The organism is Actinosynnema sp. NPDC049800, from assembly GCF_040656635.1.
Classification (GTDB): Bacteria; Actinomycetota; Actinomycetes; order Mycobacteriales; family Pseudonocardiaceae; genus Actinosynnema.
Map to the genome: position 1 here is coordinate 1 of NZ_JBFAMT010000012.1, position 55,162 is coordinate 55,162.

63 protein-coding genes and 2 tRNA genes (1 of these 65 cut by a window edge) are annotated in these 55,162 nt (G+C 71.5%); 19 read left to right on the forward strand and 46 right to left on the reverse strand.

Annotated elements, in window-relative coordinates; all coding sequences use genetic code 11:
• Positions 1-91 precede the first annotated feature (91 nt).
• The 5 genes from AB0I91_RS16625 to AB0I91_RS16645 form a co-directional block, all read right to left on the reverse strand.
• The gene (locus AB0I91_RS16625) at positions 92-1,459 is read right to left on the reverse strand and encodes an NAD(P)(+) transhydrogenase (Re/Si-specific) subunit beta (RefSeq protein ID WP_498783930.1); all 1,368 of its coding nucleotides are present in this window, start codon (positions 1,457-1,459) and stop codon (positions 92-94) included.
• Complete coding sequence (locus AB0I91_RS16630; protein WP_498783932.1) at positions 1,456-1,779, reverse strand: NAD(P) transhydrogenase subunit alpha part 2; 324 nt, start codon at positions 1,777-1,779, stop codon at positions 1,456-1,458. The genes AB0I91_RS16625 and AB0I91_RS16630 overlap by 4 nt, the downstream gene beginning before the upstream one ends.
• Positions 1,776-2,873 carry a Re/Si-specific NAD(P)(+) transhydrogenase subunit alpha gene (locus AB0I91_RS16635; RefSeq protein WP_498783934.1) on the reverse strand — a complete coding sequence of 366 codons (1,098 nt, stop codon included), beginning with the start codon at positions 2,871-2,873 and terminating at the stop codon, positions 1,776-1,778. Before AB0I91_RS16635 ends, AB0I91_RS16630 begins: the two co-directional genes overlap by 4 nt.
• A gap of 93 nt (positions 2,874-2,966) precedes the next feature.
• On the reverse strand, positions 2,967-4,127 hold the full coding sequence (locus tag AB0I91_RS16640; RefSeq protein WP_498783936.1) for a nitric oxide synthase oxygenase: 1,161 nt from the start codon (positions 4,125-4,127) through the stop codon (positions 2,967-2,969).
• A 171-nt stretch (positions 4,128-4,298) separates the two neighbouring features.
• Entirely contained in the window at positions 4,299-5,432 is a 1,134-nt protein-coding gene (locus tag AB0I91_RS16645) for an FAD-dependent monooxygenase (RefSeq protein WP_499637377.1), read from the reverse strand.
• 60 nt (positions 5,433-5,492) lie between these two features.
• Between AB0I91_RS16645 and AB0I91_RS16650 the strand changes: the two genes are divergently transcribed.
• Positions 5,493-6,077: a TetR/AcrR family transcriptional regulator gene (locus AB0I91_RS16650; protein ID WP_499637379.1), complete on the forward strand. Its 585-nt coding sequence runs from the start codon at positions 5,493-5,495 to the stop codon at positions 6,075-6,077.
• A gap of 138 nt (positions 6,078-6,215) precedes the next feature.
• Positions 6,216-7,370, forward strand: coding sequence for a macrolide family glycosyltransferase (locus tag AB0I91_RS16655; protein WP_499637381.1), 1,155 nt, complete (start codon positions 6,216-6,218; stop codon positions 7,368-7,370).
• Positions 7,371-7,410: 40 nt separating this feature from the next.
• Here the strand turns inward: AB0I91_RS16655 and AB0I91_RS16660 are convergent, their stop codons facing one another.
• The 3 genes from AB0I91_RS16660 to AB0I91_RS16670 are packed head-to-tail and all read right to left on the reverse strand — an operon-like array spanning position 7,411 to position 9,367.
• On the reverse strand, positions 7,411-7,650 hold the full coding sequence (locus tag AB0I91_RS16660; RefSeq protein WP_033437276.1) for a helix-turn-helix transcriptional regulator: 240 nt from the start codon (positions 7,648-7,650) through the stop codon (positions 7,411-7,413).
• Positions 7,647-8,498, reverse strand: a complete 852-nt coding sequence (locus AB0I91_RS16665) for an ABC transporter permease (protein WP_498783944.1) — start codon at positions 8,496-8,498, stop codon at positions 7,647-7,649. Before AB0I91_RS16665 ends, AB0I91_RS16660 begins: the two co-directional genes overlap by 4 nt.
• Positions 8,495-9,367: an ABC transporter ATP-binding protein gene (locus AB0I91_RS16670; protein WP_499618066.1), complete on the reverse strand. Its 873-nt coding sequence runs from the start codon at positions 9,365-9,367 to the stop codon at positions 8,495-8,497. Before AB0I91_RS16670 ends, AB0I91_RS16665 begins: the two co-directional genes overlap by 4 nt.
• Before the next feature lie 188 nt (positions 9,368-9,555).
• Between AB0I91_RS16670 and AB0I91_RS16675 the strand changes: the two genes are divergently transcribed.
• Positions 9,556-10,755 carry a cytochrome P450 gene (locus AB0I91_RS16675; protein WP_498783946.1) on the forward strand — a complete coding sequence of 400 codons (1,200 nt, stop codon included), beginning with the start codon at positions 9,556-9,558 and terminating at the stop codon, positions 10,753-10,755.
• Complete coding sequence (locus AB0I91_RS16680) at positions 10,752-10,946, forward strand: ferredoxin (protein ID WP_230566834.1); 195 nt, start codon at positions 10,752-10,754, stop codon at positions 10,944-10,946. Before AB0I91_RS16675 ends, AB0I91_RS16680 begins: the two co-directional genes overlap by 4 nt.
• 49 nt (positions 10,947-10,995) lie before the next feature.
• Here the strand turns inward: AB0I91_RS16680 and AB0I91_RS16685 are convergent, their stop codons facing one another.
• The 8 genes from AB0I91_RS16685 to AB0I91_RS16720 all read right to left on the reverse strand — a co-directional run bounded on the left by AB0I91_RS16685 (position 10,996) and on the right by AB0I91_RS16720 (position 16,657).
• Positions 10,996-11,343 carry a type II toxin-antitoxin system PemK/MazF family toxin gene (locus AB0I91_RS16685; protein ID WP_498783948.1) on the reverse strand — a complete coding sequence of 116 codons (348 nt, stop codon included), beginning with the start codon at positions 11,341-11,343 and terminating at the stop codon, positions 10,996-10,998.
• A complete protein-coding gene (locus AB0I91_RS16690; protein WP_498783950.1) occupies positions 11,330-11,560 on the reverse strand; it encodes a ribbon-helix-helix domain-containing protein in 231 nt (76 codons plus the stop codon). Before AB0I91_RS16690 ends, AB0I91_RS16685 begins: the two co-directional genes overlap by 14 nt.
• A complete protein-coding gene (locus AB0I91_RS16695) occupies positions 11,557-12,966 on the reverse strand; it encodes an MFS transporter (RefSeq protein ID WP_498783952.1) in 1,410 nt (469 codons plus the stop codon). The genes AB0I91_RS16690 and AB0I91_RS16695 overlap by 4 nt, the downstream gene beginning before the upstream one ends.
• Before the next feature lie 37 nt (positions 12,967-13,003).
• Positions 13,004-14,044 (reverse strand): sigma-70 family RNA polymerase sigma factor, encoded by a 1,041-nt coding sequence (locus tag AB0I91_RS16700; protein WP_499637383.1) that lies wholly within the window; start codon positions 14,042-14,044, stop codon positions 13,004-13,006.
• A gap of 169 nt (positions 14,045-14,213) precedes the next feature.
• Positions 14,214-15,110 carry a glycosyltransferase gene (locus AB0I91_RS16705; protein WP_499637385.1) on the reverse strand — a complete coding sequence of 299 codons (897 nt, stop codon included), beginning with the start codon at positions 15,108-15,110 and terminating at the stop codon, positions 14,214-14,216.
• A 349-nt stretch (positions 15,111-15,459) separates the two neighbouring features.
• A tRNA-Ile gene (locus AB0I91_RS16710) sits at positions 15,460-15,534 on the reverse strand.
• Positions 15,535-15,621: 87 nt separating this feature from the next.
• Complete coding sequence (locus AB0I91_RS16715; protein ID WP_499637387.1) at positions 15,622-16,467, reverse strand: oxygenase MpaB family protein; 846 nt, start codon at positions 16,465-16,467, stop codon at positions 15,622-15,624.
• Positions 16,468-16,585: 118 nt separating this feature from the next.
• Positions 16,586-16,657, reverse strand: a tRNA-Asn gene (locus AB0I91_RS16720).
• A 136-nt stretch (positions 16,658-16,793) separates the two neighbouring features.
• Here AB0I91_RS16720 and AB0I91_RS16725 point away from each other — a divergent pair.
• Positions 16,794-17,024, forward strand: coding sequence for a hypothetical protein (locus AB0I91_RS16725; protein WP_073889848.1), 231 nt, complete (start codon positions 16,794-16,796; stop codon positions 17,022-17,024).
• Between the two features lie 44 nt (positions 17,025-17,068).
• On the opposite strand, the gene AB0I91_RS16730 is transcribed toward AB0I91_RS16725, so the two are convergent.
• From AB0I91_RS16730 to dnaG, 3 genes are read right to left on the reverse strand one after another with little or no spacing between them, the layout of a single operon-like run.
• Positions 17,069-17,815 carry a trans-aconitate 2-methyltransferase gene (locus AB0I91_RS16730; RefSeq protein WP_499637389.1) on the reverse strand — a complete coding sequence of 249 codons (747 nt, stop codon included), beginning with the start codon at positions 17,813-17,815 and terminating at the stop codon, positions 17,069-17,071.
• A gap of 53 nt (positions 17,816-17,868) precedes the next feature.
• The gene (locus AB0I91_RS16735) at positions 17,869-18,372 is read right to left on the reverse strand and encodes a hypothetical protein (RefSeq protein WP_499618058.1); all 504 of its coding nucleotides are present in this window, start codon (positions 18,370-18,372) and stop codon (positions 17,869-17,871) included.
• A complete protein-coding gene (dnaG, locus tag AB0I91_RS16740; RefSeq protein WP_499637391.1) occupies positions 18,372-20,270 on the reverse strand; it encodes a DNA primase in 1,899 nt (632 codons plus the stop codon). Before dnaG ends, AB0I91_RS16735 begins: the two co-directional genes overlap by 1 nt.
• Before the next feature lie 25 nt (positions 20,271-20,295).
• Between dnaG and AB0I91_RS16745 the strand changes: the two genes are divergently transcribed.
• Entirely contained in the window at positions 20,296-21,222 is a 927-nt protein-coding gene (locus tag AB0I91_RS16745; protein WP_499637530.1) for a sigma-70 family RNA polymerase sigma factor, read from the forward strand.
• 6 nt (positions 21,223-21,228) lie between these two features.
• Here the strand turns inward: AB0I91_RS16745 and AB0I91_RS16750 are convergent, their stop codons facing one another.
• From AB0I91_RS16750 to AB0I91_RS16770, 5 genes are all read right to left on the reverse strand, one after another.
• Entirely contained in the window at positions 21,229-21,798 is a 570-nt protein-coding gene (locus tag AB0I91_RS16750; RefSeq protein ID WP_498784002.1) for a carboxymuconolactone decarboxylase family protein, read from the reverse strand.
• 61 nt (positions 21,799-21,859) lie between these two features.
• On the reverse strand, positions 21,860-22,906 hold the full coding sequence (locus tag AB0I91_RS16755) for a serpin family protein (protein WP_499637393.1): 1,047 nt from the start codon (positions 22,904-22,906) through the stop codon (positions 21,860-21,862).
• A complete protein-coding gene (locus tag AB0I91_RS16760; protein WP_498784006.1) occupies positions 22,885-23,136 on the reverse strand; it encodes a hypothetical protein in 252 nt (83 codons plus the stop codon). Before AB0I91_RS16760 ends, AB0I91_RS16755 begins: the two co-directional genes overlap by 22 nt.
• 20 nt (positions 23,137-23,156) lie before the next feature.
• Positions 23,157-24,419, reverse strand: a complete 1,263-nt coding sequence (locus tag AB0I91_RS16765; RefSeq protein ID WP_498784008.1) for a deoxyguanosinetriphosphate triphosphohydrolase — start codon at positions 24,417-24,419, stop codon at positions 23,157-23,159.
• Between the two features lie 21 nt (positions 24,420-24,440).
• Entirely contained in the window at positions 24,441-25,079 is a 639-nt protein-coding gene (locus AB0I91_RS16770) for a YdcF family protein (protein WP_498784010.1), read from the reverse strand.
• Positions 25,080-25,132: 53 nt separating this feature from the next.
• On the opposite strand from AB0I91_RS16770, the gene AB0I91_RS16775 reads away from it, so the two are divergent.
• Positions 25,133-25,864 carry a Type 1 glutamine amidotransferase-like domain-containing protein gene (locus tag AB0I91_RS16775; RefSeq protein ID WP_499637395.1) on the forward strand — a complete coding sequence of 244 codons (732 nt, stop codon included), beginning with the start codon at positions 25,133-25,135 and terminating at the stop codon, positions 25,862-25,864.
• An 88-nt stretch (positions 25,865-25,952) separates the two neighbouring features.
• On the forward strand, positions 25,953-26,144 hold the full coding sequence (locus AB0I91_RS16780) for a hypothetical protein (RefSeq protein WP_499637397.1): 192 nt from the start codon (positions 25,953-25,955) through the stop codon (positions 26,142-26,144).
• On the opposite strand, the gene AB0I91_RS16785 is transcribed toward AB0I91_RS16780, so the two are convergent.
• Positions 26,132-26,962 (reverse strand): hypothetical protein, encoded by an 831-nt coding sequence (locus AB0I91_RS16785; RefSeq protein ID WP_499637399.1) that lies wholly within the window; start codon positions 26,960-26,962, stop codon positions 26,132-26,134. The two genes, AB0I91_RS16780 and AB0I91_RS16785, sit on opposite strands and share 13 nt — an antisense overlap.
• A gap of 126 nt (positions 26,963-27,088) precedes the next feature.
• Between AB0I91_RS16785 and AB0I91_RS16790 the strand changes: the two genes are divergently transcribed.
• Positions 27,089-27,544, forward strand: a complete 456-nt coding sequence (locus tag AB0I91_RS16790; RefSeq protein WP_498784018.1) for a hypothetical protein — start codon at positions 27,089-27,091, stop codon at positions 27,542-27,544.
• Positions 27,545-27,584: 40 nt separating this feature from the next.
• On the opposite strand, the gene AB0I91_RS16795 is transcribed toward AB0I91_RS16790, so the two are convergent.
• Positions 27,585-28,808, reverse strand: a complete 1,224-nt coding sequence (locus AB0I91_RS16795; RefSeq protein ID WP_498784020.1) for a NucA/NucB deoxyribonuclease domain-containing protein — start codon at positions 28,806-28,808, stop codon at positions 27,585-27,587.
• A gap of 789 nt (positions 28,809-29,597) precedes the next feature.
• Between AB0I91_RS16795 and AB0I91_RS16800 the strand changes: the two genes are divergently transcribed.
• Positions 29,598-30,059, forward strand: coding sequence for a DUF6194 family protein (locus AB0I91_RS16800; protein ID WP_499618053.1), 462 nt, complete (start codon positions 29,598-29,600; stop codon positions 30,057-30,059).
• A gap of 37 nt (positions 30,060-30,096) precedes the next feature.
• On the opposite strand, the gene AB0I91_RS16805 is transcribed toward AB0I91_RS16800, so the two are convergent.
• Entirely contained in the window at positions 30,097-31,539 is a 1,443-nt protein-coding gene (locus AB0I91_RS16805; RefSeq protein ID WP_499611061.1) for a SulP family inorganic anion transporter, read from the reverse strand.
• A 707-nt stretch (positions 31,540-32,246) separates the two neighbouring features.
• Here AB0I91_RS16805 and AB0I91_RS16810 point away from each other — a divergent pair.
• Positions 32,247-33,167 carry an SEC-C metal-binding domain-containing protein gene (locus AB0I91_RS16810; protein WP_499637400.1) on the forward strand — a complete coding sequence of 307 codons (921 nt, stop codon included), beginning with the start codon at positions 32,247-32,249 and terminating at the stop codon, positions 33,165-33,167.
• A 7-nt stretch (positions 33,168-33,174) separates the two neighbouring features.
• On the opposite strand, the gene AB0I91_RS16815 is transcribed toward AB0I91_RS16810, so the two are convergent.
• A complete protein-coding gene (locus tag AB0I91_RS16815) occupies positions 33,175-33,606 on the reverse strand; it encodes an anthrone oxygenase family protein (protein ID WP_498784031.1) in 432 nt (143 codons plus the stop codon).
• A gap of 82 nt (positions 33,607-33,688) precedes the next feature.
• Here AB0I91_RS16815 and AB0I91_RS16820 point away from each other — a divergent pair, with 82 nt between their 5' ends.
• On the forward strand, positions 33,689-34,615 hold the full coding sequence (locus AB0I91_RS16820; RefSeq protein WP_499611054.1) for an AraC family transcriptional regulator: 927 nt from the start codon (positions 33,689-33,691) through the stop codon (positions 34,613-34,615).
• Between the two features lie 9 nt (positions 34,616-34,624).
• Here the strand turns inward: AB0I91_RS16820 and AB0I91_RS16825 are convergent, their stop codons facing one another.
• Together AB0I91_RS16825 and AB0I91_RS16830 are read right to left on the reverse strand one after the other, a co-directional pair.
• The gene (locus tag AB0I91_RS16825; protein WP_498784035.1) at positions 34,625-36,010 is read right to left on the reverse strand and encodes a glycine--tRNA ligase; all 1,386 of its coding nucleotides are present in this window, start codon (positions 36,008-36,010) and stop codon (positions 34,625-34,627) included.
• A gap of 152 nt (positions 36,011-36,162) precedes the next feature.
• Complete coding sequence (locus AB0I91_RS16830; protein ID WP_498720217.1) at positions 36,163-36,543, reverse strand: antibiotic biosynthesis monooxygenase family protein; 381 nt, start codon at positions 36,541-36,543, stop codon at positions 36,163-36,165.
• A gap of 17 nt (positions 36,544-36,560) precedes the next feature.
• Between AB0I91_RS16830 and AB0I91_RS16835 the strand changes: the two genes are divergently transcribed.
• From AB0I91_RS16835 to AB0I91_RS16845, 3 genes are read left to right on the forward strand one after another with little or no spacing between them, the layout of a single operon-like run.
• Positions 36,561-36,827 (forward strand): DUF6703 family protein, encoded by a 267-nt coding sequence (locus AB0I91_RS16835; RefSeq protein ID WP_498784037.1) that lies wholly within the window; start codon positions 36,561-36,563, stop codon positions 36,825-36,827.
• 45 nt (positions 36,828-36,872) lie between these two features.
• Positions 36,873-37,277: an ArsR/SmtB family transcription factor gene (locus AB0I91_RS16840; protein ID WP_372470458.1), complete on the forward strand. Its 405-nt coding sequence runs from the start codon at positions 36,873-36,875 to the stop codon at positions 37,275-37,277.
• On the forward strand, positions 37,274-37,717 hold the full coding sequence (locus tag AB0I91_RS16845; RefSeq protein WP_498786892.1) for a Fur family transcriptional regulator: 444 nt from the start codon (positions 37,274-37,276) through the stop codon (positions 37,715-37,717). Before AB0I91_RS16840 ends, AB0I91_RS16845 begins: the two co-directional genes overlap by 4 nt.
• A gap of 15 nt (positions 37,718-37,732) precedes the next feature.
• Here AB0I91_RS16845 and AB0I91_RS16850 read toward each other — a convergent pair whose 3' ends face one another.
• Positions 37,733-38,467: a TIGR03943 family putative permease subunit gene (locus AB0I91_RS16850; protein ID WP_499611048.1), complete on the reverse strand. Its 735-nt coding sequence runs from the start codon at positions 38,465-38,467 to the stop codon at positions 37,733-37,735.
• A gap of 30 nt (positions 38,468-38,497) precedes the next feature.
• Positions 38,498-39,508 (reverse strand): permease, encoded by a 1,011-nt coding sequence (locus AB0I91_RS16855; protein ID WP_499611045.1) that lies wholly within the window; start codon positions 39,506-39,508, stop codon positions 38,498-38,500.
• A gap of 98 nt (positions 39,509-39,606) precedes the next feature.
• On the opposite strand from AB0I91_RS16855, the gene AB0I91_RS16860 reads away from it, so the two are divergent.
• A complete protein-coding gene (locus tag AB0I91_RS16860; protein ID WP_499637402.1) occupies positions 39,607-40,269 on the forward strand; it encodes a class I SAM-dependent methyltransferase in 663 nt (220 codons plus the stop codon).
• Here the strand turns inward: AB0I91_RS16860 and AB0I91_RS16865 are convergent.
• The 7 genes from AB0I91_RS16865 to AB0I91_RS16895 form a co-directional block, all read right to left on the reverse strand.
• Entirely contained in the window at positions 40,259-42,931 is a 2,673-nt protein-coding gene (locus AB0I91_RS16865) for a P-loop NTPase fold protein (protein ID WP_499637404.1), read from the reverse strand. The two genes, AB0I91_RS16860 and AB0I91_RS16865, sit on opposite strands and share 11 nt — an antisense overlap.
• A gap of 96 nt (positions 42,932-43,027) precedes the next feature.
• Entirely contained in the window at positions 43,028-43,300 is a 273-nt protein-coding gene (locus AB0I91_RS16870; RefSeq protein ID WP_499637406.1) for a hypothetical protein, read from the reverse strand.
• Positions 43,300-43,728, reverse strand: coding sequence for a YbjN domain-containing protein (locus AB0I91_RS16875; protein ID WP_230566865.1), 429 nt, complete (start codon positions 43,726-43,728; stop codon positions 43,300-43,302). The genes AB0I91_RS16870 and AB0I91_RS16875 overlap by 1 nt, the downstream gene beginning before the upstream one ends.
• Positions 43,729-44,547: an isoprenyl transferase gene (locus AB0I91_RS16880; RefSeq protein ID WP_498786897.1), complete on the reverse strand. Its 819-nt coding sequence runs from the start codon at positions 44,545-44,547 to the stop codon at positions 43,729-43,731.
• A gap of 54 nt (positions 44,548-44,601) precedes the next feature.
• Positions 44,602-45,354, reverse strand: coding sequence for a DNA repair protein RecO (recO, locus tag AB0I91_RS16885; protein ID WP_498786898.1), 753 nt, complete (start codon positions 45,352-45,354; stop codon positions 44,602-44,604).
• 12 nt (positions 45,355-45,366) lie between these two features.
• A complete protein-coding gene (era, locus tag AB0I91_RS16890; protein WP_499611035.1) occupies positions 45,367-46,263 on the reverse strand; it encodes a GTPase Era in 897 nt (298 codons plus the stop codon).
• 46 nt (positions 46,264-46,309) lie between these two features.
• A complete protein-coding gene (locus AB0I91_RS16895) occupies positions 46,310-47,425 on the reverse strand; it encodes a hypothetical protein (RefSeq protein ID WP_499637408.1) in 1,116 nt (371 codons plus the stop codon).
• Between the two features lie 148 nt (positions 47,426-47,573).
• Between AB0I91_RS16895 and AB0I91_RS16900 the strand changes: the two genes are divergently transcribed.
• Positions 47,574-48,425, forward strand: coding sequence for a C39 family peptidase (locus AB0I91_RS16900; RefSeq protein WP_499637410.1), 852 nt, complete (start codon positions 47,574-47,576; stop codon positions 48,423-48,425).
• 68 nt (positions 48,426-48,493) lie between these two features.
• Here the strand turns inward: AB0I91_RS16900 and AB0I91_RS16905 are convergent, their stop codons facing one another.
• Positions 48,494-49,408, reverse strand: a complete 915-nt coding sequence (locus AB0I91_RS16905) for a GIY-YIG nuclease family protein (protein ID WP_499637412.1) — start codon at positions 49,406-49,408, stop codon at positions 48,494-48,496.
• Between the two features lie 469 nt (positions 49,409-49,877).
• On the opposite strand from AB0I91_RS16905, the gene AB0I91_RS16910 reads away from it, so the two are divergent.
• Complete coding sequence (locus AB0I91_RS16910; RefSeq protein ID WP_498778427.1) at positions 49,878-50,030, forward strand: hypothetical protein; 153 nt, start codon at positions 49,878-49,880, stop codon at positions 50,028-50,030.
• 68 nt (positions 50,031-50,098) lie between these two features.
• Here AB0I91_RS16910 and AB0I91_RS16915 read toward each other — a convergent pair whose 3' ends face one another.
• Genes AB0I91_RS16915 through AB0I91_RS16930 form a run of 4 tightly spaced genes read right to left on the reverse strand, consistent with a single transcriptional unit; the run spans position 50,099 to position 53,372 of the window.
• Positions 50,099-50,431 (reverse strand): cytidine deaminase-like protein, encoded by a 333-nt coding sequence (locus AB0I91_RS16915; protein WP_498778426.1) that lies wholly within the window; start codon positions 50,429-50,431, stop codon positions 50,099-50,101.
• Entirely contained in the window at positions 50,424-51,722 is a 1,299-nt protein-coding gene (locus AB0I91_RS16920) for a hemolysin family protein (RefSeq protein WP_498778434.1), read from the reverse strand. Before AB0I91_RS16920 ends, AB0I91_RS16915 begins: the two co-directional genes overlap by 8 nt.
• A 13-nt stretch (positions 51,723-51,735) precedes the next feature.
• The gene (gene ybeY / locus AB0I91_RS16925; RefSeq protein WP_498778425.1) at positions 51,736-52,290 is read right to left on the reverse strand and encodes an rRNA maturation RNase YbeY; all 555 of its coding nucleotides are present in this window, start codon (positions 52,288-52,290) and stop codon (positions 51,736-51,738) included.
• Positions 52,291-52,295: 5 nt separating this feature from the next.
• Entirely contained in the window at positions 52,296-53,372 is a 1,077-nt protein-coding gene (locus tag AB0I91_RS16930) for a PhoH family protein (RefSeq protein WP_498778424.1), read from the reverse strand.
• Between the two features lie 138 nt (positions 53,373-53,510).
• Between AB0I91_RS16930 and AB0I91_RS16935 the strand changes: the two genes are divergently transcribed.
• Positions 53,511-54,299, forward strand: a complete 789-nt coding sequence (locus AB0I91_RS16935) for a GNAT family N-acetyltransferase (RefSeq protein WP_499637415.1) — start codon at positions 53,511-53,513, stop codon at positions 54,297-54,299.
• Between the two features lie 11 nt (positions 54,300-54,310).
• On the opposite strand, the gene AB0I91_RS16940 is transcribed toward AB0I91_RS16935, so the two are convergent.
• Positions 54,311-54,652, reverse strand: coding sequence for a histidine triad nucleotide-binding protein (locus tag AB0I91_RS16940; RefSeq protein ID WP_498778422.1), 342 nt, complete (start codon positions 54,650-54,652; stop codon positions 54,311-54,313).
• Positions 54,653-54,733: 81 nt separating this feature from the next.
• Positions 54,734-55,162, reverse strand: the 3' portion of a protein-coding gene (locus AB0I91_RS16945) for an alpha/beta hydrolase family protein (protein WP_498778421.1). Its footprint extends 132 nt past the window's final position; the window shows 429 of its 561 coding nt (coding positions 133-561); its start codon lies off the right edge, out of view — the gene reads right to left on this strand; it ends in the stop codon at positions 54,734-54,736.

Here is a 55,162-nt window from a genome sequence, read left to right on the forward strand (position 1 = left end):
GCATACCGCTGTTGTATGTGGCCCATTCGGCCGTGCCCCCGGGAGCCGCCTCAGGCCCGACTATCGCGAACACGGACTTGTGAAACAGGCGCTAGACGTGCTTCACCGCGGCCAGCAGCTTGGTCAGCGACTCCTTGGCGTCGCCGAACAGCATGGTGGTCTTCGGGTTGTACAGCAGGCTGTTGTCCACGCCCGCGAAGCCGGGCCGCATCGAGCGCTTCATGAACACCACGGCCTTCGCCCGGTCCACGTCGAAGATCGGCATGCCGTAGATCGGGCTGCTCGGCTCGTCCCGCGCGCCGGGGTTGACCACGTCGTTCGCGCCGACCACCAGCACCACGTCGACGCTGCCGATGCCGGGGTTGACGTCGTCGAGCTCCTTGAGGTGCTCGTACGGCACGTCCGCCTCGGCGAGCAGCACGTTCATGTGGCCCGGCATCCGGCCCGCGACCGGGTGGATGCCGTAGTGCACGGTGACGCCGCGCTGCTCCAGCACCTGCGCCAGCTCCCGCGCCGCGTGCTGGCCCTGCGCCACGGCCAGGCCGTAACCGGGGACCACCAGCACCGAGTGCGCGTAGCCGAGCATGATGGCCACGTCGTCCACCGTGCCGGAGCGCACGGTGCGCTGCTCGTCCGTCGCCGCCGCCGTCGAGGTCGGCTTGAAGGCGCCGAACAGGATGTTGGTCAGCGGCCTGCCCATGGCCTGGGCCATCAGCCGGGTCAGGATCGTGCCGGACGCGCCGACGAGGGTGCCCGCGACGATCAGCAGGGTGTTGGCGAGCACGTAGCCGGACGCGGCGACGGCCAGGCCGGTGAACGCGTTGAGCAGCGAGATCGCGATCGGCACGTCCGCGCCGCCCACCGGCAGCACGAACAGCACGCCGAGCGCGAGACCCGCCAGCGCCAGCAGCACCAGCAGCAGGCCGTTCCCGGTCAGCACGACCGACAGCGCGAGCAGCGCGCTCACCGCCGCCGCGCCGATGCCGAGCAGCTGACCCGCGGGCAGCAGCACGGGCCGGGTGGTCATGATCTCCTGGAGCTTGAGGAACGTGACCACGCTGCCGGAGAAGCTGACCGAGCCGATCAGCACGGTGAGCACGGTGAAGACCTGGAACAGCACCGAGCCGTGCGGCACGGCCAGGAACTCCGTCAGCGCCACCAGTGCCGCCGCCGCGCCGCCTACGCCGTTGAACAGCGCCACCATCTGCGGGATGGCGGTCATCTTCACCGACCGCGCCGCCGGGATGCCCACCACGACGCCCGCGACCACGGCGATCACGATCAGCAGCCCGTTGTGCACCGCGCCGTGCGCGTACGCCGTGACCACGGCCAGCGCCATGCCCGCCGCGCCGACGAGGTTGCCCGCGCGGGCGTACTTCGGCGTGCTCAGGCCCTTGAGCGCCAGCACGAAGCACAGCGCGGCGACCAGGTACGCGAGCTGGACCCAGGTGGGGCTCACCCGCCCACCTCCTTGTGGCCGTTGGCCGCGCTCTTGACCGGCCTGTCCGCCTTGTGGCCCTTGAACATCTCCAGCATCCGGTCGGTCACCACGAAGCCGCCGACCACGTTGACCGTGGCCAGGAACACCGCGGCCAGGCCGAGCGTGATCTCCAGCGCGTGCTCGGCGCGGCCGGTGATCAGGATCGCGCCGACGAGGATCACGCCGTGGATCGCGTTCGCGCCCGACATCAGCGGCGTGTGCAGGATCGTGGACACCTTCGACACGACCTCGAAGCCGACGAACACGGCCAGCACGAAGATCGTCAACAGGTCGATCACGGCAGCTCCCTCCTCAGCTCGCCCGCGTGCGTGAGGCAGCAGCCGGCCAGCACCTCGTCGGTGAGGTCCGGCACGACCTGGCCGTCCTTGGTCATCATCAGCAGCAGGTTGGCCACGTTGCGCGCGTAGAGCCTGCTGGCGTGCACGGGCATGCCGCTGGGCATGTTCCTCGCGCCGTAGACCAGCACCTCGCCGACCCAGGTCTCCTCACCCGGGCTGCTGGCGGTGACGTTGCCGCCGGACTCGGCGGCCAGGTCGACCACCACCGAGCCGGGCGCCATCGCCTTGAGCATGTCGTTGGTGACCAGCACGGGCGCCTTGCGGCCGGGGATGGCGGCGGTGGAGATCACCACGTCGGAGGCGGCGACCCGTTCCGCGATCAGCTCGCGCTGGCGTTCCAGGAACGTCTCCGACTGCGCCTCGGCGTAGACGCCCTGCTGCGTTTCGAGGTCCAGTTCGAGGAACCGCGCGCCGAGGCTCTTGACCTCGTCCTTGGCCGCCGCGCGCACGTCGTAGGCCTCGACCACGGCGCCGAGGCGCCGTGCGGTGGCGATGGCCTGCAACCCGGCCACGCCCGCGCCCAGGACGAGCACCTTGGCGGGCGGGATGGTGCCCGCCGCCGTGGTGAACATGGGCAGGAACCTGGGCAGCCGGTTGGCGGCCTCCATCACCGCGCGGTAGCCCGCGACCAGGGCCTGCGACGACAGGGCGTCGGCGGACTGCGCCCTGGTCACGCGGGGTAGCAGGTCGAGGCTGAACGCGGTGACCTTGTTGGCCTTGAGCACCTCGATCAGCTCTGGCTCGCTGTTGGGCTGCAGGAAGCTGATCGTGATGTCGCCCTCGCGGAGGGCGGCGGCCTGCTCTGGTGTCGGCGGTTGGACGGAGACGATCACGTCTGACTGCCCGGCCGGGTGGTCGGCGATGACGTTCGCACCGGCTGCGCGGTAGGCGGCGTCCGAGGCGTGGGCGTGTCTGCCCGCTCCGGCTTGCACGTCCACCGTGAGTCCGGCACCGATCAGCGTGGTCACCGTTTCCGGTAGACCGGCTACGCGGCGCTCGGCGGGCCGCGCCTCGACGGGTATGCCCACTCTCACGGAGAGTCACCCTAGACCGGTGTTGGTGATCTACGCCACAGGTGAACTTCAACGTTAACCGTACATACGTCTTGCTGAGACTTCCGGCCGCTCTCAGTGGATCACCGGGCAGACGCCCTTGGTGTCGCCGGGGAAGAAGTTCGGCACCAGCTCGCGCTTGTCGTAGTACCGGTGGAAGACACTGGTGATCCCGCTCGACATCGGCGGCACGATCCACGTCCAGTCCGCCGGGCACGAGCGGCCCGCCTCTTCCTCCTTCTTGATGTGCGTGAGGAACCGGTCCGACTCGGTGTGGTGGTCGGTGATGGTCACCCCCGCCGCCGCGAACGAGTGCAGCACCGCGCGGTTCAGCTCGACCAGCACCCGGTCCTGCCACAGCGTCCGCACCGACGAGGTGTCCAGGCCCATCCGCTTGCCCAGGTACGGCAGCAGGTCGTACCGGTCGGCGTCGGCGAAGTTGCGCGCGCCGATCTCGGTGCCCATGTACCAGCCGTTGAACGGCGCGGCCGGGTAGTCGATCCCGCCGATGCGCAACCGCATGTTGCTGATCGCGGGCACGGCGTGCCAGCGCAGCCCCAGGTCGGCCAGCCACGGCAGCTCGGGGTGCCCGATAGGCACCTCCAGCACCGCGTCGGGCGGCAGTTCGACCAAGGCCGGCTCGGCGTCCTCCCGTTCCACGATCAGCGGCAGCACGTCGAACGGCCCCCGCCGGGTGGGCGGGCGCCAGCCCATGCCGATCGCCTGCTCGGTCAGCTCGGCGTTGCGCCGGTCACCCAGGACGCCGCCGTCCGAGCCGACGTAGCCCGCGTAGCGGACCAGCTGCTCGTTGCGGATCCTCGGCGCGGGCTGGCCGGGGTCGTCCGGCGCGAACACGGTGATCACCGGGCGGACCTTGCCGCCGTTGGCGGCGAGCTTGAGGTGCTCGACGCACTCGTCCGCGATCTCCTTGGGGTCGCGCAGCTCCCGCAGGTCGCGGACCTTGAGGCTGCGCCAGTACAGGCGGCCGATGCAGCGCGCGCTGTTGCGCCACGCCACCCGTGCGCCGAACGTCAGCTCGTCGGGGGTGTGGCGGTACGTGCCGGTGGCGGCGACCTCGGCGTGCACCTCGGCGAGGCGGTGCTCGACCGGGCCGAGCTCGGGGTGCTCCGCGTGGTGCAGTCGGATGAACTCGTCGGCCTCGGCGAGGTCGACGGTGAAGGCGGTGGCGTCGTGCAGGGGAATGGCTTCAGCCGGACACGAGGGGACGGGGGCCATGGCGGGACACCGTAGTTGCCCTTTCGTGGTTGTCGCACCGCCGTGCCGGGCACCGAGGGGGTGCGACAACGGACCGTTGATGCCACAGAGTGAGTGCTTGATCGCGCAGAAGTGTGACACATCCTGGGAAAACGAGTGATATTCGATCGTTATCCGCTCGAATCACGGCGGTTACCTGTGATTTACATCACAGCCTCGTTGTCCCCTATCGGGTGACAACGACGGCGGTGTCCACGCCAGGAACTTCGTCGCCCTCGCCGAACCCACCGACGCCGGGACCGCGCGCATCGCGGCGTCGCGCATCGTCACGGCCACCGGGTTGCGCACCTTGTGCCCCACCCGCCCGAGCACCCGCGACGCCTTCGCCATCCGCTGCGTGCGCGGCCGGCGTTGGCGGTCGTAGTCGGCGAGCGCGGTCGGCACGTCGTCGGCGCGGGCACACGCGGCGGCCAGCACCACCGCGTCCTCGATCGCCATGCACGCGCCTTGCCCCAGGTAGGGCGTCATCGCGTGGGCGGCGTCGCCGAGCAGCGCCACCCGGCCGCGCACGAAGGTCGGCAGCGGCGTGGCGAGTTCGTGGATGTCGTGCCGCAGCACGGTGTCGGGCGGCGTGGCGTCCAGCAGGTCCGGGATGGGGTCGTGCCAGCCGGCGACGAGGCGGCGCACCTCGCCCAGCTCGTCGGCCGAGCGGCCACCGGCGGGCGCGACGGTGGCCGCGTACCAGCAGACCCGGCCGTCACCCAGTGGGAGGACGCCGAACTCGGTGCCGGGACCGAGGGTCTGGCTGACACCGAGGTCGCGCGGGAACCGAGCGGTCGTCACGCTGCGCCACGCCGTGGTGCCCGCGTACACCGGCTGGGGCAATGTGGGGAACAGCGCCTGCCGGGCGCGGCTGCGGATGCCGTCCGCCGCGACCACCAGGTCCGCGTCCAGGTCGTCCAGGTCGTGCACCTCGGTGTCCGTGACCAGGCACTCCGGCGGCAACGCCGACCGCAGCACCCGGTGCAGGTCCGCCCGGTGCACGGCGACCACGTGGTCCTGGTGCGGCGTCTCGACGTGCGCCAGCGTCCGCCCCTTCCGGTCGCGGATGCCGCCCGGCACGCGGGGCGTGCCGATCCGCCGCACGTCGTCGGCCAGCCCCAGCGCCGCCAGCGCCCGCATGGCGTTCGGCATCACGCCGACGCCCGCGCCGACCTCGCCGAACTCCGCCGCGCGCTCCAGCACCGCGACCTCCCACCCGACCCGCCGCAACGCCACCGCCGCCGTGACACCGCCGAGGCCACCGCCCACCACGACCGCTCTCATGCCCGCTCCTTCTACAGCTGTAGATGCCCGTACTCTACAGCTGTAGAAGGAGGATGCAACGTGACCGAGCGCATGGCCGCCCTCGCCGACGCGGCGATCCACGTGGTGGCCACGAAAGGCATGCGGGGGCTGACCCACCGCGCGGTGGACAGGCAGGCGGGTGTGCCCACCGGCTCGACCTCGGCCTACTTCCGCACCCGGAAAGCGCTCGTCGAAGGCGTCGTGCAGCGGCTCGCCGAACTGGACAACGCCGAGGTGGTCGACGTGAGCACGGACGTCACCCGGGACCTCGACCTGCTGGCCGAGGGCGTCGCGCACGTGTTCGACCAGTGGATGACCACGGCCCGCGAACGCACGCTGGCCCGGTACGCGTGCCTGCTGGAGGCCACCCACCACCCCGAGCTGCGCGGCATCCTGGCCCACGGCGAACGGCCGCGCGCACGGATGCGGCAGCTGCTGGCGGCGTTGGGCGCGGAGGACCCGGAGCGCCAGGGCCGGGACCTGGTGGCGTTCCTCGACGGCCTCGTGTTCGACCGGCTGGCCGGCCCGGGCACGCTCGGGGCGCCTCCACCCGGGACCCCGGAGAGCCGCGCCGAACTGGCCGCGGCGATCCGCACGGCGCTGCGCGGCGTGCTCGGGAAATGAGTGGCGCCCGGCGCTATCGTCAATCGCATGTGGGCCTTCGGGATCTTCTACCTCTGAGTTCGGGGCTGCCGTCCACCCCCACGCGCCACGCGTGACGGGGTCTTCGAGCCAACCCCCATCCCAGGCGGAGAGTCCCTCATGTCGCACATCGCTTTTCTCAACATCCCCGGCCACGGCCACGTCAACCCGACGCTGCCCGTCGTCACCGAGCTGGTGAACCGGGGCCACCGGGTCAGCTACGCGGTCGACCCCGGATTCGCGGACGTCGTCGAGCGGGCCGGCGCGACGCCGGTCGTGCACCCCACGACCCTGCCCACCGAAGACCAGGAGTGGCCGACCGAAGCGGCGCCGGCCATGCGCCTGTTCCTGGCCGAGGCCAAGTCGGTGCTGCCGGTGCTGGAGGCGGCCTTCGGGGCCGACCGGCCGGACGTCGTCGTGTACGACATCGGCGCGTGGACGGCGCGCCTGCTGGCGGGGCGCTGGGGCGTGCCCGCCGTCCAGTTCTCCCCCACCTTCGTCACGTACGAGGGCTGGGAGGAGGAGCTGGGCGACATGGTCGACCAGCCCGAGGTGACCGAGTTCTACGCCGAGCTGGAGCAGTGGCTGGTCGCCGAGGGCGTGGCGCTGCCCGGCCCGGCGTACGTCGGCGACCCGGACCGCGCGGTGGTGAGCATCGCGCGGTCGTTCCAGCCGAACCACGAGTCGGTGCACCCGAAGTACACGTTCGTGGGACCGTGCCTGAGCGACCGGTCGGCGTTCCAGGGCACGTGGGAACGGCCCGCGGACGACCGCCCGGTGCTGCTGATCTCGCTCGGGTCGGCCTACACCAACGAGCCGGGGATCTACCGGCGGTGCTTCGAGGCGTTCGGCGACCTCGACTGGCACGTGGTGATGGCCGTCGGCAAGCACGTCGACCCGGCCTCGCTCGGCGAGCCGCCGTCGAACGTGGAGCTGCACCGGTGGGTGCCGCAGCTGGAGATCCTCTCGCACGCCAAGGTGTTCATCACGCACTGCGGCATGGGCGGCACGATGGAAGGGCTCTACCACGGCGTGCCGATGGTGGGCCTGCCCATGCTCGGCGAGCAGGCCATGAACGCGATGCGCCTGGTCGACCTGGGCGTCGGCAGGCACATCCCGCGCGAGGAGGTCACCGCCGAAGGGCTGCGGTCCGCCGTGCTGGAGCTGGCGGACGACCCGGAGGTGGCCCGGCGGCTGGCCGTGCTCAAGGCCGAGACCCGGGCGGCGGGCGGCACGGCCGCGGCGGCCGACGTGATCGAGGCGGAGTCGGAGTAGCTCAGAGGGGGCGGCGCCTTCTACGCCGCCCCCTCCCCGTCTACGCGGATCGCTCCGAGCTGCCCAACCTGGGGAACGGGTCGGTCGAGAACACGACCTCCACCGGCACCTCGAAGTACTGCGCGATGCGCAGCGCCAGGTACAGGCTGGGGCTGTACTCGCCCCGCTCCAGGTAGCCCACGGTCTGGTAGTGGATGCCCAACGCCTCGGAGAGCTGCCGGCGTGACACTCCCCGTTCCGCGCGCAGCATCGCGATCCGGTTGTAGACGCTTTCGCTCATCGCACCCTCTGCAACGCCGCCTGTCGGCGTTGCTCCATCTCCGCTCCGGACTCACGGCGAGCCATCCGACGCAGGATCGTAGGCGCAAGCAGGAAGCCGACCACCGCCCACACGCCGAGCACGCCCGTCATCTCCAGGATCCGCCAGGTGCCGCCGATCTCCGCGACCGCGGCCGCGTCCGGCAGCAGCGCCGCCCTGGCGCCGTGCCCCGCCCAGTACACCGGGAACACCTGGGCCACGCCCTGCAGCCAGCCGGGCATCGCGGTGATCGGGTAGAAGATGCCCGAGATGGCGATCAGGCCCATCATCGGCAGCATGGTGATGCCCATCGCGCCGCCGGGGCTCTTGGTGACCGACCCGGCGACCGCGCCCCAGGGCAGCATCGACACCATGCCGAGCGCCAGCACGGCGAGCAGGCCGAGCACGCCGCCCACACCCGCGTCCGCCAGCACGTTCACCAGGAACAGGCCCGGCACCAGCACGATCAGCAGACCGGTCAGGGAGTCCAGCGACGTCTGCACGGTCCGGCCGACCAGGTAGCCGACCATCCCGTGCGGCACCGCCTTGGCGCGCAGCAGCGTGCCGTCCTCCCGGTTCATCGAGAGCTGGCCCGCGGGCCCGACCAGGGAGCCGAACACCATCCCCATGCCGAGCAGGCCGGGCAGGGTGAGCGCGGCGAGCGAGAGGCCGGAGCCCTCGACGGACGAGTCGCGCTGGAACCACAGCACGGTCAGCGCGGCGAGCCCGGTGAAGACGTTGTAGGCCTGGTCGGAGCTGCCCATGGAGTGGCGGAACTCGCGCACCCCGCGGTCCACGCCGAGCCGGATGGCCTGTGCCTTGGTGTTCACCGGATCGCCACCTCCTCGTCCGTCGCCTGGCCGCTCTCGTGCCGCTGCACGAGTGCCATGTAGGTGTCCTCCAACGTGCTGCGGCGCACCTCCAGCTCGGAGATGCCCGTCGCGTGCTGGCGGAACAGGTCGCGCACGAACGCCGTCGCGTCCTCCGCGGTGTGCACGTGCCGCAGGCCGTCGTGCGTCCAGCGGACCTCGGACTTGCCCGCCACCTCGCGGCTGAGCTGGTCCGGGCTGCCGTCGGCGATGATCCGCCCGCCCGCGAGCACCAGGATCCGGTCGGCCAGCTTCTCCGCCTCGGCCAGGTCGTGCGTGGTCAGCAGGATCGTCATGCCCTCCAGGTCGGACAGCCGGTGCACCAGGTCGTGGAAGTCCCGGCGCGCGTGCGGGTCGAACCCGGCCGTCGGCTCGTCCAGGAACAGCAGGTCCGGCTTGCCGACGATGCCGATCGCCACGTCCAGCCGCCGCCGCTGGCCACCGGAGAGGCTGCTGATCTTCTTGTGCGCGTGCTCGGCCAGGCCGACGGTCTCGATCAGCTCGTCGGTGTCGAACGGCCGCGGCTGGTGCGGCGTGGCGTAGGGCGCGTAGTAGCGGCCCAGGTGGTGCAGCAGTTCGCGCACCCTCCAGCGGCCGTGGTCGCGCCACGACTGGAGCACCACGCCGAGCCGGGCGCGCCAGGCCTCGTCGCCGACGGCCGGGTCGACGCCCAGCACGCGGACGTGGCCGTCGGAGGGCAGCCGGAAGCCCTCCAGGATCTCGATCGTCGTGGTCTTGCCCGCGCCGTTCGGCCCGAGCAGGGCCAGCACCTCACCCGGGCCCGCGGTGAAGTCGACCCCGTGCAGCACGTCCGTCGTGCCGTAGCGCATCCGCAGATCGCGCACCTCGATGACCAAGGACCCCTCACCTCCCCCTTGTCGGAGTTCTCGAGCATTTTGTAGCACACCTGCTATCACCCGTACTACTGCCGTTCCCTTACGGCTTATTTACTTCACGGCTTCGTGAAACTTCTGTACGTTGCGAAGTAGGTCCCTTTACGCACTGGGAGGTGTGCGAGATGACCGAAACGCTGTACTCAGAGCTGCCGAGCCGACGCACGACGGCGTTCGACCCGCCCGCGGAGTTGGGGTTGCTCCGCGAACGGGCCCCGATCACCCGGATGAAGTTCCCCGACGGGCACCTGGGGTGGCTCGTGACCAGCTACGAGCTGGCTCGCGAGGTGCACGCGGACCGCCGGTTCAGCAGCCGGGCCGAGCTCCAGCACTCACCGCGCACGGTGGCCGGCAAGCCGGTGCCGAAGCGGCCGGCGGCCAAGCCGGGCATGTTCATCGGGATGGACGCGCCCGACCACACCCGCTACCGCAAGCTGCTGACCGGGCAGTTCACCGTGCGGCGGATGAACCAGCTGATGCCGCGCATCGAGCAGATCGTGGCCGACCACCTGGCCGCGATGCGCGCGTCCGGCACGTCGGCGGACCTGGTGGCGGAGTTCGCGCTGCCGGTGCCGTCGATGGTGATCTGCGAGCTGCTCGGCGTGCCCTACGAGGACCGGGCGAAGTTCCAGGAGGACACCGCCAAGGCGCTGCGGCTCGACTCCTCGTTCGAGGAGATCATGGAGGCGTTCGAGCGGCTGGAGGACTTCGTGCTCCAGCTGGCCAAGCGCAAGCACGTCGAGCCGGGCGACGACATGCTGACCGGGTTGATCGCCACCGGCGAGCTGACCGACGAAGAAGTGGCCAACATGGGGCTGCTGCTGCTCGTCGCCGGTCACGAGACCACGGCGAACATGCTGGGCCTCGGCACGTTGTTGCTGTTGCAGCACCCCGAGCAGCTGGCGGCGCTGCAAGCCGACCCGTCGTTGGTGGACAACGCGGTCGAGGAGCTGATGCGGTACCTGACGATCATCCAGTTCGGCACGCTGCGCACGGCGTTGGAGGACGTGGAGATCGGCGGCGTGGTGGTCCGGGCCGGCGAGTCGGTCTCGATCTCGGTGGCCGCCGCCAACCGGGACCCGGCTCGGTTCGAGCGGCCGGACGAGTTCGACGTCCGCCGGTCCGCGGCCGGGCACCTCGCGTTCGGCCACGGCGTGCACCAGTGCCTCGGGCAGCAGCTGGCCCGCATCGAGATGAGGGTCGGCTTCGCCGCGCTGTTCCGGGAGTTCCCGGACCTGCGGCTCGGGGTGCCCGCCGAGGATGTCAGGATGCGCACCGACATGGCGATCTACGGTGTGCACGAGCTGCCAGTGGAGTTCTCGTGAAGGTGGAAGTCGATCCGGACGTGTGCGCGGGGGCCGGGATGTGCGCGTTGACCGACTCCGCGGTGTTCGACCAGGACGAGGTGGACGGGACGGTCGTGCTGCTCCAGCCGTCCCCGACGGGCGAGCACGAGAAGGCGGCGCGGGAAGCGGCGCACCTCTGCCCGGCCGGCGCCATCCGCATCGTGGAGTGACGTGGGCTGCCGGGGCCGCCTCCGGGCGGTCCCGGCGGTGCGCGGCGGCTCAGAGCGACAGGTGCACGCGCAGGGCGTCGTCGAGCTGCTTGAGCACCGCGGGCGGCAGGCCGCCGATCCTGGCGCGGAGCCGGGCCGCGGCGACCGTGCGCACCTGCTCGGCCTGGGCCTTCGAGTCCGCGCCGAGCCCGCAGTCCTTGGCGGGCAGCAGCACCTGGAACGGGTACACCTTGGCGGTGTTCGAGGTGATCGGGACCACGGTCACCACACCCCGGCCGCCCCGTCCGGCGGCCCGGTTCGCCGCGTCGTTGCTGACGACCACGGCCGGGCGGATCTTGTTGGCCTCGGCGCCCTGCGCCGGCTCCAGGTCCACCCAGTAGATGTCACCTCGCCGCATCGTGGACACCGTCTGGCGCGGTCACGTCCCACATGTCGGCGTCCCCTCCGGCTTCCCACTCTTCCCACGCGCTCGCGTAGGCGTTCTCCAGACCCGCCTCGCGCAGGAGCGTGATCGCCTGGTGGATCACCGACGATCGAGAAGCGCTCCGGTGTTGCCGCAGGTAGTGATCAACGAACTCTACGTCCTCCTCGGGGAGGCTCACACTGATTTTCATACCTTCGATGCTACCTCCGGTGCTACCCGGTAGGAACTCGGCATGGCGAGCCCCACCAGCACGCCGAGGGAGGCCAGCACGGCGACCGCGACCATCGAGGCCGAGAAGCCGTCGCTGAACTCCGCGGCCGTCGCGTAGCCGCCGACGGCGCCGAAGACGGCGACCGCCACCGTGGTGCCGAACACGCCGCCGAACATGCGCAGCATCATGAAGACGCCGGACGCCTGGCCGATCCGCTGCGGCTCCACCGCGCCCACTACCGCCTTCTGCGCGGCGGGCATCGCCGCCGTGATGCCGGCCGAACCGAGGACCAGCGCGGGCAGGACCTCCAGGTAGGACGTGTCGGTGTCGACCGCGAAGGCGATCCACCCCATGCCGACCGCCTGCAGGAACAGGCCGCCGACGACGAACCTCCGCTCGCCGACCTTGTCGACCAGGCGACCGGCGATCGGCGCGCACACCATGAGCGTGCCGGTCCACGGCATCAGCATGAGGCCGGTGACGAGCGGACCGTGGCCCTTGACGACCTGGAAGTACTGCGCGAGGAAGAACATCGTGCCGTACAGCGAGGCGAACACCAGGAAGTTCGCCGGGTTGGCGGTGGCGAACGCCCGCAGCTTGAAGAAGGTCATCGGGACCATCGGTCGCGGCGTGCGCTTCTCGTAGAGCACGAACGCGACCACCAGCGCCACGCCGACCGCGAACGAGGCGACGACCTCCGCGCTGCCCCAGCCCGCCGCGTTGCCGCGCACCAACGCCCAGATGACGCCGAACGCGCCCAGCGTCACCAGGCCCAGACCGCCGAGGTCGAGCTTGTCGTTCGGGCCGGTGCTCTCGTCCACCTGCCGCGTGGTGAGCAGGATCGCGACGACGCCGATCGGCAGGTTCAGCCAGAAGATCCACTGCCAGGCCAGGCCCTGGGCGATCGCGCCGCCGATGAACGGGCCGCTCAACGTGGCCAGCCCGGTGAGGCCCAGGTAGAGGCCCATCGCCTTGCCGCGCGTCCGCGGCGGGAAGACCGCGGTGATCAGCGTGAGCGACAGCGGCAGCACCATCGCGGCGCCCGCGCCCTGCAACGCCCGGGAGACGATCAGGAAGACGACGTCCGGCGCCAGCGCGCACGCCACCGACGCGACGGTGAACAACGCCAGGCCCGCGTTGAACACCTTGCGCCGGCCGATCCGGTCGCCGAGCGCCGCGCCGGTGAGCAGCAGGACCGCGAACGTCAGGTTGTAGGCGTTGACGACCCATTCCAGTTGTTCGACCGACGCCGTGAGATCCGCGCGGATCGTGCTCAGCGCGGTGGTCACGACCATGCTGTCCAGGGCCATCATGAACGAGGCCAGCGAGGCGAGACCCAAGGTCCACGCCTGCTTGGACGTCATCCGCTCCACTGCGGTGCTCACCGTTCTCCTCCGGTTCGTTCGCGACTCGGGCTCGTGGTCAGGCGCTGCCGATGGAGGCGCGCAGCGATCGCGGTAGTCCGAAGCGGGGCAGGAAGCAGTTGTCGTGGAACCGGGTGAGGGCGGTGATCCGGTCGCCGGTCAGCGACAGCACCAGCACGCCGTGCGCGTGCAGGATCGGCGTGCGGGGGTCGCGCACGTAGCAGCCGAAGGCCGGTTGGCCGTTCGCGCGGGTCGGGATCAACGCGTACCGCAACCCGTCGCGCAGCGCCACCGTCGTCAGGAAGTGCCCGATGTCGGCCGGGCCCTGGTACTCCAGCGGCATCGGCGGCATGGAGAGCCGCGCGTCGTTGGTCAGCAGGGCCACGACCGCGTCCACGTCACCGTCCTGGAACGCGCGGGCGAAGTCGTCCACGATCCGGCGCTCCAGCGGCGAGTTCGGCAGCGGTGCGCTCTCCCGGTCGAGGTCCAGCGCGCCGCGGGCCCGCTTCAACGCGCTGGTGACCGCATTCTCGGAGGTGTCGAGGATGGTCGCGGCCTCGGCCGCGCGGAAGCCGAGCACGTCCCGCAGGACCAGCACGGCCCGCTGCTTCGGCGGCAGTTGTTGCAGGGCGGTCAGGAACGCCAGCGACACCGATTCCCTGATCTCGTAGCGCGCCTCCGGCCCCGGCGCGTGGTCGGCGATCCCGTCCAGCAGCGAGTCGGGGTAGGGCTCCAGCCAGCTGGGCTCCGCAGGGCGGTGGGACGGCTCGGGCAACCCGGCCTCCGATCGGTAGGCCGCCTGGTCGTTCGGACGACGGGCGCCGGCCCGCAGCGCGTTGAGGCAGCGGTTGGTGGCGATCCGGTAGAGCCAGGTCCGCACCGAAGCCCGCTCCTCGTACCCGCCGATGCCGCGCCACGCCGCCAGCAGCGTCTCCTGCACGAGGTCCTCCGCGTCCTGCACCGAGCCGAGGATGCGGTAGCAGTGGACCTGGAGCTCCCGTCGGTACGGCTCCACGAGCCCGCGGAACGCCTCACCGTCACCGCCGCGCGCCAACGCGAGCAGTTCCGCGGCGCCGCTTGCCTTGGCCGTCCCTCGCATGCGTGACTCCTCCTCTGCCGTGACCACCGCCCACCCGCGTTCGGTGCGGCAGGTCTGCCGTGCGCCGGTGGCCGGAACGCGCTCTCGGATGGGTGGACACCGCCGGAGCCGGGAACTGGTCGGTCCTCGCGCCTCCGGTTTCCCCTTTCGAAGCCGAACCGGCCGGCAGCTAGGCCGCGTGGAGCCGGGCGCGGAGTTCCGCGAGGGACCGGTCGAGGATCCGAGCCTCGAACTGCTGGGGATCGTGCCGTTCCGGGTCGTACTCGGCCATGAGGGCGTAGGTCTGCTCGAACCACCCGCGCAGCCGGGCAACCGTTTGCCGTTCGATCCGGCCACGGGCGACCGCGCTCTCGACGAGGAGTCCGAACTCCTCTTCCATCAACTCCGGCTTCGGCCGCTGCGGGTTCGTCCAGTCGTCCGCGAGCACGGGCCGCATGCGCACCGCGTTGGCGTTCCAGTGGAGCAGCAGCGCGAGGTCCGCCGTGAACCCGCCGGGCAGCGACTCGGGCCAGAGTTCGCGCACGGCGGCGCGTTGGCCGGACCACGGCGTCGAACCGACCTTCGGCAGCAGCTCGGGGAACAAGGTGCCCGCGAGGGGCGCGAAGAACCCGTGCAGCCAGAGCTGCGGGTAGAGCGGACGCCAGTAGAGATCCGACACCGTGGCGTCCGCGGTGCCGTTCAGGATCGGCTCGACGAGCAGCGCCACCAAGGGAGGGTCGCCGAAGTAGCGCAGGTCGCCGTCCACGAGGCAGACGATGTCCCCCTTGCTCGCCGACACACCTCGTGCGATCGCCGCCCCTTTGCCGAGTTCCGCGTCGACCACCGTCGCACCGGCCTCCCGCGCCACGTCGGCCGTCCGATCCGTGCAGCCGCTGGCGCTGACGATCACTTCGCCACTCGTGCCGAGCAGGGAAAGCCCACGTGACGACTCGGACACGACCTCGTCGATCGTGGCTTCCTCGTTGTGCGCCGGGATCACCACGCTGATCGACGCGACCCGACGTTCAAGTGTTCTCCGCGTGACCAGGTCCATGCCCAGTGCCGGGTTGATGGAGGGCAGGGTCATCCATTCGTCCTTCGGTGTCGTCCGCGCCGGGCCGGGCCGGACTCTCGGAGGCAGGCCAAGGACCTCCGCGTGGCAGGCGGGTCGACCACCTCAAGCCCGCCCGCACGCGGCGCGCGCTCAGCCGGGCAAGGGGCAACGTTGACCGTGCCCAGTCAACCGCACCACCTGACCAGCATCAACAGCGCCGACTTCGAACCCACGAGGACGTCTACATGGCGCGCAAGGTCACCAGCCGAAAAGCCGCCGACGCGCTGGAGGCGGTTAAGGGGTTCCGCTCATAAGGTGGGGGTTTAGTGTGGTGACGATCACGAGAGACATCATCGTCACCACACTTCACCGGGCGAAACGGTGGGGCGGGTGGGGTTCGAACCCACGACCTGACGGATTATGAGTCCGCTGCTCTGACCGGCTGAGCTACCGCCCCGCTGACGTGCGGTTCCGGAGGGTACAGAGGGAGGTTCCCCCGCGTCTCGACAACCCGGGCGGCGTGACCAAGCTGTGCACTGGCGGACTACGGGGCTCCGAGGTCGGTCGGCCGGTAGCCCGTCGGGTAGCCCGGGTAGGTCCGGTTCTTCGGGTTGTTGGTCAGGCGTGGCGTCCTCCGTTGCGGGAGGAGGAGGACGGTGGTCGCGCGCACCCGCAGGGCCGTCTTGGCGGCTTTGACGAGCCAGCCCGGCTGCGCGGGGAAGCCGAAGGCGGTCAGCATCGGCTCGTCGAGCATCGCCAGCACCGCGCGGGACGTCAGCGCAGGTGGCACCGGGTACCAGGAGCAGAACAGGTCCAGCGTGTACTGGCCGATCACGCGGTTCGTGTCGCTGTAGGTGAAGTGCTCCTCCTCGTACGCGCGCTTGAACGCCGCGTAGGCGGAGTAGGTCGGCGGCACGTCCTTGACGCCCATCCGGGCGCCCACGGCGCGGTAGAAGTGGAACGCGGCCAGCCGCTCGTGGTCGGTCAGGGGCCGCCAGCCGTACCGGGTGATCCACTCGATCGGGTCGTAGACGAACGTCGACAGCACGTACAGCATGTCGTCGTTCGAGATGTCGTACCGCCCGTGCAGCCGGTTCACCACCCGCAACGCCTCACGCCCGCGCGGCGAGTCGTACCCGTGCTCCACCAACTCGGCCATCAGCAGCGCCGTGTCGTCGTACCGCTGCTGCGGTCGGCGCTCGAACTCGCCGGTCTTGGCCAGCAGCGCCGAGATCGACGGCACGCAGTAGGTCCGGAACAGGGCGAACTCCAGCGACCGCACGTAGTCCCACGGGAACTCGTACCCGGACGAGATGCGCATGATCTCGACGTGGTCCCGCTCCGGGTCCAGCGAGGTGATCCGGCGACGGTTGGCGAAGCGGTCGGCCATGCGGATCAGCCTGCCTCAAGAAACCACCCGAGCGGGGTGACAATCGGGTGACTCGGGGGTACCCGGACCCCATGACACGACAAAACCCCAGGCCGGTGGACCTGGGGCTGCCATCGCGCTCCCCCTACTGGATTCGAACCAGTAACCCTTCGATTAACAGTCGAATGCTCTGCCATTGAGCTAAGGGGGAATGTTCTGTTGTGGGCCGGGCCTCGCGGCCCGACAGCGACAACTCTAGCGCATCCGGAACAGTGCTCGCGCACACCCCCCTCCTCGTGCGGTAGGAAGGGTGTGACCAGGCACGATCTCCAGGAGAGGACCACCTCATGAAGGGCATCCTGCTCGGCGCCGCCGTCGGCTACGTCCTAGGGGCGCGCGCCGGACGCCAGCGCTACGACCAGATCGTGCGCGCCTACCGCTCCTTGGCCGACCACCCGGCCGTCCAGGGCGCTGCGGGCATCGTGCGCGCCAAGGTGGGCGAGAAGACCGGCTTCGGCCGGCACCAGCCCAACGCTAACGGCCACCGCCGCGACCCCGTCATCCCGCGCGCCAACTGAGCAACGCCGAGGCCGCCCTCGCACCGGGGGCGGCCTCGGTGCGGCTACGGCACCCGGGCCACGGCGAAGACCCGGCGGAACGGGAACCACGTCGTGCCGTCCGCCCGCCTCGGGTACGCCTCGCGCAGCAGCGGCACCAACCGACCGCGGAACGCGGCCCACTCGCCGTCGTCCAGCGCCGCCCGGATCGGCCGCAGCGCCGTCCCGGTGATCCACTCCAGCACGGCGTCCTCCCCTTCCAGCCGCTGCAGGTACGTCGTCTCCCACGCGTCCACCGCGCAGCCGTCGAGCACCTCGGCGTACCCCACGGGGTCGAGCACCGGCGACGGCCGCAGCAGGCCGCGCAACGCGGGCCACGACGCGTCGACCAGCGACCGCACCAGCTCGTGCGACGGCCCGGAGAAGTTGCCCGGCACCTGCATCGCCAGCCACGCGCCGGACGGCAGCGCCCGCACCCACTGCCGCAGCAGGTCCTCGTGCCCGGGCACCCACTGCAGCACCGCGTTGGTCACCACCACGTCGGTGTCCGGCTCGGGCTCCCACGCCGCCACGTCACCGACCCGCGCGTCGACCCCGCGGGCTCGCGCGGCCGAGACCATCTCCGGTGACGAGTCCAGCGCCTCCACCACGGCCGACGGCCACCGCTCGGCCAGCGAGGCGGTCAGGTTCCCCGGACCGCAGCCGAGGTCGACCACCCGGCGCGGCGAGGTGGCCCCGACCCGCGCCACCAGCTCGTGGAACGGCCGCGACCGGTGGTCGGCGAACGCGAGGTACTTGCCCGGATCCCACATGCGTGCACCCCCAGTAACAGTACGACTGTACTGCTACCGTACGCCGACCACGCTCACCCGCGCAGCTTGGCGATCTTCGCCGCCACCGACGCCGCGACCTCGCGGACCCGCTCGACGTCCACGCCCGGATCGGGCCGCACCTGCAGCACCACGCCGTCCTGCCCGGTCACCTTGCGCTGCACGAACCACGCGCCGACCGTCTCGTTGTGCTCCCGCGACCTGATCGACCCGGTCACCCGCTCGTGCACGACCTCGGGCACCTTGCCCGGCGACTCCAGCGGGAACCGCCGCGGCGGCAGGTCGCGCAGCACCACGGCCGCGCCCGCGGTGCCGTCCTCGACCGCCTCGACCACCGCCAACGCGTTCCCGCTCCACGTGGCCTTGCTGATCAGGTGCCACCCGACCCTCCGGGGGCCGGGGACCCACAGCCCGTACGACGTCGCCACGAGCCACTCGGAGCCCACGGCGGCCGACGCGAGCACGTTCTCGTCGGCCTCCAGCACCCCGGTGAACCCCTCGGGCGCGCCCGAGCCGAAAACCCTCCGGAACAGCCCCATCACAGCCCGCCCGCCGCTTGTTGGCCCAACGCCTTGTGGTAGTCCTCCAGCGCGATGAGGTCGCCGAACAGCGCCCGGTACTCGTCGGGCTCCTCCACCGGCGACACGCGCCGCAGCCGGGACTTGATCTCGGTGATCTGCCCCGCCACCAGGATCTGCTGCAACCGCGCCAGCACGCCCTGCACGTACCGGTACTCGTCGTCCGCCTTGACCCGGAGCTGCTCCACGGACAGCTCGGTCAGCACCGACCGCACGGCCTGGTGCCGGCACGCCTGCGACACCGCGTCCAGGAACGCCGGACCCGACAGCCCGGACGACGCGCCGCCCGCCTCCCGGATCGCCTGGTGCAACGCCAGGTACGCGGGGTGCGTGAACGCCTCGTCGGGCAGCGAGTCGTAGTACGGCCCGGCCATCTCGGGCAGCTGCAACGCCGCCTTCAGCGCCTCCCGCTGCGCCCACAGCGCCGGGTCGCGCGGGTCGGGGCGCGACGGACCGTCGACGTCCACGGCCAGCGCGCCCTGGTTCGGGTCGACCGGCGCGGCGGCACGACGTGACGGCGCGGGCGCCCGGCCGGTCGCCGTCTCACGCACCCGGCGCACCACGGCCGACTCGTCCTCCCAGCCGACCCACCAGGCCAGCCGGGTCGCGTAGCCGTCCCGCTTGGCCCGGTCCTTGATCTGGGCCACGAACGGCACCATGACCTTGAGCGCCTCGACCCGGCCGTCCACCGAGTCGAGGTCGTAGTCCTTCAACCGCGTCTTGATGGCGAACTCGAACAGCGGCGTGCGGCGGGCCACCAGGTCGCGCACGGCCACGTCGCCCTTCTCCTGCCGCAGCTCGCACGGGTCCATGCCGTCGGGCGCGATCGCGATGTAGGTCTGCGCGGAGAACGCCTGCTCGCCCTCGAACGCCTTCAGCGCCGCCTTCTGCCCGGCCGCGTCGCCGTCGAAGGTGAAGATGACCTCGCCGTTCATCGAGTCGTCGATGAGCAGCCGGCGCAGCACGTTCATGTGGTCCGCGCCGAACGCCGTGCCGCAGGACGCGACCGCCGTCGGCACGCCCGCCAGGTGCATGGCCATCACGTCGGTGTAGCCCTCGACGACCACGGCCTGCCTGCGCTTGGCGATCTCCCGCTTGGCCAGGTCCAGCCCGAACAGCACCTGCGACTTCTTGTAGATCGGGCTCTCGCTGGTGTTGAGGTACTTGGCCTGGATCGGGTCGTCGTCGAAGATCCGGCGGGCGCCGAAGCCGACGACGTCGCCGCCCATGTCCCGGATCGGCCACAGCAGCCGGCGGTGGAACCGGTCGATCGGTCCCTGCCTGCCCTCCTTGGTCAACTGGGCCTTGAGCAGCTCGGTGAGCTCGAACCCGCGCCCGAGGAGGTGCTTGGTGAGCTTGTCCCAGCCGCCCGGCGCGAAACCGCAGCCGAACTGCCGGGCCGCGGCCTCGTCGAAACCGCGTTGGGCGAGGAACTCCCGTGCGGCCAACGCGTCCGGCGTGGCCAACTGCTCGGCGTAGAACTCGGCGGCGACCCGGTGCGCCTCGATGAGCCTGCTGCGGGTGCCGCGGTCGCGCTGGACGGTCGCGCCGCCGCCCTCGTAGGTGAGCTGGATGCCCGCCCGGTCGGCCAGCCGCTCGACGGCCTCGACGAACCCGAGGTGCTCGATCTTCATCACGAACGCGATGACGTCGCCGCCCTCGCCGCAGCCGAAGCAGTGGAACGTGCCGTGCGAGGGGCGGACGTTGAACGACGGCGACTTCTCGTCGTGGAACGGGCACAGGCCCTTCAACGCGCCGGCGCCGGCACCGCGCAGGGAGACGTGGTCTCCCACGACCTCGTCGATCCGGCTCCGGTCACGCACCAGTGCGACGTCGCTCTCCCGGATGCGTCCTGCCACGTCGAGCGAGTCTAGTGCTGGCAGACTGGTGCCCGTGACCACCGGTGAGGAGACCTTGGCGGCCGAGCAGACCCTGGCCTCGACCTTCACCGGGCACCGCGCCCACCTGGTCGGCGTGGCCTACCGGCTCACCGGCAGCGTCGCGGACGCCGAGGACGCGGTGCAGGAGGCGTGGCTGCGGCTGACCGGGCTGAGCCGGGAGGCCCGGGCGGACATCAGGGACCTGCGCGGCTGGCTGACGACCGTGGTGGGCCGGATCTGCCTGGACCGGCTGCGGTCGGCGGCGGTGCGGCGGGAGCGCTACGTCGGGCAGTGGCTGCCCGAGCCGTTGGTCACCTCCGGCGAGGACGACCCGTTGGACGCGGTGGTGCGCGACGACGGCGTGCGGCTGGCGGCGCTGGTGGTGCTCGACCGCCTCACGCCCGAGCAGCGGGTGGCGTTCGTGCTGCACGACGCGTTCAGCGTGCCGTTCGCGGAGATCGCCGACGCGTTGGGCTGCACGGTCGCGACCGCCCGTCAGCACGCCTCGCGCGGTCGCAAGGCGGCGGCCGACGCCGACCCGCCGCCGCGGGTGGCGCTGGAGGAGCAGCGCGAGGTGCTGGAGCGGTTCCTCCGGGCCCTGGCCACCGGCGACGTCGACGCGGTGATCGGCCTGCTGCACCCGGACGTGGTGCTCGTCGGCGACGGCGGCGGCAAGGCCAAGACCGCGGCCCGCGTCATCGACGGCGCGGACAAGGTGGCGCGCTTCATCCTCGGCCTGCTGCGCCGGTACGGCGACGTCGAGGGGCGGCCCGCGCTGGTCAACGGCGACGTCGGGCTGGTGTTCGGCGCCCAGGGCGAGCTCACGCCGCGCGTCGAGGCGGTCGTGGTGCGGGACGGCAAGGTGGCCGGCGTGTACGACATGTCGAACCCGGACAAGCTCGGCCACGTGCCGTTCCCCGAGGCCTCCTGAGACCGGTTACGGCATCGGCACCCGGCAGGCGTCACCCGAGGTGAACCCCTGGTCGGTGATGCCGAACGCCGAGTTGAACCGGCCGCGCTGGTTCTCCAGCGCGATCAGGTAGGTCAGCTCGACCAGCCCTTGGTGGCCCAGCCGCCGGTCGAGTTCGGCGACCTGCTCGTCGGTGACGGCGGTCGGGGTCTCGGTCATCGCGTCGGCGTAGGCGAGGGCCAGCTTCTCCAGCTCCGTGTACTTGTCCGAGGTGCGGTAGTCGTGGATCTCCTTGAGCCGGTCGACGTCCAGGCCCTCGTGCTTGATCAGCATGGTGCCGAAGTCGACGCACCACGAGCAGCCGAGCTTCACCGCGGTGAGGTAGACGACCAGCTCCCGCAACGACACGGGCAGCGTCTTGGCGGCCTTCTCCACTGCCATCTCGTGCCGCGCGCCCGCGACGAAGAGCCGCCGGTGGTGCGCCGTCACCGTGAACGGCTCCGGCACCGCCCCGAACCGCTTCTTGGCGAACCGGTAGGCGAAGCGCACCAGCGGGTTGGCCTGCTTGGTCGTGACGACCGGGATCCTGGGTGCCATGTTCCCCTCCTCGTTTCGGGTCTTCACCCGGTGGACGAGGAAGGGCTGCGGAACGTGACGGTCAGGGCTTGGCCACCTGGGCGAGGAAGAAGATCGCGCCCGTGTCGGCGTGCCGGACGAGCAGGAGGTAGGGCCGGTCGACGCGGACCGTGCGGGCCGGTTCGGCCGGGATGAACGAGGTCAGGCGCATCATCACGGCGGTCGCCGCCGCGCCCTCGAAGCCCTGCTCGTCCAGCCGCAGCACGGCTTCGTGCACCACGTCGTCCACGTAGAGCCGCGGGTCGGGGCTCAGGCCCGTGAGGTCGGCACCGCGGGCGAACATGGTGCGCACGCCGACCTGCTGCAACGACTCGGCGAGCGAGACGTTCACCGACAACGCCAGCTTCGGCAGGAACAGCTCGATCCGGTCGTGGTCCAACGCCTCCAGCACCTCGGGCACGCCTTCGGTGCCGCCGAGGTCGCCCTCGGGCAGCAGCACGACCGCCTCCACGCCGCCGCGCGCGGCCAGCGCCACGGCCTCCCACCCGTCACGTCGCGCGTACCGCATGGAGCCCTCGCGGCGCATGGTGGCCACGGTCCCGGCGCCGCGGAACGGCAGGTCGGCCGTGTCGTGCTCGGGGAACTCCTCGCTCCACGCGCACTTCAGGTACAGCGCGTTGACCAGCGTCGCGACCGTGTCGGACGTGATCGCGCCGGCGGCGAGCAGCTCGGGGACCAGCCCGCGGGTCGTCTCCGCCACGTCGGCGTTGATGAGCTTGCGGGCGCCCTCCGGGTCGCCGGCGAACGGCGCGGAGCGGGCCTTCGCGCCCGGCCACCCGGCCAGGTCGGTGAGGAAACCCTCGTTGAGCGGCAGTTCGTCCCACGCCCACAGCGTGTTGGCGACGGCGAACTCGGCGTCGTCGCCCACCACCGCGCCCTTGAGCACCTTGGCGTGGTCCGCGCCGAGCAGCGCGACCAGTTCGGCCTCCGTCTCGCCGCGCGCCGCCTGCGCCGTCATGCCGAGCGCGCTGGCCACCGAGTACGGCGACCAGCAGGCGTTGCGCGTGCGGTCGGGCGCGACGGCGTCGTGGAGGGTGAGGGCGAACGTCAGGTGCGCTCGATCAGGCACTGGGTCTCCTTAACCGCTATGGGGTCGTCCGGGATCGGACGTTCGCCCGCGCCGCTCGTGGGTCCGAGCGGCCGGGGGTGGCGTGGTTCGCGCACCCCGGCGGAGCCGTCGTCGCCGGGCTCGTCGTCCCACCCGTCGTACGGGAGCTCGGCGCCGACGTGCACCGGGTCGCGGGTCGGTCTGCGCCACGGCCAAGGACGGCCTGGCGGTCTGGTGGACTCATCGGCCATGGGGTCGAGTGTGCCACCGGTCACAGGGGTTCGGGGGCGGGACCGGCGAGCGCCCGCCGCCACGCCACGGCCTGGGCGTCGGTGAGCGAGGCGACCTGGTCGACCACGACGCGCAGCCGTTCGGCGTCGGTGCCGGCGGCGGCCCAGGAGGGGTGGAACGCGGGGTCGAGCGTGTCCGGGGCGCGCATCAGCAGGAGGTGGACCAGTTCGGCGACCAGCTCGCGTTGCCGGGCCTGCATGGCCAGCCGGGACGGGTCGCTCATCACGTACCGGACCGCGACCGCCTTGAGCAGCGCCACCTCGGCCGCGACCAGGGGCGGCACGACCAGGTCGGCCCGGTAGCGGCTCAGCGGACCGTCGCCGTGCACCTCGCGGGTCGCGCCGACGGCGGCGGAGGCGAACCGGCCGACCAGCTCGCTGGTGAGCCGCTTCAACGCGACCTGCGCGCGCAGCGAGCCGTCGTACTCGGCCAGTTCGGCGATCACCGGCAGGGCGAGCAGCTCGGTGGCGGCGGCTTCGAGCGCGGAGGTCGGCTCGTCGGAGAAGTGCTTGGCGGCGAGGCCCGCGATGGCGGCGCGCTCGGCCGGGTCGCCGAGGGCGGCCAGGCTGATCCGGTGCGCCAGCACGCCGTCCTCCACGTCGTGCACGGAGTACGCGACGTCGTCGGCCCAGTCCATGACCTGCGCTTCCAGGCACCGCCGTCGATCGGGCGCGCCTTCGCGGACCCACGTGAACACGTCGAGGTCGTCGTCGTAGGCGCCGAACTTCACCATCCCGGGACGGCGGGTCCACGGGTACTTGGTGGCCGCGTCGAGGCACGCCCGGGTCAGGTTGAGGCCCTTGGCGGTCTTGGGTTCGAGCCGGGTCAGGATGCGCAGGGTCTGGGCGTTGCCCTCGAAGCCGCCGCACGGACCGGCCAGCTCGTCGAGCGCGCGTTCACCGTTGTGGCCGAACGGCGGGTGCCCGATGTCGTGCGCGAGGCCGGCGGTGTCGACCACGTCCGGGTCGCAGCCGAGCTCCTCGCCGATGCCGCGGCCGATCTGGGCGACCTCCAGCGAGTGGGTGAGCCGGGTGCGGGGCACGCCGGTCACCTCCGCGCCCTCGCCCGGGCCGACGACCTGGGTCTTGCCCGCGAGCCGGCGCAGCGCCGCCGAGTGCAGCACGCGGGCCCGGTCCCGGGAGAACGGCGAGCGGCTCTCGGTGCGCGCTCCGGGCAGCACCGCTCCCTTGGGCGGCTCGGGGAGCAGCCGCGCGGAGTCGTGTCCGGTGTAGCCCTGGCTCATCCGCTCAGGGTAAGCGGCGACCTACAGCAGGATGCCGTCGAACGCGCCAGCCGGCGCCTTCATCAGGTGGTAGTAGAGCAGCGCGCCGGTCTCGCGGCGGATGTAGAACAGCTGGGTCTGGCGGGTCTGCACGTTCGGCCCGCTGCGGGTCGGCGAGGTCCACGCGGACAGGCCCTCGTCCTCGGCCATCGTGCGCGCCCGCAGCGAGTGCCACGGGTCGCTGACGATCACGGCCGTGGTGAGCGACTTCTCGCGGGCGGCGGCGGCGAGCGCCCGGATGCTGCCCAGGGTGTCGGTGCCCTCGCCGACTTCGAGGATCCGGTCGGTGGGCACGTCGTGCGCCTCCAACCACATCCGGCCGGCCTCGCCCTCGGTGAAGTTGTCGCCGGGCTGCCTGCCGCCGGTGGTGGCGATGTAGTTGACCACGCCCTGCTCGTACAGCCGGCGCGCGTGCTCCAGCCGTGCCTCCAGGACGTCGGAGGGCACGCCGTTGAACTGGGCCGCACCGAGGACCACGGCCATGTCGGCGTGGGCCCGGTCGTCCTCGCGGGCCACCTGCCACACGCGGAACGCCGTGCCGCCGACGACGAGGAGCCCGATCACGAGGCCGCCGAGGACGACGCGCGTGGCCAGCCTGCGGAGTCTCGGCAGGAACGTCACGCCGGGGATGATCCCACACCCGCGCGGGCGTGAGGGCTGCCAGGATCGCCGACATGGCAGCAGACCAGCCGACGATCGTGGCCACCTCAGGTGGTTTCCGCGCCGGGCGACGCACCAACCTGGAGTTCCACCGACTCGCGCACCACGCCGTGGACCTGTCCGGCGTGCACGGCCGGACACCGCGGGTGTGCCACATCGGCACCGCGTTGGGTGACCAGCGGTGGTTCAACGCGGACATCTCCGAAGCCGGGCAGCTGGCGGGGTGGGAGGTGTCGCACCTGAACCTGTTCACCATGCCGCCGACGACCGACGTCGCGGGCTTCCTCGGTTCGCACGACGTCGTGTGGGTCGGCGGTGGTTCGGTGGCGAACCTGCTGGCGGTGTGGGCGGTGCACGACCTCGGGTCGGCGCTGCGCGGCGCGTGGCAGGACGGCGTCGTGCTCGGTGGCGTGTCCGCCGGGTCGATCTGCTGGTTCCTCGGCGGCTCGACGGACTCGTTCGGCCCGGAGCTGCGCGTGATCACGAACGGCCTCGGTTTCCTGCCCTACGGCAACGGGGTCCACTACGACAGCGAGGCGGCGCGGCGGCCGACGATCCACGCGGCGGTGGCGGCGGGCGTGCTGCCGGAGACGCACTGCACCGACGACGGCGCCGGGCTCGTCTACCACGGCGCCGAACTCGTGGAGGCCGTGTCCGAACGGCGCACCGGCGGCGCGTACGTAGTCCGACGTGACGAATCTTCAGGAACCGCACAGGAGGAATCGCTCGACGTCAGGCGGTTGTGAAACGGACCGCGCGGAGGTGGGACGACGCCGGAGGACGGGGCGCACCTGACCGCAGACGTCGTCGTCCACGTGGACGATCAGCGCGCTCATGGCTCCAAGCGGGCGAAGCACCTGGCCTCGGGCCGCGTTCCTGTCCAAGGACCACCTCAAGTCACTCCGGTACGCCACCGAGGACGGCGAGCCGATCACCGGCAGCGCCAACGGCTTCGACCTCTCCATGTTCCGCCTGCGGAGGCCCTTGAGCGACACGCGGGCCGACGACTCGGGTCAGGCCCTCTGATACAGCTCGCGGGCCGTTCGGATGGCCGGGGCCACGACGCCGTCGAGGTAGGGCGTCGAGAACGACCTGCCCCAGTTCAGCGACGAGTGCGGCCCCATCTGGTGCGGGTGGCCGAACGACGCCAGGTAGACGGGTACGCCGGCCAGGTGGACGTGTTCGAGGTTCGGCGCGAGGGTGCGCGCCCGCGTCACGATGGAGTCGATCCCGGCGCGGGCGGGCCGGCTCTGCAGGACGCACAGCGTCGGCTCCAGCACCCGCACCGTGGCCGCCAGGTGCGGCAGGCAGTTCGCGGTCATCACCGGCGTCCCCCGCGAGGTGGTGGTCCCGGTGGCGACCGCCGAGCACAGCCGGACGTTGACCAGCGCGTAGGCGTCCATGACGTGCACGGGGCTCGGGGTGTTCGCCAGGTCGAGCAGCTCGCCACGCCGGTCCGGCCCCGGTTCGCGGCCGAACGCCAGTCGCAACGCGCTCGCGGTGCCCTTCATGTGCGGCTTCCGGCTGCGCGGGTCGCCGTCGATCACCGGCTGCTGCTCGGCCCGCCGCTCCGCCAGAGTGACGTGCTCGCGTTCCCTGCCGGTCTCCATGCCCAGCACGAGGACGCGCCACGGTCGGCCGTCCTCCACGATGTCGTAGTGGTGGCCGACGTGCGACAGCCGGCCGCGCCAGAACGACGTGCCCCGGCGCCGCAACGCCGACGCCCGACAGACGGTCTCCTTGTCACACGTGAACCCGCCGTCACCCAGCACGTGGACACTCATGTACCGGTCCAGCTCGGCGATGCGTGACCGGGTCCGCTCGGGGTCGCTGTGCGACGTCACCGGCAGGACGATAGATCGTCGTGCCCGCCCCGTACGCGGACGCGGCCATCCTGCACCCGCTCGCGGTGGTGACGGGGACGGGGATGCTGGTACACCACGGACCGCGAACTCCCAGAGGGGGCGGGGATGGCGAGGCTGCTGGCCGCGTTGGACGAGCACGTCACCGTCGAGTGGGGCAAGTTCGGCCTCATCGACGACGACCGGGTGGAGCCCGGCGAGCCGGGCTGGTCCGCGCTGGGCTCACCGGAGACGATGCTGACCGGCAAGAACGGCGCCGTCTTCCGCAGTGGCGGTGCCATGCACCTGGCGGCCGTGCGGCTGGAGTCGTGGGACGGGCCGGCGGACTCGCCCGAGGGGCGGTGGGACGTGGTGTGGGAGGACGAGATCCCCCTCACCTCCGGGGTGCTGCGACTGGTCACCGTGACGACCTGGGCGCCGGAGGGGACCCTGCGGCTGAGCGGTCCCGGTGTCCACGCGATGCGGGTGCACTGCCGCGGCCGCGAAGCCGCCGCCGAAGTGGGTTCCCTGCCTTACACGGAAGAGGTCGTCGAGCACTGGGTCATGCAGTTCTGGCCCCGGTGAGCGGCGGGACGGACGGGTCGACCGCCCGTCCCGCCCACCGTCACGGCGTCGGGTCGACGTGGAACGCGTCGCTGTCCAGGATGCGGTCGTAGGAGTACCACGCTCCCAGCCAGGTGCCGGCGGCCTCGTTGTCCGGGCCGGAGATGCGGCTCACCGAGAACCTCCCATCCCCGCGGGCCGCTCCCTGGTGGGTGGTGTTGAACGGGTATTCGTCACACTGGTACTTCCCGCCCTCGGCGTAACCGGAGCCCCATTCGGCGACGCACGCCTTCACCGCCTCCGCGCGGTTCTGGTTCGTGTTGTTGAAGTACCAGCGGGTGAGCGATTCGCCATTCACCGCACCGGGGATCGTCTTGCCGTCTATGCGCGGGATGGTGAGCTGCGGTGACTGCTGGGCGAGCCGGTAGTGCGCCGCCGACTCGGTCATCGCCGCGAATTCCGGCCGGCTCACCGGGATGTGCATGACGGCCTTGACCCTGCTGAAGATCGCGGCGTTGTTGCCGTTGAGGTTCAGGTAGTTGACGGTGTCGTACCGGACCTTCTGCGGCGGGCTGTCCTTCGTCTGGGGCTGCGAGCCGGGCAGCCCGACCACCCTCGCCGTCGCGCGGGACCAGAAGTCCATGTAGCCGAGCCGGTTGGGGTTCTCCGGCGTCAGCGCAGGCGCCGTGGACGTGAAGCGCGTGGCGTAGGCCGGCACGCGCTCCCACTCCGCGAGCGACTTCTCCAGGTCCGTCGGCTGTCGTGGGTCCTCGGTGCACTCGTCGCCGTTCAGCAGCGCGACGCACTCCAGGTCGAGCTTGAGGAACGTCGCTTCCTTGAGCGCCGGGGTGTTCGAGACGATGTCGTCGACGAACGTGACGAACCGGACCGCCCGGTCGCGCTCCGACCCGAAGCCCAGGATCGTGACGCGGAAGGTCGACTTCACGGTGACGCACTGGTTGAGCACGCAGATCCGGTCGCCCTTCTCGCCCTTCATGATGCGGCAGAAGGCGTAGTGGTTCTTGATCCACCCGTCGTCCGAGCCGGCGACGTCCGCGTGCTCGTGGCACTCGTCCGGGCCGGTGATGTAGTCGTACTCGAACGGCGGTGGTGACCAGCCCTGCGCGGTGAGCTGCGGCGGGCCGTAGTCCGACCGGTAGGTCGCCTTGGCGTCGCGGTCCTCCTGGCGCAGTTGCTCCAGGGTGGGCCGCGGACCGGTGCGCGCCCCCGTGTCACCGGTCGCCCCGACTTCGTTCGCCGGGTAGAACTTCAGCTCCGAGGACACCACCGTGCCCTTCGACAGTAGATCGGGCGGAATGGAATCGGGGGCAGCCGAAGCCGGCAGTGCACCACCCGCCACCGTGACCGATGCGATCAGTCCCGCCAGCAGGACACGAATCCACCCGCGTGAACGCGTTGAATGATTTTTCATCGCTCGCCTTCGTTGTCGTGAGAACAACGGCTTGAGAGGCAGCGAACAGTAAATCCCCCCAGCGCGTTACCGCGCTCAAATCACGCAGGACCCCCGTCCAGCAATGTGCCTCCCCTGCACGACCGCGAAGCTAGCAGCGCACAGCGACACCTGACAACATCTTTGAGTTATTCCAGATCGGCTCGCATTGATCATTCGAGGCGGCGGCGAACAACGGCATTTATCGGTGTGATTCCACGCGAGCAGCCCCGGGTCGCCGGGCGGCGGGATGGTCAGCACTTCCCGGATCGTGCGGACCGGCGTGTCCTCGCACGAGTAGACCAACCACTCCGGCGTGAACGGGTCCGCCTCCGGCGAGGGTTCCGCTGCGTGGCGTTGGTCGGTGTCGAACAGGAGGTCGTACCTCTCCGCGTCGCCATCACACCGGAAACCGAGGACACCGTCGCTCATGGGCACGACGTGCTCAGAGAGCGCTGTCTGCTGTTCGTTGCCGCGACTCGCGCCCGAGACGCCGTTCGGGTCTCGTACAGCCAGGCCGGAAGTCCATGCCTCGGCGTAACCAAGAGTTGAAGGTTTTCTCGCAGATTCCAGGAGATTCTCCGCTCAAGCTTCAACAAGGACTTCAAAGATACGCTTGAAGGTGTGAATGCCGAGGAGATGACGGAGCACCTCAAGTCCTATGCCGGTACCCGCGTGATGGAGGCGTACGGCGACACGTTCTTCCTCTACGACCCCGACGGCGACCTCCCGCCGGAGCGCCGGCTGCCGTTCGCGACGATCGTGACCGGCGACAACTACGAGCGGGTGTCCCGGTTGAGCGAGCCGGGGGCCTACCGGCTCAACATCGGGCTCACCAAAGCGACTTACACCGCGATGTTCGGCGCCGTGCCGACCGAGCGCGACGAGGAGGGCGTGCTGGAGACCGGGTTCGACTACGCGGAACGGGATCGCGTGATGCCGCACCCGGTCTACGCGTCGCAGCACTGGGTCTGCGTGGTGTCGCCGGGCGAGGCGACGCTCGACGCCGTCCGGCCGCTGCTCGCCGAGGCGCACGCGTTCGCGGCGCGCAAGCACGCCAACCACGCCCGGCGGACCGGGTCCTGAGGCCCCCGGCGCGGGATCGCCGCGCCGGGGGCCCGGCTCAGTCGGACACCGGGTGGATCAGCTCCACGCTGCCGCGTCTCGCGGCCCAGTGGTCGATCGCCTGTCCGCACGCCTGGTCGAGGTGGCGGACGCCGGTCAGGTCGACGCGGACGTGCTTGCTGTCCGGCACGGCCTCCAGGGTCTCCAGCAGGCCCGGCAACTTGAGGAACGTCGCGTTGCCGCGCACCGCCACGTGGTGGTGGTCCTCGCCGTGCGCGGTCACCGTGACGGTCAGGCGGGACATGTCCCAGGCCGTCTTGACCACCGCCGCGAGCAGGCCCGCCAGGGTGCCGGTGAGCAGGTCCGTCACCACGATCAGGCCCGCGGTGAGCACCAGGACGGCGGCTTCCGCCCGGTGCGCGCGGGCCAGGGCCAGGACCTGTCCGAGCGCCAGGAGCTTCCACCCCGCCTGCACCAGCAGCGCGGCCAGGACCGCCAGCGGCACGTAGGACAGCACGCCCGGCAGCAGCACGACGAACACCAGCAGCCACACGCCGTGCAGCACGCGGGACAGCCGGGTGCGGGCGCCTGCGTCCACATTGGTCGCGCTGCGCACGATCACGGCGGTCATCGGCAACGCGCCGAGCACACCGCACACCGCGTTGCCGACGCCCTGCGCCACCAGCTCCCGGTTGTACCGCGTGCGCGGCCCGCTGTGCATGCGGTCCACGGCCGCCGCGCTGAACAGGCTCTCCGCCGACGCCACCAGGGCGAACGTCAGCATCGCGCCCAGCACGCCCGCGTCCAGCGGGGAGAAGTCGACCAGGGACACCACGTCGGTCAGCGGGCCGACCGAGATGCGCGGCAGCGGGAGCAGCGCGCCCACCGCCGAGGCGACCACGACGGCCACCAGCATCCCCGGCACGGCGCGCCACGGCGTGCGCTTCCACAGCCACGCCACGACCAGCGTCAGCACGCCGACGGCCAAGCCGCTCAAGCCGACCGGCGTCGTCACCGCGGTCCGCGCGAGGTCGGCCAGGCCCGCGAACTTCTCGCCGGTCGTGGCGGGCTGATCCTGCCCGCCGAACGGGTAGAGCTGGCCGAGCACGAGCACCAGGCCGATGCCCGCGAGCATGCCCTGGACCACGGCCGGCGAGATGGCGCGGAACCAGCGGCCCAGCCGCAGCAGGCCCAGGGAGATCTGGAGCAGTCCCGCGCCGAGCACGATGAGGCCGAGCGCCGCCAACCCGTGCTCCGCGACGGTGTCCGCGACCAGCACGGTCAGGCCCGCCGCCGGGCCGCTGACCTGCATGGTGCTGCCGGGCAGCAGGCCGACCACGAGGCCGCCCACCACGCCGGTGATGATGCCCAGTTCCGCCGGCACGCCGGAGGCGACGGCGATGCCCACGCACAGCGGGAGCGCCACCAGGAAGACCACCAGCGAGGCGCCGACGTCGGGCCAGAAGGTCGGCGGCGCCGGTCGTTCGGTCCGGGTGCTCACGCGCCGACCCCCGGATCGTTCACGGTGCGTGATGTCGTGCGGGTGAAGGGTTCGGGCTCGCCGGCGGGCCCGCGTCCCATTTTCCGGGAAACGCGAGGTGAATGCGCACGGGCGGGCCGGAGCCGTTGACGGAATTCCATTCGGTTTACCCCACTCGTCGTTGGTCGGACGATGCGATCTACTGGCGGTGGGGCGCCGATCAGTTCCGGAACACCTGTAAAGCCGACGGCGTGGTCCAGGAACGGAGGTGTTCTTCGCGGCCTCGTCCTACGGGCGGCGATGTGCTCACGGTAGCGCGGCGGGTCGTGCCGGGAACGTCGCGGTGAGAGCGCGCGGCCGGTCTGGCCGGCCACGATCGGGTGGACCAAGATCGCGGCTCGGGGCCCTGGCGGCACTCGCGGGCGGGTTCTTCCTCCGAGCCGGCCGCGCTGTGCCCGACCGGGGCGGCGCGCACGACGCCGACGTGGCCGAACGGGGAGGGTGCGAGCACGGCGACGAGCGCCAAGGCCATCGCGACGACGACGACACGCGCCATGACACCCCCCGATGAGCCGCGCCTGTGATCAAGTGTCACAAATCCGGGTGACGTGACGGTTAATCCGGAACCGCCTACGCCCACTCCGCCCGATATTCACTCGATGGTTCGTGACGCAGATCATCTACCGGGTATTTCAATCACTGTGAGTGATCGAAATACCCTGTGCGGGGTGGAGACTGGCACGCCGGCGGACATCGCCGCACAACTGCAAGCCGATCTGGAGCAGTACCCGGACGAGCGGACGCAGATCCTGATCGAGGCAGCCGAGACGTGGCGCCAGGCCGGCGAGGGCGAACGTGCCGTCGCACTGCTGGAGCAGGCCGTCGCCGAGGGCGGTGAGGACGCCGACGAGGCCCGCGTGGCGCTGGCCGACGTGCTGTTCGCCCTCGACCGGGTCGAGCAGGCCGAGGCCCAGCTCGACACCCTCCGGCGCGAACGGCCGCCGTCACCGGCGCCGTACCACCTGGCGGCCGAGCTGCTGGAGGAACGCGGCTCCCTCGACGAGGCGCTGACCTGGTACGGCATGGCCCTGTCCCGGTTGACCGAGGAGGAGCTGGCGCAGCGGTCGGGCGAGTTCGGGTTCGCCTCCTACGCCAACACCGTCCTGGCCGGCCGGCGACGTGTGCGCCAGGCCCTGGCGATGCCCCCGGACGAGCTCGACGAGTCGGTCCGGTCCATGGAGGACCACGCGGAGGAGTTCGCCCGCGCCCTGACGCCGCGGGCGTCGCCGAAGGAGGCGCGGGTGCTGTTCTGGCCTCGCGGCGAGATCTCCCGCGCGCACGAGACGTGGCCGCAGCTGGTGCAGCACGCTGACGAGGAGACCGTCCTCGCCGACCGCGAGGCAGCCAACCGCGAGCTGTCCGAGTCGGGCGTCGCCCGGATCACCATGGTGCCGCTGACCGTCCACCGGCTCTTGGACTTCGCGGCCAGGACGGGTGGCGATCCCGCCGACGAGCAGATCCGCCTGGCGTGCCTGGCGGAGATCGTCGAGGAGGGCGGCGCGGTCGCCTGGCCGCTCGCCCGCAACGCGCCCTGCTGGTGCGGTTCGGCCGCCAAGTACAAGAAGTGCTGCGGCCGCCCAGGCCGGTGAACCACGCCTAAGAGAGGGCTGCGAGGGTGAACGAGGCGGCAGCCGCGACCGAGAGCAGCGCCCGGACGTGGTTCATGGGCACCCACTCGCGGAGGTAGCGGGTCCAGTACTCGGTCGTGCCGAGCCGTTCGAGCTCGTTGTTGCGCGGGATGTGGAACGCGCCCGTGAGCACGATCCCGCCGAGGACGTAGAGCGCCGCGCCCGCCCACGCCCAGGGGTCGCCCTCGAACGCCGCGACCACACCGACCACCGCCGTGCCGACGAAGACGCCGATGAACGCGGGGTTCACCACGGCGAGGTTGATCGCCCGCATGGCGGCGACGCCGACCGCCGGCTCGGCCCGCCGCAGCCCGGGCATGACCATCGCGGAGAACGCGAAGAAGACTCCAGCCATCATCCCGCAGCCGAGGGCCGCGATGATCGTCACCGTGGGGAACATGGACCCAGTCAAGTGGACGGGTCCTCGACTTTCCATCGCTCGACGCCTCGATCGCATACGCGAGCGTCTTAGGCTGGCGGCCGTGGACGTTCTCGCCGGGCTGCTGGACGGGCCGCGCGCCCGTGGCGCGTTCCTCATGCGCACCGTCCTGGACCCGCCGTGGTCGCTGCGCATCGAGGACCGCGCGCCGTTGACCGTGGTGGCGATGGTGCGCGGCGGCGGGTGGTTGCTGCCGCACGACGGCGATCCCGTGCCGCTGGGCGCCGGTGACGTCGCCGTGCTGCGCGGGCCCGACCCGTACGCGTTGGCCGACGACCCGGGCACGCCCGTGCAGGCGGTGGTCCACCCCGGCGAGATCACCACCACGCCGGACGGCGCCGCGCTGTGCGAGCAGTGGGGCCTGGGCGTGCGCACGTGGGGCGCGAACCCCGACGGGTCGGTGGTGATGCTCAGCGGCACGTACCAGTTGGACGGCGAGGTGAGCCGACGGCTGCTGTCGGTGCTGCCGCCGTTCCTCGTGGCGCCGCGCGCGGAACTGCCGCTGGTGCCGCTGCTGGCCGACGAGATCACCCGGGACGAGCCGGGCCAGGAGGCGGTGCTGGACCGCCTGCTCGACCTGCTGCTGATCTCCGTGCTGCGGTCGTGGTTCTGCCGTCCGGAGGCGGAAACGCCGACCTGGTACTCGGCGCACGCCGACCCCGTGGTGGGGCGCGCGCTGCGGCTGCTGCACGGCGACCCGGCGCGTCCGTGGACGGTGGCGACGCTGGCCGACGCCGTCGGCGTGTCCCGGGCCGCGCTGGCCAGGCGGTTCACCGAACTGGTCGGCGAACCGCCGATGGCCTACCTGACGGACTGGCGCCTCACCCTGGCAGCCGACCTGCTGCGCGAACCGTCCGCCACCGTCGCCGCGGTGGCCCGCCAGGTCGGCTACAGCACCGCGTTCGCGCTGAGCACGGCGTTCAAGCGGGAACGCGGCGTGAGCCCCTCCGAGCACCGCGCGGGCGCGTGAGCGAAGCCGCTAGGCGCCGATCAGGCGGGCGGCGAGGTAGCCCTCCAGCTGGTCCATCGACACCCGCTCCTGCGACATGGTGTCGCGCTCCCGCACCGTCACGGCGTGGTCGGTGAGGGTGTCGAAGTCGACCGTCACGCAGAACGGCGTGCCGATCTCGTCCTGCCTGCGGTAGCGGCGGCCGATGGCGCCCGCGTCGTCGAACTCGATGTTCCAGTGCTTGCGCAGCGCGTTGGCCAGGTCCTTGGCCTTCGGCGACAGGTCGGCGTTGCGCGACAGCGGCAGCACGGCGGCCTTCACCGGCGCCAGCCTGCGGTCCAGGCGCAGCACGACCCGCTTGTCCACCCCGCCCTTGGCGTTCGGCGCCTCGTCCTCGGTGTAGGCCTCCAGCAGGAACGCCATCATCGGCCGGCCGACACCCGCGGCGGGCTCGATCACGAACGGCCGGTAGCGCGAGTTGGTGGCCTGGTCGAAGTACGACAGGTCGACGCCCGAGTGCTCCGAGTGCGTGGTCAGGTCGAAGTCGGTGCGGTTGGCGATGCCTTCCAGCTCACCCCACTCCTGGCCACCGAACCGGAACCGGTACTCGATGTCGACGGTGCGCTTCGAGTAGTGCGACAGCTTCTCCTTGGGGTGCTCGTAGTGCCGCAGGTTCTCCTTGGAGATGCCCAGCTCGTTGTACCAACGCGTGCGCTCGTCGATCCAGTACTGGTGCCATTCCTCGTCCGTGCCCGGCTCGACGAAGAACTCCATCTCCATCTGCTCGAACTCGCGCGTGCGGAAGATGAAGTTGCCCGGCGTGATCTCGTTGCGGAAGCTCTTGCCGATCTGGCCGATGCCGAACGGCGGCTTGCGGCGCGACGTGGTCTGCACGTTGAGGAAGTTCGTGAAGATGCCCTGCGCGGTCTCCGGGCGCAGGTAGTGCAGGCCCTCCTCGGTCTCCACCGGGCCGAGGTGGGTCTTGAGCAGGCCGTTGAACATCTTCGGCTCGGTGTACTGGCCGCGGGTGCCGCAGTTCGGGCACGGCACGTCGGAGACGTCGCCCTCCGCGACCTGCTTGCCGGTGCGCTCGGCGTACTCCTCGACCAGCGTGTCCTGCCGGAACCGCTTGTGGCACGAGTTGCACTCGACCAGCGGGTCGACGAACGCCTCCACGTGACCGGACGCCGCCCACACCTCGCGCGGCAGGATCACCGACGAGTCGAGGCCGACCACGTCCTCGCGGCCGCGCACCATGAAGTTCCACCACTGGCGCTTGATGTTGTCCTTCAGCTCGACGCCGAGCGGACCGTAGTCCCAGGCCGACCTGGTGCCGCCGTAGATCTCGCCGCACGGGTAGACGAACCCGCGACGCTTGCACAGGCTGACGACGGTCTCGATGCGATCGGCTGCCACGGACACTCCATCGGGAGATGCAGAAAGGGACGGAAACGGGCTTGCCAGGGTAGTCCTTGCCGTCGGGCAGCCCTCGGGCGACCGGGCCGCACCCGTGCGCGCACGTTCCGGTGACGGCGGCGTCCGGAGGCGGGGTCTCGGGACCGGCCCGCTCAGCGCGGAGTCGTCGGACCTGCGGCTTCGCCGAGGCGGACGGTGCCGGCGTCGTGCGCCAGCAGGCTCACCTCGCGGCGGACCGCGCCGTCGGCGGCCACCAGCAGCGGTTCGTAGGCGGCCGGCTCGTCGGTGCTCGCCTCCGAAAGCAGGGGGATGACGTGCTCGCGCACCTCGAACGGCGACAACGCCCGCCGGTAGGCGACCACGGAGTCGAACTCGACCGTCAGCACGAAGCGGTCCGCCTCGTCGGTCGACCGCGACAGCTGGGCACGTCGGCAGCCGGGCTGGGCGGTGAGCAGGGCCAACGCCCGGTCGACGCGCCCGGTGAACGCCTCGACCCCGGTTTCCGCCACGGTGAAGCGGCACACGAGCAGCACGGTGCAAGGATGCCACGGTGGCTGGTGACTCGAAGCGGACCCTGATCCCCGGTGCCGGACCGCTCTCGCGGGTGCCCGCGCCGGCGGCGTTCCTGCTGGTCTTGGCGCTGTTCCTGGCGGGCGTGTGGCTGCGGGGCACGGTGGGCGCGCTGCTGCTGGGCCTGCTGGCCCTCGGCGTGGCGGCGCTGCTCGCCACCACGTGGCCCCTGCTCACGCCGAGCGCACGCGTGTTGAGACTGCTCGTCCTGGCCGTGCTGGTGCTCGTCACGGTGTCCGTGCTCTAGCGCCGTAGTATCGGTGGTGAAAATCCATACCACGTGGGAGGCGCCGTGACGGCAGGAGTGCGGGGCGAACACGTGCACTCCCCGGAACGCCGGGTGCCACCACCGGCGCCGCGGCAGCCGACCCGGACCCTGTCCGCGGCCGGCGAGCTGCTGCGGGCGCTCGCCGCGCCGGTGCGGATCGCGATCGTGCTGCAACTGCGCGAGGCGGACCGGTGCGTGCACGAGTTGGTCGAGGCGCTGGGCGTGGCCCAGCCGCTGATCAGCCAGCACCTGCGGGTGCTCAAGGCCGCGGGCGTGGTGCACGGCGAGCGGCACGGCCGCGAGGTCGTCTACCGGCTCGTCGACGAACACCTCGCGCACATCGTGGTAGACGCGGTGACCCATGTGGACGAGGGGCCGCCGCGTGGTATCAACCAGACCGACCGGACCCCCCGGACGGAGGAGATGTGACCACTAGCGAGCGCCCGACCACCGCGGTGCCCGGGCTGCGCTCGACCAAGCAGCGCACCGCCGTGTCCAAGCTGCTCGACTCGCTGGGCGAGTTCCGCTCGGCCCAGGAGCTGCACGAGGAGCTGCGCAAGCGCGGCGAGGGCATCGGCCTGACCACGGTCTACCGCACGTTGCAGTCGCTGGCCGACGCCGGCGAGGTCGACGTGCTGCGCACCGACTCCGGTGAGGCGATCTACCGCCGCTGCTCCCAGCACCACCATCACCACCTGGTGTGCCGCGGGTGCGGCCGCACGGTGGAGGTCGAGGGCCCGGCGGTGGAGAAGTGGGCCGACCGGATCGCGGCGGAGAACGGGTTCGTCGAGGTCAGCCACACCGTGGAGATCTTCGGCACGTGCCGCGACTGCTGCGACGGCGGCCGAGCCGAGGCCCGGCACTCCTAGCCCGGGCCTCGTGGCTCAGCCCTCGTAGGTGTCCTCGGGCGCGGTGATCGGCACGACCTGCGACACCGTGAACGTCGGCACGAACGCGCTCTCCTTGGTCGCCGAGCCGGGCACCACCCGGCCGGTGGCCTCGACCCACTGGTCGGTCGGCAGCGCGGCGAAGTCCTGACCGACCATCTTCGCCTTGACCGGCGAGGCGTCGGCGGCGCAGCACGAGATCGTCAGCCGGGCGATGAACACGTCGGCGTCCTTGCGCACCACGAACCCGGTGAGCTTGACCGTGCGGTCGTCCAGCGAGCCGGAGTCGTCCCACGCGGTGCGGGTGACGAACTCGCCGATGGTGAGCGGCACGACCTCGTCGGACGGCAGCGGGGCGAACCCGCTCGACGCCTTGGCCTCCTGGGCGGCGTTGCGGTCGGACCGGTTGACCGTGTCCGCGCCCAGCGCCGGCGGGCTGATCAGGAACACCGCGAGCACCGGCAGCAGCAGCATCCACGGGCTGCGCGACGAGCCGTGCTCGTGCCCGGCGTGCTCGATCCCGCTGGGCTCCGCCTGACCTGCCCGGGACTGCCCGGCGCGGATGTCACGGGCGATCGACACCAGGGCCAGCACCACCATGACGCCGCCGGTCACGACCAGCCACGGCTGCAACGACTCCTTGACGTACCGCAGGTACGTGCCGGTCAGCGCGAGCTTGAGCAGCGCGCCGCCGAGCAGGACCAGCAGGATGTTCTGCGTCTCACGCCTCATGGGTCCCCACGCCTCCTCGGTTCTCCCGCCTCACAGGAACACCGCTCCCGCCGCCAGGGCCGACGCGATCGCGACCAGGAACGTGGCCGGTGCGAAGCGCGCCGCGAAGGACTTGCCGAACGCGCCCGCCTGCAGCGCGATGAGCTTGACGTCGACCGCCGGGCCGACCACCAGGAACACCAGCCGGGGCAGCAGCGGCAGCGCCGACATCGAGGCCGCCACGAACGCGTCCGCCTCGCTGCACAGCGCCAGCACCACGGCCAGCAGCGACAGCACCACGACGGCCAGCACGATCTGACCGCCCAACGTCTCCAGCCACGCCTGCGGCACGAGGACGTTGAACGCCGCCGCGAACACGCCGCCGAGCACCAGGAACCCGCCCGCGTCGACCAGGTCGTGCCGCGCGGTCTCGGCGAACACCAGCCAGCGGGACGACCCGTCGTGGTCGGGCAGGCGGCGCAGCGCGCGTTCGGCGATCCACTCGGCCTTGCCGAACCGGGTCCACAGCCAGCCCATGACCACGGCGGTGAGCAGCGCGCCGACGAACCGCGCGGGCACCATCATCGGCGCGTTGGGGAACGCCACGGCCGTGGACACGAGCACGATCGGGTTCACCGCGGGCGCCGCGAGCAGGAACGTCAGCGCCACGGCGGGCGCCACGCCCTGCTGCATCAGGCGGCGGGACACGGGCACGGCCGCGCACTCGCAGCCGGGCAGGGCCACCCCGGCGACACCGGCGACGGGCACGGCCAGCGCGGTTCTCGTCGGCAGCGCCCGGCGCAGCACGGTGGCCGGGATGAACGCCGCGATCGCACCGCTGATCAGCACGCCGAGGACGAGGAACGGCAGCGCCTGCACGCACACCGCGACGAACACCGTCGACGCCGTGCGCAGCACCGGCACGTCGAGCACGCCGACCAGCCAGTCCTGCAACAGCAGCGCCGCCACGAGCAGCACGCAGAGCACTTCCAGCGAAGTGATCTTCCAGCGCGGCGGCGGACGGCGCGGCCCCGCGCCCCGGATCTCGCCAGTGATTGTCACTTTCGAGATGATGCCAGAACCACCGCCGACGGCTCACCGACCTACGTCGGGTCTTCAGCCGCCGGCCACGTGACCGTCACGGGCGGTAGGTTCGGAGTGTGGACTGGCACGGGTGGCACGCCGACTACGACCGCCCGGACTCCGCGCTCGCCCGGCGACTGCGGGCCGTCCAAGCGCAGGTCAGGGCCGCGTTGGACGACAGCCCGCCCGGGCCGCTGCGGGTGGTCTGCCTGTGCGCGGGGCAGGGGCGCGACCTGCTGGAGGTGCTCGCCGACCACCCCCGGCGGCACGACGTCCGCGCGCGCCTGGTCGAGTTGGACCCGCGGAACGCGGCGGTCGCCGAGGCGACGGCCCGGGCGGCCGGCCTGACCGGGGTGGAGGTGCGGACGGCCGACGCCTCGCTCACCGACCACTACCGCGACCTCGCGCCGGCGGACCTCGTGCTGGTCTGCGGCGTGTTCGGCAACATCACCGACGAGGACATCGAGCGGACCGTCGACCACTGCGCCCAGCTGTGCCGGACGGGCGGCACGGTCATCTGGACCCGCCACCGCGGCGCGCCGGACCGCGTGCCGCTGATCTGCGAGTGGTTCGAGGAGCGCGGCTTCGCCCGCCGTTGGCTGTCCGACCCGGACGCCGGCTTCGGCGTCGGCGCCCACCGCTTCCACGCCGAACCGCAACCGCTGGCCGCGGGCGTGCGGATGTTCACGTTCGTCGGGTACGAGGTCCTCGAGAAGGACGCCGGAACGGTCAGCGGTTGAAGTAGGAGAACCGCCGGACGTGCGGCACCCACTCGCGGAACACGGTGAGGTCCGGCAGCGTGACCAGGTCGGTGATCGCCTGGAGCCCTCGGTGCAGGCGCAGCCAGTTGGCCGCCTCGTCGGCCGTGACCGCGCCGACGATCGGTGACCGCCCGTCGCGCGGCAGGAGGTCGCCCGCGAACTCCGCCCACGTCCCGCCCGGGTCGCGATGCACGAGCCCGCCCCGCACATCCGCCGAGTCCGGTGGCGCGCCGAGCACGTCGACGGCCAGCGTGGGCGCCGCGGCGGTGATCCCGAGCAGCACGACCACCGCCTGGAACTCGCCCGGCCGGTCGTCGTCGCCGAGGAAGCGCGCCGCGTCGCCGAGGTCGCGGGTCGCGCGGATCATCCGGTAGACGTTGAGGAGTCGCTTCGCCGCGCGCGGGGTGTCCACCAGGCGGTCGAGCGCGTCCAGGAACCGCAGCTCCGGCGCGGTCAGCGGCCGGGCGGGCTTCGTCGAGCCCGGTGCGTCCAGCTGCGCGCCGGATTCGACGGTCAGCCCGTCGGACGGCGCGCCGCCGTCCGCGGTGGGTGGCGGTGGGGTCGTCGGACCGACTGGCGGGCTGTCGGTCTCCACCATGGAGCGCAGGACCGAGCCCAGGCTGCCCGGGGCCATGCCGGGCAGGGTGAACGGGATGTTGATGATCTTCTCGAGGTAGTCCTCCGGCAGGACCCGCCACGGCGACGCGGCGGTGTCGGCGTCGTGCAGGACGCCCGCGTAGTGGTCCCGCAGGGAACCCACGAGCCACCGCGGGTCCACGCCGACCACCACGACGAACAGGTCCATGGCCAGCAGCAGGTGCACGGCCTCCATGACCTGGACCACCTGCCGCGGCTCGCACCGGTCGAGGTCGTCGATGTGCAGCACCACGCGGTCGACCGGCCGGGTCTCCGGGTCCGCCTCCGGGTGCGCCCGCCAGTCGGCCAGCAGCGCGACGAGCTGCTCGAAGTCCTTGCGCAGCGTCGACACGACACCGAGGTCGCGCGTGTAGGTGTCGCCCGTGGCCCGCTCGGCGACGAACGCCGACATCCGGCGTGCCGGGTCGAGGTCGGCCAGCTCACGGCCCAGCTCGCCGACCTGGGTCACCACCTCGTCCAGCTGCGCCCGGGCGACGAGGTGGTCGGCTTCCGCCTTGCGCAGCTGGTCAACGGTCTCGGCGACGTGCTCGCGGACGCGTTCCTCGTGCACGCGGTCCAGACCGCCGCGGATGTCCTCGGCCAAGGTCCGCAGCTCGCCCAGCCCGTTGCGGGCACGCAACAGCAGCCCACCACCCAACGCGGCGAGGAGCGCGCTCACCGCGCCGCCGAGCCACGTGATCAACGGCACGGCCAGCCCGGCTGCTGCCGTGACGCCGAGCACCACGGCCGCCGCCACCAGCGCCATCTTGCCGCTGCGGTCGCGTGGCAGCTCGCTCAGCGCGTCCACGTCGGACTTGCTCTCCCGCAACTGCCGGGACAGCAGCCTGCCCTGCTCGACCTCGTCGGCGACGCCGATCCGCTTCCACACCCGGTCCAGCCGATCCTGGAGCGCGGTCGACTCGCGCAGGGCGGTGATCAGGTCACGTGTGCCGGAGACGTGTTCCTGGTCGGCTTCGTCCACCTTGGCCTTGAGGCGGGCGACCTCCGCCTCGGCCCGCTGGTTGACCTTGCCCAGCTCGACCCGCCGGTCGAGCTTCTCGGCCAGCACGCGCTGCAGCTCGCTGCGCCGCCGTTCCGGTCCCGGGTCGGGCTCGGCGAGCGCCCGGAAGATCACGTCGGCCAGGCTCGCCCACAGGTTGGTGTCCGCGTAGTGCCAGGCGTTAAACCCGATCTGCACGACGCGGTGGCAGTACTTCGGTGATCCGGAGCCTGCCAGCTCCTCGATCCGGCCGCGCAGCATGCCCATGAAGAAGCTCTTGCCCGCGCCCCAGTCGCCGAACACGCCGATCGACAACGGCGTCGGGGTGGCGCGTTCGGCGATCACCGTCGCCAACATCGACACGTACGCGCCGACGCCGAGCCGGTCACGTTCCAGCGGGATCGGCTTCGACGGGTCGACAAGGTCGCTGGACACGCCACCGGCCAACTCGTCGGACACCTCGACGGTCCCCAAGGACCCTGCCGGGTGATCGCCGGCGGACCACTGCCGCTCGACCACCTCCACGACGTGCACGCGACGAGCGAACAGCACGACCCGGCGCAGGCCCCGCCGGGCCGGTGACCGCAGGGCCCGCACCACCGCCGGCACGGCGACCGCTGCCACGTCCTCCAAGTCGAGTCCGAGGACACCGGTGGCGAGCAGCGGGATCGCGACACCCGTCGCGCCCGCGCGGGCGGCGGCGAGGACGGCCGCCCCCGTCGCGCCCGCTACGGAGTCCTCGCTCACCCCACCGTCCGCGCCGTGCGGCGAGGCAAGCACCACGAAGCGGACCGACCCGAGGTCCGCAGGCTCGACCACCCGCGGTCGTGACGACGGAATGCGCGACAGGTCGAGCCCTTCGATCATTTCCGCGAAAGAAGGGAACCGCTGCGCCAGCCCGGCGCCGAGTTCGCCGAAGCTCCCGCCGACGGAGACGACCAAGGCGTCGACCCCGAGGTCCCACGGATCGTCGGTGGCGGCGACCTCCACCAGCACACCGTCCACGGCTCCGAGACCCCTGACGGTTAGCGAACCCACCACTGCACCCCCGGTACGGTCGACGCTCGGTCGGGCCGACCGTACCGGTTCGGTCACGCAGCGTTACACGGGGTTCTCTTCCTCGTCACGCAGCTCGGCGATCGTCGCCAGCACGTCCACCGCCTCCGTGACCGGGAGCAGCGGCTCGACCACGGCGGTCACGCCGCGGCTCGCAGCCAGCACTTCCTCGGCCAGCCGCACGGCGTCGTCACGCTCGTAGGGCCCGCACACGAACGAGGCCCACTCCTCCCCCGCCGACGCCTCGAACGTGATGGCCCACGGCAGGCCCTCCACGTCCGTCTCGTCGTCGGGCTCGTACACGATCACCCCGGCCATCAGGCACCGTCCCCGGTTCCGGCCAGCAGCTCGTTGCGCAGCTGCGAGGCAGTGGACACGACCAGCATCAGCAGCGTGCTCAACGGCTCCGGCTTGAGCCCTTCGGCCGGGAACGCGTAGCGCAACGTCACGTCCATCCCGCGCTCGGTGTTCACCACGCCGAGCGTGCCGAACAGGCCCTGACCGGCGCGTTCCGCGGCGGACACGGCCAGGCTGGGGTCGTTCGGCAGGTCCCACGCCACCACGCAGGTCAGGCTGAGCACGGTCAGGCCGTCGGCCAGCCGCATCGCCTGCACCGCGCACGGCACCTCGGCGTGCTGGAAGCTCAGCGCGCCGTCGTCGTCGACGTGCACCTCGTGGAACATCTCCAACGCCTCGCGGGCCGCGGTGAGCAGCTCCGCGGTCACCTTGGCGTCCTCGTCGGTCACTTAAGAATCCTCCACGTCGGGCTTGTCCACGGCGCCTCCGAAGCGCCGGTCGCGCATGGCGTACGCCTCGCAGGCGCGCCACAGGTCGAGCCGGTCGAAGTCCGGCCACAGGATGTCCTGGAACACCAGCTCCGCGTACGCCGACTGCCACAGCAGGAAGTTCGACGTGCGCTGCTCGCCGGACGGCCGGATGAACAGGTCCACGTCCGGCATGTCGGGCTGGTACATGTGCTTGGCGAGGGTCCGCTCGTCGACCTTCTCCGGGTTGATCTTGCCCGCCGCGGCCAGCCGGGCGATCTCCCGCGCCGCGTCGCCGACCTCGGCCCGCCCGCCGTAGTTGATGCACATCGCCAGGTTCAGCACGTCGTTGTCCTTCGTGCGCTCCTCGGCGACCTCGAGCTCCTTGATGACGCTGCGCCACAGCCTTGGCCGTCGGCCCGCCCACCGCACCCGCACGCCGAGCTCGTCCAGCTCGTCGGTGCGGTGGTGGATCACGTCGCGGCTGAAGCCCATGAGGAAGCGGACCTCCTCCGGGCTGCGCCGCCAGTTCTCGGTGGAGAACGCGTACAGCGACAGCCACTTCACGCCCATCTCGATCGCGCCCTTGGCCGCCTCCACCACGACGGCCTCGCCGCGCTTGTGCCCCTCGATCCGGGACAGGCCGCGCTGGTTGGCCCAGCGGCCGTTGCCGTCCATCACGATCGCGATGTGCCTGGGCACGAGGTCCGCGGGCAGCACCGGCGGCGTGGCGCCGGTGGGGTGCGGTTCCGGGGGTCGGGGAACGCGCTGGACGCGCTCAACCCGCCGTCGGCGGAGCATGGCTGTCCTCTCAGGGGGTGTGCTGCGGAGGGGTTTCTCGTGCGGCAGGCGACTCTAACCGTCGGTCGCCTGCGCCTTTCTCTCGACCAACGGCAGCGACCGCAACTGGCGCTCCAGGTGCCACTGCAGGTGCGCGGCGACCAGGCCGCTCGCGTCGCGGCGGGCGACGGCGGGAATGCCGTCCACCTCGTCCCACCGGCCGTGCAGCAGCGCCGCGAGCAGGCGCAACGTGTCGGTGGACGGCGTGGCGCTGCCCGGCGGACGGCACCGCGGGCACACCATGCCGCCCGCGTGCACGTTGAACGCCTTGTGCGGGCCGGGGTCGGCGCAGCGGGCGCACTCGTCGACCGCCGGCGCCCAGCCCGCGAACGCCATCGCGCGCATCAGGTAGGCGTCGAGGATGAGCGAGGCGTCCCGCTCCTTGGCCGCCAGCGCCCGCAACGCGCCCGCGACCAGCAGGTACAGCCGCAGGACGGGTTCGCCCTCCTCGGAGGTGAGCCGGTCGGCGGTCTCCAGCACCGCGCACCCCGCCGTGTAGCGCTGGTAGTCGTCCACCAGCACCACGCCGAACGCGTCCAGCGTCTCCACCTGCGTGATCACGTCCAGCGACCGGCCCGGGTAGAACTGCACGTCGACGTGCCCGAACGGCTCCAGCCGCGCGCCGAACCGCGACGACGTGCGGCGCACGCCCTTGGCCACCGCGCGCAGCTTGCCGTGCCTCTGGGTGAGCAGCGTGATGATCCGGTCGGCCTCGCCGAGCTTCTGCACCCGCAGGACCACACCGGTGTCGCGGTAGAGGTTCGCCACCTTCGCCAGTCCCTAGAAACCCAGTCTGCGCAGCTGCTTCGGGTCGCGCTGCCAGTCCTTGGCGATCTTGATGTGCAGGTCGAGGTACACGCGGGTGCCGAGCAGCTTCTCGATGTGCCTGCGGGAGGTGATGCCGACCTGTTTGAGGCGCTCGCCCCGGTGGCCCAGGATGATCGCCTTCTGGCTCGGCCGCTCCACGAACACGTTGGCGTGGATGTCCACCAGGTCGTCGCGCCCCTCGCGGGGCAGCATCTCCTCGACCACCACCGCGATCGAGTGCGGCAGCTCGTCGCGCACGCCCTCCAGCGCGGCCTCCCGGATCAGCTCGGCGACCAGGGTCAGCTCCGGCTCGTCGGTCAGCTCGCCGTCCGGGTACAGCGCCGGTCCCTCCGGGAGCTTGCCCAGCACCAGGTCGGCCAGGGCGTCGACCTGGTAGCCGTTCACCGCGGACACCGGGATCAGCTCGGCGAAGTCCATCACCTTCTGCAGCGCGAGCAGCTGCTCGGCCACCTGCTGCTGACCGACCAGGTCGGTCTTGGTGACGATGCCGATGACCGGGGTGCGCTTGGCGATCTTCTCCAGCTCGGCGGCGATGAACTTGTCGCCGGGGCCGACCTTCTGGTCCGCGGGCACGCAGAACCCGACCACGTCCACCTCGCTCCACGTCTCCCGCACCAGGTCGTTGAGGCGCTGGCCGAGGAGCGTGCGGGGGCGGTGCAGGCCGGGGGTGTCCACGAGGACCAGCTGGCCGTCCTCGCGGTGCACGATGCCCCGGATGGTGTGCCGGGTGGTCTGCGGTTTGCTCGACGTGATCGCGACCTTGGTCCCGACCAGCGCGTTGGTCAACGTCGACTTGCCTGCGTTGGGGCGGCCGACGAAGCACGCGAACCCGGAACGGTAGCCATCCATCCGTCCATTGTCCCCGCACCCGTCGGCCGCGCCGCGTCAGCCCTCGTCAGTCCTTTCGGTCGTCGCGCTCACGGGCGGGCCGGGGACTCTGCGCCCCGGTCGCGAACGCGCGCAACCCCAACGGGGCCGCGAACGCCTCCTCGAACCACCGCAGGTCGTCGTCCTGGTCCGGGTCGTCGACGAACGCCCGGACCACCGCGCACCACTCGTCCCGGTCGAGCACGGCCCGGTAGCGGTCGACCGACCGTGCCCGCCGCTCGGCCGTGCCGATCTCCGAAGCCCGCAGGTGGTGGGCGATGACAGCCGCCCGGGTGTACCGGCCCGCGCTGGGCGCCTGCCGACCCAGGTGGTCGGCGTACGCGTCCAGCACGGCGTGCGCGTGCGGGTAGTGGTCCAAGGTCCCGCCCATGCCCTCCGCGCCCGCGATCCTGGCCAGCAGGAGTCCGGTGTGGTCCACGAAATCGTCATCCGACCAGGTGGTGATGGCTTCGTGCAGGTGGGCGGCCGTCGCCACCCGTGCCGCGAAGTAGGAGTTGAGGAAGTCTCCGTCGCACGACCGGCGCAGCAGCCAGTCCCGTTCCTCCGTGCCGCCGACCAGGCACAACGCCTCCACCACGTACACGCGGCCCCAACCGGCGACCCGGTCGCCCAACCACACCAGGGCCTCCGCGCCGCCGCGCCGACGTTTCAGCGCGTCGGCGGCCAACCACCCGAACGAGTTCGACAGCAGGCCGATCGTGCGGATCAGCGGGATGTCGTCCTCGTCCCGGCCGGTGGCCAGCAGCGCCAGGCCCAACGCCACGGCGGGCTGGTCCGGGCCGTGCCGGACCAGCCACCGGCCGGTCTCCCGCACGCGCTCCCGATCGGCCCGGCGCGCCGCGGCGGTCATGCGGTCGTTGCGGAAGATCGGCACGTCGAGGTCGCGGACGGCTTCGGCGAGGGCCTGCGGTGGGTCGTCACCGGCGAAGTGGCGGTCCAGGGCCTTGGCGACGTCCGCCCCGACCCGGCGTCGACCGCCCTGCCCGGAGTGGCGCTTCGCGCGCGGCTCGCCGGGGAACGGTCGGCCCTCGTTCGGCAGCGGTCGGTCGGGGTGCTGCTCGTGCAACCGCACGGCGTGCTCGTACAGGCTGATCCGGGGTCCCGCCCCGGTCGTCCCGCTCATCGGCGGGCGGAGGACTCGATTCTCTCGGTCATGATCGCGAGCCTAGCCGCTGCGCGACCACGAAGTCGCCCCTCTCCGGCCCGGAACCCCGGGCGGCACGGTCGGCTCACACCCCGGGTGACCGCCCGGTAACCCTCTGGAGGCTCCCGTGACACTGCTCCGCGCCCTGCTCTTACCCGTGTTGGTGGCATCGACCCTGGTCGGCGGCGCCGGCGTGGCGTCGGCGGCGACCGCCACCGTCGGCAACACCGACGGCGACGGGCTGAACGTGCGGTCCGCGCCGACCTCGGCCAGTTCGTCGCTCGGCCTGGTGTGGGACGGGCAGCGGGTCGACATCTCGTGCCAGGTGCGCGGCCAGTCGGTGACCAACACGCGTGGGTTCACCAGCGACCTGTGGGACTACGTGCCCGCGTTGCGCGGCTACCTGGCCGACGCCTACCTGGCCACCGGCTACGACTACCGCATCCCCGGCGTGCCGGACTGCGGCACGCAGACCGGGCGGCTGGTGCCGGTGTCGCAGTTCCACGGTCAACCCAACCAGGGCGAGGACTGCGGACCGGCCAGCGTGGTGTCCGCCCTGCTCGCGGCGGGCGTGACGCCCAGGTCGTGGAACGCGAGCCGCCCGGTCGACGCGATCAACCGCGCGCGGTCCGACATGGGCTACGACCCGACGTGGAACGACCCGAACAAGTTCGGCACGAACGAGTCCGACGTCAAACGCGCGCTCGCGGCCAACGGCGTGTCCGCGACGGTCGTCTTCAACGACCTGAACCGGGTGCTCACCCACGTCCGCAACGGCCGCCCGGCGATCATGGCGGGCAACATGGTCAGCCTGCCCTGGTCAGGCCGCAACGTCCCGCACTTCCTCACCGTCGCCGCCTACGACGGGGACTACCTGGTCCTCGACCCGGCGTCCCAGGCGATCGTCTACCGGGCGTCCGCCTCGACCCTCTCGGCCTACTTCAACCACGACCTCGGCCGCGCGGGCGTGCTGCTCTGAGAGCCCTCTTCCCGACCGGCAGCTGCCAAGGCGGCCGGTCGGGAGCGGCTCTTCGGACACCGCCGCCATCAACGGTCGTGCACCACGAACCCCTGAACCACCGAATTCCGATAGGTCCGCAAGGCGGACGGGTAGTGCCTGTCCTCTTGGTAAGCGATCACGTGGCCGGGCAACGCGGTGGCCTGCCAACCGACACCGAGCCCTTTGACCAGAAGCGCCAACGCCGAGTCCACTGTCGGCGGAATCCCCCCGAAGTCCAGCACGACCGCCTCCTCGTCCTTCATCGCGCCGTGGTACCTGAACGCGTAGGGCAAGGACTGCTTCAGCACCGCTGCCGCTTCCCTGATCGAGCGCTCACCGGTCAACTCGCGCACCGGGAGGTACAGGTCCACGGGATGTTGCATGTCGAAGTGGCCCTCGGCGACCGGTGAGGCATCCCGGCCCCGGCCTGGATCGCTGTTGCCGAACCCGTTGCGATTCCACGGGGGAACTACGTGCTGTCGTTTCATCAGCAGCGCTTCGGGAGCGATGGCGGTCAAGTCCTCGCTCACGTACAGGTGCGTGAACGAGACGTCCCGCGGGTCCAAGCCGCGGCGCCCGGAGATCTTCCTGAGCGCCCGACCGAGGTTGGCCGGCAAGGTGCGCTCGGCCTTCCCGATGTAGACCAACTGCCCCCTGTGGAACAGCTCGTAGATGCCGGGACGCGGTTGGAGGCGGTCGAGGTTCCCTTCGTCCAGCGGTTGAGGTGACGACTCGGCGAGCCTTGCCCCGAGTTGCTGGGTGAACGCCGCGGTGAAGCTGAAGGCGAAGTCCCCGCCGTCGCTGCTCGAAGTCAGAGGTGGCCGTGCGCGCACGGGGTCCGCGCTCCTCGGGTAGGCCATCACCGGGCTCTCGCTGCCCGTTCCCGCTGTCCGGGGCGCACGTGCTCCTGCCGAACCCCCGCGGTCGGGTGCAGGCGCATCGGCCAACCGTTCGGCGGCCAACCTCAGCACCCGGAAGCGCTCGACCTGCAGGGCGGTGTCCAACCCAGCCGGCGGCGACAATACGGTCACCAGGGCTTCGAGGAGGTCCCAGTTCGGCAGCAGCGGTTTCGCGAACGCCCGGCGAACCCATTCGTGGGTGGCCGTGGTGCGGAAGGCGCCCGCGTTGATATGTCCCGCCACCCGGCGGGCACTCGGCCTCCCCGCCAGGCGGTGCAGCTCGTGCAGCGCTTCGTTCAACTCACGCAGGTGCGGTGGAAGAGGATCCGGTCGAGCGAAGGGCGGCATCACACCTCAACACGGCAAGAACTGTCAACAGCTGTCAACGCGCGTCAACCGGCGGTCCGCCGGCTCCACTCGGCCGTCACATGATGACCAACTCCGTCACCGTTCGTCTACCTGCTCCCGAGAGCCCCGAAGCTGGAACTACCAGCGCACCGAGCGGGTGGGCTCAACGTGAAAGGGGACGCGGGTGTCCGTGGTCGACATCGTCCTGTCAGCTGGACTGGTTTCGCTCCTCGTACTTCTCGGCGTCGTGTACCCGGCTGTCTGGTCGCGGCAGGCCGCACGCAGGAAGGACGCGTACCGCGTGCTCGACCTGCTGCTGCGCAGGCGTCGCCGATGACTCCGATCAGCTCTGGCCCGCCACCGGGCCCGGCTGGCCAACGAGGGCGGACCGTGGTGCGGGTGCCCCTACACGGTCTCCTGCACGGCGCCGGACGCGTCGGCGCGCAGCACCGGCGCGCCGGCGGTCAGGTCGCGCACGGCCGAGACGGAGTCCGCGTCCACGGACTCCGAGGCGGTGACGACGGCTGCCGCTTCCAAGCCCTCGGCGCCGCTCGACACCGCCGCCGCGACCGCCGCCTGGAGGGCGGTGAGCTTGAGCGACGGCAACGCGACCGTGGTGGCCGCGTAGGTCCGGCCGTCCGTGTCACGCACCGCCGCGCCCTCCGCCGCACCCGTGCGGGCCCGCGCCGAGCGCGCCAGCGTCACGATCTTCTGGTCCTCGGGGTCGAGCTCACTCACCGGTGGTCCCCTCGCTGTCGTCGCCGTTGTGCACCGGGCGCACGAGCACCGTCGTGATGCGCATCCGCCCGCGTTCGTCCTTGCCGCCCTCGGCCCGCATCCGCAGGCCCGCGATCTCCGCTTCCGTGCCCGGCAGCGGCACGCGGCCCAGGCGCTGCGCCAGCAGGCCGCCGACCGTCTCCACCTCGTGGTCGTCCAGCTCCGTGCCGAACAACGCGTCCAGGTCGTCCACCGGCAACCGCGCGCTGACCCGCACCGAACCGTCGGTCAGGTGCTCCACCGGCGGCCGGTCGTCGGTGTCGGACTCGTCGGTGATCTCGCCGACGATCTCCTCCAGGATGTCCTCGATGGTGAGCAGGCCGGCCGTGCCGCCGTACTCGTCCACCACGACCGCCAGGTGGTTGCGCGACAGCTGCATCTCCCGCAGCAGGTCCGCGATCGGCTTCGAGTCCGGGATGAACGACGCCGGCTTCATCACGTCCGCCACCGACGTGCCGTTGGGCTCCTCGGCCAGCGTCAGCCGCACCAGGTCCTTGAGGTTCACCACACCGACGATGTCGTCCACGCTCTCCCCGATCACCGGCACCCGCGTGTACCCGGTGCGCAGCGACAGGGCCAGCGCCTGGCGGATCGACTTGGCCTGCTCGATCCACACGATCTCGGTGCGCGGCACCATCACCTCGCGCGCGATCGTGTCACCCAGCTCGAAGACCGAGTGGATCATCTCCCGCTCGCCCTCGTCCACGACGCCGCGCTCCTGCGCCATGTCCACCAGCTCGCGCAGCTCGACCTCGGAGGAGAACGGGCCTTCGCGGAAGCCCTTGCCCGGCGTGATCGCGTTGCCGACCAGGATCAGCAGCTTGCTCAACGGCCCCAGCACGCGGCCGAGCACCCGGATCGGGCCCGCCGCGAGCAGGCTCACCGCGTACGGGTGCTGCCTGCCGAGCGTCCGCGGACCCACGCCGACCAGCACGTACGACACCACGAGCATGCTCAGCCCGGCGACCAGCATGGCCACCCAGTCGGTGGCGATGAGCCCGAGGCACACCACGGTCACCAGCACCGTCGCCGCCAGCTCGCAGCCCAGGCGCAGCAACAGCAGCAGGTTCACGTGCCGCGGCCGGTCGGCCAGCAGCTGGATCAAGTGCCTCGTGCCCGCCCGGCCCTGCCGCTGCAACGCCTCGACGCGTGCCCGCGACACCGTGCCCAGCGCCGCGTCGACGCCCGCGAACGCGCCCGCCGACAACACCAACACCACGGCCAGCACCAGCAAGCCGGCGGAACTGCCTATCACCTCGGCCGCCTCAGGCTGTCGGCTCGGGCCGGTCCGCGTCCTCCAGGCCGACCGCCCCGAGGAGCTTCGAGTCGGCCTCGCGCTGCGCCGACTTGCGCTCGGCCTCGGCCGCGGCCGTGCGGAAGTCGCCCAGGATGCGGTTCTGCAACGTGAACATCTCCCGCTCCTCGGCCGGTTCCGCGTGGTCGTAGCCGAGCAGGTGCAGCACACCGTGCACGGTCAGCAGGTGCAGCTCGTCCAGCAGGCTGTGGCCCGCCTTCTTGGCCTGGTCCTTGGCGAAGTCCGGGCACAGCACGATGTCGCCGAGCAGGGCCGGGCCGAGGCCCGCCGCGTCCGGTCGGCGGGCGGAGTCCAGCTCGTCCATCGGGAACGCCATCACGTCCGTCGGGCCGGGCAGGTCCATCCAGCGCTGGTGCAGGTCCGCCATCACGTCCAGCTCGACCAGCAGGACGGACAGCTCGGCCAACGGGCTGACGCCCATTCGGTCCAGGGCGAACCGGGCGGCGGCGACGATGGACGACTCGTCCACGCTCACGCCCGACTCGTTCGCGATCTCGATGCTCACGGCGCCTATCGTCCCCGGCGTTGCCCGCGCGACCGCGCACCGGGTCCGGCGTGGTGCTGGTGCCCGTTGGCCGCGTCGCCCTCGTCCTGCTCGACCTGCCACTTCTCGTAGGCGTCCACGATGTCCGCGACCAGCCGGTGGCGGACCACGTCGTTGCTGGTCAGGACGGAGAAGTGGACGTCGTCCACGCCTTCGAGGATGTCCTTGACGACCTTCAGGCCGCTGCGCTGCCCGCCGGGCAGGTCGATCTGCGTGATGTCACCGGTCACCACGATCTTCGAACCGAAACCCAATCGGGTGAGGAACATCTTCATCTGTTCGGGCGTCGTGTTCTGCGCCTCGTCCAAGATGATGAACGCATCATTAAGCGTTCTTCCGCGCATGTAGGCCAGTGGGGCGACCTCGATCGTGCCCGCCTGGGTCAGGCGGGGGATCGACTCCGGGTCGACCATGTCGTGCAGCGCGTCGTACAGGGGGCGCAGGTACGGGTCGATCTTCTCGTACAGCGTGCCGGGCAGGTAGCCCAGCCGCTCGCCCGCCTCGACCGCCGGGCGGGTCAGGATGATCCGGTTGACCTGCTTGGCCTGCAGCGCCTGCACGGCCTTGGCCATGGCCAGGTAGGTCTTGCCCGTGCCGGCGGGACCGATGCCGAACACCACGGTGTTCTGGTCGATCGCGTCCACGTAGTGCTTCTGGTTCAGCGTCTTGGGCCGGATGGTGCGGCCACGCCGGGAGATGATGTCGAGGCTCAGCACCTCCGCCGGCGACTCGGCGGTGCCGGCGGACAGCATCGCGACCGTGCGGCGGACCGTGTCCTGGCCGACCTGCTGACCGCGGCTGGCGAGCGTGACCAGCTCGGCGAACACGCGTTCGGCGAACGCCACGTCCGCGGGCTGGCCGGAGAGCGTGATCTCGTTGCCGCGCACGTGCACGTCGGCGACCAGCAGTTCCTCGGCGAGCCGGAGGTTCTCGTCACGCGACCCGAGCAGGGCGAGCACCGCGCCGTCGGGCACGGCGAACTTGGATTGGGCGTCGGCCGCGGTCGGGGCTGCCTGCGGCGTGTTGTCGTCGGTACCGGCCACGTGGCCTCGGGCCCTCTTCCTGCGCGTTCGCGCCGTGCTCGAATGAACTCGACCTACCGCTTCCGATGCTAGCCGCCACCACCGACACTCCGCACCGGAGTAAGAAACGGGTTGGACACGGCGGGTGTACTCGGTGATGTGACGGAGTTGCGCGTGCTCACCCCCGACGACCTGCCCGCCTGCGTCCGCCTCGCATCGGACCGGGGGTGGTCGGAGGAGCCGGAGAAGTGGGCGTTCCTGCTGCGGGTCGGCACCGGGTTCGGGCTGTTCGACGGTGATGAGCTGGTCGGCACCGCCATCGTCACCCGGTTCGGCGACGAGCACGCGGCGGTCAGCATGGTGCTGGTGGCGTCGAGCCACGGCGGTCGCGGGCTCGGGCGGAGGGTGGTGGAGCACGCGCTGGAGTTCGCGGGCACGCCGGTGGTGTCGTTGCACGCGACTTCGTACGGCAAGCCGCTGTACGAGAAGTTGGGGTTCCGGTCGGTGGGCTTGGTGACCGCGCACGTGGGCGCGTTCGGCGGCGCGGCCTCGGGCACGTCGCGGCCGGCCGAGGAGGCGGACCGGGCGAAGCTGGCGGCGGTCGACGCCGAGGTGTTCGGCGCCGACCGGTCGGCGATGTGGCACGCGCTGTTCGGGTTCGCGTCGCAGGTCAGGGTGGCCGAGGACGGGTTCGTGGCGACGTGGCGCAACGGGCCGTTGACGATGGTGGGTCCGGTCGTGGCGCCGTCGGCGGTGCGTGCGGCGGAGTTGGTCGCGGACGTGGCGGTGGGTGCGACGGTGCGGGTGGACGTGCGGGATCGCGCGTTGGGCGCGTGGCTGGAGTCGCACGGGGTGGTGCCGCGGTTCACCGCGGACCTGATGGTGCGGGGTGCGTTCAGCGGTGACCGCGCGCGCCTGTACGCGCCGGTGATGCAGGCCCTGGGTTAGAGCCCTCGGGCTCAGGCGAGCGGGCCGAGCCGCCGTCCGCCGAGGACGTGCAGGTGGGCGTGGAAGACGGTCTGGCCCGCGTCCGCGCCGGTGTTGAACAGCAGCCGGTAGCCGCTGTCGGCGACGCCCTCGGCCTTCGCCACCTCGCCGGCGGCCAGGAACAGGTCGTCCAGCACGGTGGGCGCGGCGGCGGCCAGGGCCACGGCGTCCGCGGCGTGCGTCTTCGGCACCAGCACGACGTGCGTCGGGGCTTGGGGTGCGATGTCGCGGAACGCCAGCGTGGTGTCGGTCTCGTGCACCACGGTCGCCGGGATCTCGCGGGCGACGATGCGGCAGAACAGGCAGTCGGACATGGCTCCGCAGGCTACCGACCCGGGCCGGTCACGCGCCCTGGGCGTTCAACTCGGGGTCGGAACACGCGGGGCCCCCGGGTTCTACGTCCGGGTCAGGCGGAGGGCGGCGGTGCGGCAGGCGGTCCAGGCCGGGGTGCCGGGGGTGATCAGGGACATGTGGTCGGTGGCGGGCAGGGCGATCAGCTCGGCGCCCGAGGCGCGGGCGAAGGCCTCGCTCTGGGCGAACGGCACGTCCTCGTCGTCCTCGCCGTGGACCAGGACCATCGGCTTGGGGATCGGCAGCTGCGCCGCCGGCGAGGCGTCGGCGTAGAGCGCGGGCACCTCGGCCGGTGTGCCGCCCAGCAGTTCGGCGGCACGGCGGGTGATCTCCGGGTGCTGGAGGAAGTCGAGGACGCCCGCCTGCGCCACGGCGCCCACGACGCGGGGGTGGCGGGCGGCGGCCCACACCGCCAGGTGCCCGCCCGCGGAGTGACCCAGCGTGACCACCGGGCCGAGCGCCGGGTCGAGGGC

Coding starts and splice junctions, on each gene's coding strand:
- AB0I91_RS16640 (WP_498783936.1), bottom strand. CDS start 4,127: ATGGCCCCCGTCCCCTCGTGTCCGGCTGAAGCCATTCCCCTGCACGAC.
- AB0I91_RS16645 (WP_499637377.1), bottom strand. CDS start 5,432: ATGAGAGCGGTCGTGGTGGGCGGTGGCCTCGGCGGTGTCACGGCGGCG.
- AB0I91_RS16655 (WP_499637381.1), top strand. CDS start 6,216: ATGTCGCACATCGCTTTTCTCAACATCCCCGGCCACGGCCACGTCAAC.
- AB0I91_RS16660 (WP_033437276.1), bottom strand. CDS start 7,650: ATGAGCGAAAGCGTCTACAACCGGATCGCGATGCTGCGCGCGGAACGG.
- AB0I91_RS16670 (WP_499618066.1), bottom strand. CDS start 9,367: ATGCGCTACGGCACGACGGACGTGCTGCACGGGGTCGACTTCACCGCG.
- AB0I91_RS16675 (WP_498783946.1), top strand. CDS start 9,556: ATGACCGAAACGCTGTACTCAGAGCTGCCGAGCCGACGCACGACGGCG.
- AB0I91_RS16685 (WP_498783948.1), bottom strand. CDS start 11,343: ATGCGGCGAGGTGACATCTACTGGGTGGACCTGGAGCCGGCGCAGGGC.
- AB0I91_RS16690 (WP_498783950.1), bottom strand. CDS start 11,560: ATGAAAATCAGTGTGAGCCTCCCCGAGGAGGACGTAGAGTTCGTTGAT.
- AB0I91_RS16700 (WP_499637383.1), bottom strand. CDS start 14,044: ATGCGAGGGACGGCCAAGGCAAGCGGCGCCGCGGAACTGCTCGCGTTG.
- AB0I91_RS16705 (WP_499637385.1), bottom strand. CDS start 15,110: ATGACCCTGCCCTCCATCAACCCGGCACTGGGCATGGACCTGGTCACG.
- AB0I91_RS16715 (WP_499637387.1), bottom strand. CDS start 16,467: ATGGCCGACCGCTTCGCCAACCGTCGCCGGATCACCTCGCTGGACCCG.
- AB0I91_RS16725 (WP_073889848.1), top strand. CDS start 16,794: ATGAAGGGCATCCTGCTCGGCGCCGCCGTCGGCTACGTCCTAGGGGCG.
- AB0I91_RS16730 (WP_499637389.1), bottom strand. CDS start 17,815: ATGTGGGATCCGGGCAAGTACCTCGCGTTCGCCGACCACCGGTCGCGG.
- AB0I91_RS16735 (WP_499618058.1), bottom strand. CDS start 18,372: ATGGGGCTGTTCCGGAGGGTTTTCGGCTCGGGCGCGCCCGAGGGGTTC.
- AB0I91_RS16750 (WP_498784002.1), bottom strand. CDS start 21,798: ATGGCACCCAGGATCCCGGTCGTCACGACCAAGCAGGCCAACCCGCTG.
- AB0I91_RS16760 (WP_498784006.1), bottom strand. CDS start 23,136: ATGGCCGATGAGTCCACCAGACCGCCAGGCCGTCCTTGGCCGTGGCGC.
- AB0I91_RS16765 (WP_498784008.1), bottom strand. CDS start 24,419: ATGAGCCAGGGCTACACCGGACACGACTCCGCGCGGCTGCTCCCCGAG.
- AB0I91_RS16775 (WP_499637395.1), top strand. CDS start 25,133: ATGGCAGCAGACCAGCCGACGATCGTGGCCACCTCAGGTGGTTTCCGC.
- AB0I91_RS16780 (WP_499637397.1), top strand. CDS start 25,953: ATGGCTCCAAGCGGGCGAAGCACCTGGCCTCGGGCCGCGTTCCTGTCC.
- AB0I91_RS16790 (WP_498784018.1), top strand. CDS start 27,089: ATGGCGAGGCTGCTGGCCGCGTTGGACGAGCACGTCACCGTCGAGTGG.
- AB0I91_RS16815 (WP_498784031.1), bottom strand. CDS start 33,606: ATGTTCCCCACGGTGACGATCATCGCGGCCCTCGGCTGCGGGATGATG.
- AB0I91_RS16850 (WP_499611048.1), bottom strand. CDS start 38,467: ATGAGGCGTGAGACGCAGAACATCCTGCTGGTCCTGCTCGGCGGCGCG.
- AB0I91_RS16870 (WP_499637406.1), bottom strand. CDS start 43,300: ATGGCCGGGGTGATCGTGTACGAGCCCGACGACGAGACGGACGTGGAG.
- AB0I91_RS16880 (WP_498786897.1), bottom strand. CDS start 44,547: ATGCTCCGCCGACGGCGGGTTGAGCGCGTCCAGCGCGTTCCCCGACCC.
- era (WP_499611035.1), bottom strand. CDS start 46,263: ATGGATGGCTACCGTTCCGGGTTCGCGTGCTTCGTCGGCCGCCCCAAC.
- AB0I91_RS16895 (WP_499637408.1), bottom strand. CDS start 47,425: ATGAGCGGGACGACCGGGGCGGGACCCCGGATCAGCCTGTACGAGCAC.
- AB0I91_RS16940 (WP_498778422.1), bottom strand. CDS start 54,652: ATGTCCGACTGCCTGTTCTGCCGCATCGTCGCCCGCGAGATCCCGGCG.